The sequence below is a fragment of the Bacteroides sp. 1001136B_160425_E2 genome (assembly GCF_015559655.1).
Taxonomy (GTDB): domain Bacteria; phylum Bacteroidota; class Bacteroidia; order Bacteroidales; family Bacteroidaceae; genus Bacteroides; species Bacteroides luhongzhouii.
The window spans coordinates 230,687-288,357 of record NZ_JADMQH010000003.1 but is presented as its reverse complement, the minus strand read 5'-3'; the positions used below and the strand labels follow the sequence as shown (position 1 = coordinate 288,357).

Genomic DNA, 57,671 nt, shown 5'->3' with positions numbered 1-57,671 from the left:
ACATCACACTCTTTACCAAGCTGATAGAGATCAATCGTCGTCACAAATCCTCCTCCGCCCACATTAGTGGTACAAAGCATTCGGGGAGCTATTTTCTTTATTTCATCCCGCTGCATACGATAAAAATCGAGCGTACAGTCCGAGACGAAACGTTGATAATCCAAGTAAATAGCGGGATTGTCCATGCGACGGGGCAACCATGCCTGGCTGAAAGAATTCAAAGTTTCGCTCCAGAAAGTAGTTCCCCATGACTGGTTGAGCTTCCCGATAGTCTTATACTTCTTCTGTAACCATTCTACAAAACGCATCCTACAATTCTCACAATAGCAATATGGATCCTCTGTTGTCATTTCATTATCTATCTGGAAACCGATAACAGCCGGGTTCTCCTTGTATCTCGCCGCTAATTCGCGGACAATACGGACGCAATAAGTGCGATAAGCCTCGTTACTATAGCAGGCATGACGACGACGGCCGTATGCTTTCCGCTGCCCATCCACCTGTACTTGCATTATATCGGGATGCACGTCACACATCCATTTGGGAATAGCAGCCGTAGGGGTACACAGTAGAGTCTGAATTCCTTTCTTCTGCAACGTATGAATTGCGTTGTCCATCCATTCGAAAGAGAAATTTCCATCCTCACTCTCCAATGAACTCCAAGCAAAATCTCCTATACGTACCATATTCAGATGTGCCTCCTGCATCAAAGAAGCATCTTTATCTATTCTTTCCTTCGAAAGCTGTTCCGGATAGTAGGCCGAACCCACATACATTTGTGCATTTGCAGTTATATTTATCACAATAACAATTGCCAATATATAGAATTTCATAAGATCAGATAAATTTGATTGCATTAACGACACCCGGCAAAGATAATATCCCTTTTTCTAAAATCATGCCACTCAAGCGGATTTTAACAAGAAACTCCATTGCCAATCAACAAGACAGGATCAAACGGAAAGAGCCCGGCACAATACCGAGCTCTCCCACAAGCTACATCATCACTGACTCGCACAACTCATTAGGGGCATCTCACTTTTACTTGTTTATTTTTGCTTTTACCTCACCGATAGATTCAGCATTTCCCAATTCTTCCATCGTGAAAGACTCGTTACCCTGATCTTTATCCAATTTCGAAATCAGGATAAAGTCGAAACGATTGCCCTTATACTCATTCTTTTTGAGGTCTTTCAGAATCTTGTTGTAAATTTTGATGTCATCATCTTCACTGGTGTATAAAACCTTCGGTTTCCCTTTCACCTGAAATTCATACGTATACACACCTTGCTTTTTAGCGTCTGCACCCAACTTGGAAAGGTCGAAAGCAATCCATGTAAATCCACTCTTATCTTTACCCAATTCGTATCCTCTCAACTGTTTAATCATCAATGTCCCTTCTTCTCCATTCAGTGAGTAATTTGGAATAAAGATAGATATTTTGGCATCCCTGATACTTAAATTTGCCTTATCAGCCTTTACCTTGTAATAAATAACTGATTTGCTATTTACAGCATGAGTCGTTTTGCTGGATGGATTGCAACGTTTTCCATTGTCGGCGGTAAAGGTAATACCTTTAGCGTTGTAATCGATAGAGCCTTCCTTTAATTGCCAGTTGCCATTTGAGGATAAATCCCAAGGGGTACAGGATACTGATTGTGCCACCATTGAGGTCGTTCCTGCAACAAGGAATAGAGCCATAAATACGATTATTCCCAACAGTGATTGTTTCTTTATATTTTTCATAATGATTGAGTTTTATTATTTTTGTATTTTCTTTTTAACTACGGACAAGGAAGCTACGCCGACTTCTTTCACAAGGAACGATTCAAACTTACTTTTATCGCCCAAGTCTGATATCATGATGAAATCCAAGCGATTGAAAGTTGCTCCTTCCACTGCCATCATATCTTTTGCAGCCGCAATCAAAGCATCATACAGATCCGAACCCGATTTGTAGGTGGTGTCCGAGGTTTCTCCATCCGGTCTGAATTTCATTTCCGCTGTATGCCCTTCTGTTCCAAGCTTCGACAAATCGAAAGCATACCACTGATAACCTTCCTGGTCTGTCCCTAGTTCTTCGCCTTTGTATTGAGTGATTGTTACAATCCCCTCTGTACCATCAACGTTTATTTTGCCGTCGATATACACAGAAACCTTCGCGTTGTTCGCAGTGATTATTGTTCCCTGGGTCGCTTTCGCCCGGTAATAAATCACTTTATTGCCCAGTAATGACATAGCCAGACTAAGTCCCTTCAGATTGGAATCGCATCTGTTATATCTGTTTGCCGCTGTCGATGTCAATTTAACATATCCGTCCACATAGTCTACCGTAGCACTTGAAACCGTCCAGCCTTTTGTCATATCAAAAAGATATGGTACTTCCTCTTCCACTTCGTCCGCTTCCCACTTCGACGCTGTGATGCTGTTTCTTTTTCCTCCGGCAAAGCAAAGACCACCTGCAGGAGCGGTAAAACTAGCAGTATAACTTCCATCTGAACCTACTAGAGTAACGGTCAGTTTCTTTCCTTCGGCACAAGCGGCATTATCTCCATTGGCGCCTAACATCAGATAAGCCTTGATGCTGTTATTTCCAGACGTGATTGCCGAGAAGCCGTTCAGATTCAATGAAACATCTGTTCCTACGGTGTTGTTGGTTACGGCCAGACAAGCCTCCTCCGCATGAATCGCAACTGATTGTGGCGTTCCCACTCCTTCAGGCAGATTCTTGAGATTGAGCACCAACAGTGATGATTGCACTGTAGCCGCATCTCCAAAGTTGATAGAAGTAACATCAGATGAATTGACCGCCAACTTAATGGTATGGAATGCAGCCAGGTGAACCGTATTATCGTTGCCGTTCTGCGCCTGCCCACTGTACGAAAACGCATCAAATGCAGCCGTATTAGCCAATTTAGCCGGATACAATACGGTATATCCGCTGGCGTCTACATCAGGAGCGTAACCGTTAAAAGTGCCGGCATTTGTATTTGCTCCTTCCGCCAGCGTAAAGACCTGTGCATCAGCACCCGCTTTTGCCGGAATAATAGTGAAAGCATCGCCTTCCGTCCATTTGATAGCAACGGCAGAACCATTGTCTTCATATCCCATACGGGTTTGGGCGTCATTGTCTGTATATGCTTTGATTGAGATCTGATTGTATGATAATGCGTTATTATGATTATTCTCTAGCATATCTTCATTGCTGCAACCCGTTATAACGATGCCTGCCAAAGCAGCCAAGAGTGATACTGATTTTATTGTTTTCATTTTTCCTTTGTATTAAATTAAACTACTTGAACTTTCTATCTAATTAATCTTCAATATTAATTCCTCCCCCAAAAGACGGAGTATTTCCGCCTGTCGAAGTATTAGAATCATCCAATATCACTCCATCGCCAAACGAAGGAACGGTAACGATGATGTCTTTGTCTATCGGTGTATCATCCAGATCCCAGTTACTGATATTGATAACATGGCGTTTGCCTCCAGCAAAAACGACATCAGACTCCATAACAAAGGTTTTATAACATCTGCCCGTAGTACCGGTTACGTTGATTTTCAGTTGTTTGCCGGCAGACAGTTTTGCATTGCCGGGATTAGCTCCAAGCACCAGATAAGCTGTCAGCGTGGGAGATGCCGTCATATTGACCAGCTTCAGAGAGATTTCGTTCGACACAGTAACATTGGTGGTTGGCAGACAGTTTTCGTCCGCCGTCAAAGTGATTTGAGTAGGCGAACCGACATAATCCGGCAACTTCTTGAACGACAACACCATCACGGAAGATTGTACCGCATTTGCAAAACTGAACGCAGTATAATCGGATGTTGTGCCGGCCAGTTTCACAGTATGATAAGCAGCAATCCCTTTGACGTTTGAGCTTCCATCCTGCTGCTGACCTGCAAAAGAGAAAGTATCAAATTCCTCTACCGATTGAAGCGTACTTGGAAATAACACTGTATATGTACCATCGCCCACTTCAGGAGCCGTCCCTACAAAAGTACCGACCGGTGTGCCTGCTCCTTCGGCCAACGTAAAGACCTGACTCTCGTTGCCATTATCCGGTATGATTCGAAAAGCATCGTTTCTCGTCCAACTGGTAATGAGGCCATCCGCCTGATCGACGTATCCCAACCTGGTGTTCAGAGAATTCATTGTCACCCTGATTCTCGTAAGACCATCTGCGGGAATCTCGTCTTCATTGCTATTACTGCTGCAACTTGCAACACTTATCGCTGCGAACGATAAAAGCGAAGCTGCACAGATTGATTTAAGCATTCTCATAATACTAAAAATTAAGTTATTAATAGATATAAATTAGATAATCATTGTTCAAATCCCGGTAGTCACCGATGCCTCGGTAGGGGACAGAATGGCAACAATAGCCGTTCCACTGGGGCTTGGTATAGATACCGTATAAACGGAACCCTCTTTAGCCACCGATATACCACTAACAAATGTCTCTACCTCGTCAGGTTTTCTCATCGGTATAATCAGCGTGATGAATTCGGCATCTTCGCCACTGTTAAGTTCGGTCTGCGAGCAGAGTACCGAACTAATGCTTTTATTGTTGCGCAGCGGATCGGTCTTCACGCTCATGGTATTATTGTTCTTTGTTCGCGGAAAATAGAAAAGTGTCTGTCCTGTAAAGTCGTATCGACTATCCAGTTTCACCATGCTACTCTTGTGTACTCCTTGCAACAGCCAATTCTTTCCAGTCTTAGCTACAGACGGCCACACATTATACAGTACACCGACCACATCTTTCCGGTTGTTCCCGGCAGCCGAGGCAACCTTGTCGTAAACAATAAGAACGCCATTGTTCAGCAACAACATCTTTCTCTTTGCGCTAATGCCTTCATACTGGAAGCGGGTATATTCTACTTCGCCATAAGCCACATCTTCAGAAAGCTGCTTGACCGCATAATTGCCTATCACATAATCAAAACGCGAATCAAATCCCAGTCTACTGTAATAAGATGCGTTCGGCTCTACTTCCGCCTCCGGTATATTGAATATCGGGAAATTCTCGCTCAAGCTTTTGGGTGCGATAAAAGGCCGGTTGATGCGGAAGCCTTCTGCCGGACGTCCCAAATAGGTGCAGACGTGCGTTCCGTTGAAGATAAAGTTGTCTATCCCAATGCGATGGTCGGGAGCTGCCTTGTGTTGTGTATAACTTAAATCCATCAGCATATAAGGCGCACGCGGATGATGTCCGGTAGAAAGGATCAATTTATCCTGCACTTGCTTGTAATCCCTGTCTCCCCGACCCAACAACAGACCGTCATATTTGCTCTTCGAAGTGATGCGGGGAGTGAGTAAAGAGGAGGTTTGTTGAGCGGGGACATCGGCATCGGTATCTTTGCGGTTGATGTCGATGGGATAGAGGTCGATGTAGTCATTGTTCCATTGGGTACAACCCACATTGAAACGGAAGTCTTCATACTTACGAGCCATGTACAGGTAATACGGATCTTTGAATAAGCGATATCCCACTTTCAGACACCAAGTCATCCCAATACCGGCATCCAGCAAATATTCTCTTCCTCCTTCATACACTCCTCCCATGAGTTTTCCCCATCCGGCAGTTTGCCCCGAGTTCATAATGGTACGGCTCATGCGATCCATGATACGCTTGATATGGATACTGTTTTTCAGTCCGGCCTCATCGTTCAGGAGCAATCCCCAATGCAAGAGCAGGTTGAAGCCGGTATTTGCGTCATAATGAGGTGAATTGTCAGCATCGTAAGAATAATTAAGGAGTGCATTGTATACCGTATTAAACGAGGTTTTGCATAACGGATATTTGGTGGAGTCGTCGCTATACAGCATCTTCACCCAAAATGCAACGTTCAAAGCGAACAGCTCCTTGTTGTATCCTGTCGACAGATAATCTCCTTTATAATAATTGGCTTTTCCCTCCACATGAGTGTCGATGACAGATTCAATAAAGAGTTTGATTTCTCCTTTATAGGCTCCCAAGCGTTTCAGACAATAGGCATCTTCCATGATAATGCCCGCCGGCTGTGTGGTGTTGAGATCCCTCAAACTGCCGCTTTGCCCGTTTTTCTTATCTATTTCTATCTCTTGAAGTAATATCTTATACTGAACTTTAATGTCATCTTTGATTTTCGTAACCAGAAGTTTTTTCAGTTGAGGGCAGTTATAGTCAACACAAAGGTAAGTAAGGTCTAGATACGGACTGCGTTCCTTAGTAGCTATTTTCGTAAAATTATCAATCCATGCATTAAGAGTATTGCCTGTGATCGCCGTATTTAAGTTTATCCAAAAGTCAGAAATACGCTTTCTCACCCTGGTGTCTCGTTCCAGTACTTCCTGCCTTGTCTCTTCTCTCGGAACATAATCCATCGGATAAATGGCATCGGAATAAGGAGCTGCAACACCCTCTACATAAGACTCGTCCTGACTGTTCCTTGTCTGTCCGGATTCTGCCGAAGTATCTTGCGCAGCCACTAACTTTTCATCCTCACAAGCTGATAAAGAATAAACGCCGCAGAATAAACATAGAAAACTGAATAGATAACTATGAATATGGTTCATAATATTAAAATTTACTGGTTACAGAATTAAAGTTTTATGCGGCAAAGGTGGGAAATACCAGCTTTTGAATCATGGAAAATTGTATCAAAGGCTGGTATTTTAGTCTCGAAAGGTCAAATAGAGAGATAAATCTGAAAGATAAGAGATTGAATTGTATTCTTATTGACTGGAAGATGAAAAGAGAGAATTACGGTTTCATGAACCACTTCTTTTTCGTGCGTACGCTACTCTTCACCAATTTAGTATGCAATTCTTTAATCGTGCATAGTTCAAACCTCTCCTGAATGTATACATACATAATGACCAAACGGATCAATTCTTTATTCGGGCATGAGAACTCTTCTTTAGACAGCCCATCTATCACTATATCCAATAGACAGAGGGAACACTGCAATTCTAGTTTTGACAATCGGTCTACATTTTCAATCTGTGCAAAGCCAGGCCAGTTTTCTTTCAAGAAGAAAAGTTTGTCGACGGAGCGTTCTAAATCGTGCTTCATCAGGCAGGAACGGGAACAAGTAAGATTACTCATAATATCTTTTTTAATTATGTGTTTCCGTATACCAATGAAAAAGGCGCGGAAACTATTACTGTACTATCCCCTAGAAGGCTCTGGTAAGCCCGTAATCGAATAATAAGCAATAGCTCCACGCCCGTTGGGATATATAACAAATATATATACGACATAGACGTGGAGACCGGTCACTTATTACCTGCGATTACCAAATTTACCAGATTTTCTAAGGCAGATAATAAAAACACTTTCTCCAATTCAAAACAAACGTATCTTCTCTCTGAAGACACGCTACAAATATAACTATATTTTCAGATAATACCACTGTTAGCGCAGTAAAATAGTTTAATTCTCCCCTACTCTATATCTATCAGATAGAACAAGGCGCATAAATACCTCAAACAAGCAGAGATAGTTTGCTTTTCTCCCTGATATAGTTTATCTTTGCTACTGATATAGTTCATTCTTCATGGCCGTGGCGAATTCCTACCACGGCCGTGGGAAACTAATGATAAAGGCACCGGAAGACAACTATCCCTACGCCTTAGTCCAAGAATAAAGGCAGGATAACTTATAAAAGCCGCTTGATAGCAAACAAACAACAGCTATATAAAACCCTCCCCCTAAGTCCGAAGATGATCGATTAGCTTCGCAACAACAGAAAACAATGTCCTTATAGGCCTACAACGGAAAATTAAAGGTACGTAGTCGTATAAGGCGAAAACAAATAAATAATGGCAATACAATTTGAATTGTACAAGACTCCCCGCCCGAAAGACGAGGAAGGTAAAGAAGTGTATCACGCACGTGTAGTCAACTTCCAACACATTAACACAGACTATCTGGCAAAAGAAATCCAGATAGCCACCTCTCTGACTGAGGGAGATGTGAAGTCAGTCCTCGAATCTCTAAGTCATTTTATGGGAGATCGTCTCCGGGAAGGAGAAAGTGTCCATCTGGATGGCATCGGTTATTTTCAAGTAAAACTGAACAGCAAAGAACCCATCACTTCGCCCAAACTAAAAGTGAATCAGATGAAACTCAAAGCCAACATCAGTTTCAAAGCAGACGCTAAATTGAAAAGGTCTGTCAGTGTTGTTCATATGGAACGAAGCAAACTAAGATGCCATTCTGCCTCCCACTCAAATGATGAAATAGACAAACTACTGACAGACTATTTCAAGAGTAACCCTGTATTAACCCGTCGTGACTTTCAAGGGTTATGCGGATTTACCTCTACCACTGCCGCACGACAAATCAAACGGCTGAAGGAAGAGGAGAAAAAGTTGAAGAATATCAATACTTATTATAATCCGATTTACGCGCCGATGCCGGGATATTATGGCAAAGCAGAGATAAAAGAGGATGAAGCAAATACTATACAGCAATAAAGTAAAGAGTATGACAAAAGTACCCAAGAAGGCACTACCGAACATTTTGCCGACGTCAGCAAAATGGTATTCCTGATCATAAATGAGAGACACCTTGCGGCGAGGTATCTCTCATTATCTATATCAGTAAAACACTCTAAATCGGTTTCGGGACATATTTTTATAATGCTGTTTTGATAAAGCATATCTGTTATATCTCTCGACAGCACTGAAGTGGGACTATGGAGGTGCGAAATTGGCTGTTTTTCTATTTCATCATCGGACAGATGGCTTATCTGGTTGGGGTTACATATTTCATGATAGTTTCATATTCGTCACCTATTTTTTTATCAACGGCAAAGATAATGCCTTCTTTAAAATTACGGATGCCCAAAATACCACGACCCTACTTTCATCGAAAGCAGCAAGACAGCGAACAACCTTTCCTGATAATATGAAAATAATCTTACCGGCCATGTTTAATAAGACCTTTTTGTCTTTCATAATAAAGTTGCAATATTTAGTTATAAATTCATTCCACTACATTTAAAGACCGCCATACAAAGGTTTCTACTAAAACATAAATAAAAGAAAGAGTTCCATTTTCCGCAAAAAAAACCTATCTTTGTTCCGTCAAGATAATAAATCACGCATAAGACTCATGCCAAAAGATTCATTTTGCATACAATATACCAACTGTACAGGATGTCCCAAAAGTGTTGAGAATATCCTTATATATAGAAACTTACCTAAAGGAGAGCATATCCCCAAGGATAAGTGTACACAGAACTGTATGCTTTTTATGATAAAGGGCGAATTACTTATCAATAGCGAAGAGCATCCCGGAATAACGTTACGCGAAAGACAAATTGTTTTGCAAGCTATTGGCTCCAAGGTCGAAATACTGGCACTGACAGATGTTGAATACGTTGTCTACTGGTTCAACGAACTGCCTCTGCTCTGCGAAGACCGGTATAAAGAAATGATGGAACAGGCGGAAGCTCCTTTGACCTACACTCCACTGATTATGAGTGAAAGACTTTACCACCTTGTCACCAGTATGCCCGAATTCCTCGCTGAAGAAAACCCTTGCAGCAAGTATATCGACTTAAAATGCAAAGAATTGGTTTTCTTGATTACCAACTTCTATCCGCTGCCCCAACTAGGTTCATTCTTCTATCCAATCAGCACGTATACGGAAAGTTTCCACTATTTCGTCATGCAGAATTACAGCAACGTGAAGAACGTAGAAGAATTTGCACATCTGGGAGGATATACGACCACTACTTTCCGCCGACTTTTCAAAAACCTCTATGGTGTGCCCGTATACGAATGGATACTGGAAAAGAAACGAGAAGGAATCTTGGAAGACCTGCAACACACCAAAATGCGAATCACCGAAATCTGTAACAAATACGGATTCGACTCCCTGTCGCATTTCGCACACTTCTGTAAAGACTCTTTTGGCGATACCCCACGCGCTTTACGCAAAAAAGCAGCCGGCGGTGAGAAAATCGGAAAGATACAATAAACAGCCCCATCCTACGAATGTGCCAATCAGTTGCACTATGCACGCATACTGGCTGGCATATTGACACATTAGCGTATTGATCCATTATTAAAGAATTATTTCTTTAATTCCTTGCTCAATCAATCTATTTCCCCTATTTTTGCAGTCCGTAAGAGGTGTAAAACGTCGAAATTTTAGTTCTAACAATTAAATAATTTAAATTCAATCATTTATGTGGTTAAGTAATTCATCTGTAGGAAGGAAAGTGGTGATGAGCGTTACCGGTATCGCCCTTGTCCTGTTTCTAACATTTCACATGGCGATGAACTTGGTTGCGATCATCTCGGCTGATGGTTACAACATGATTTGTGAGTTCCTGGGAGCAAACTGGTATGCATTAGTGGCTACCGCAGGACTGGCTGCTCTTTTCGTTATTCACATTATCTACGCATTCTGGCTGACCATGCAGAATCGCAAAGCGCGTGGTAGCGAACGCTATGCAGTGGTTGACAAACCAAAAACTGTAGAATGGGCATCTCAAAACATGTTGGTGCTGGGTCTGATCGTTATTGTAGGTCTTGGTTTGCACCTCTTCAACTTCTGGGCAAAAATGCAGTTGCCGGAACTGATGCACAACATGGGCATGCACGCTGATACACTGACGCTGGCTTATGCCGCTAACGGTGCTTATCACATCCAGCAGACTTTCTCTTGCCCGGTTTACGTAGTTCTTTACCTCGTTTGGCTGTTTGCTTTGTGGTTCCACCTGACTCACGGTTTCTGGAGCTCTATGCAATCACTGGGATGGAACAACAAAGTATGGATCAATCGTTGGAAATGCATTTCTAACATCTATTCTACGATTGTTGTACTCGGTTTCGCACTGGTAGTAGTGGTATTCTTCGTGAAAACACTGATTTGTGGCGGTGCTTGCTAAATAGTAAATTGTAAATGATTAAATTGTAAATAATATTATGATCAAGATAGATTCAAAAATTCCAGAAGGCCCGGTGGCTGAGAAATGGACCAACTATAAAGCTCACCAGAAATTGGTGAATCCCGCTAATAAACGTCGTTTGGACATCATCGTTGTGGGTACGGGTCTGGCAGGTGCTTCTGCCGCTGCTTCACTTGGTGAAATGGGTTTCAGAGTATTCAATTTCTGTATTCAGGATTCTCCCCGTCGTGCACACTCTATCGCTGCACAGGGTGGTATCAATGCTGCAAAGAATTATCAAAATGATGGTGACTCGGTTTACCGTCTGTTCTACGATACAGTGAAAGGTGGCGACTATCGTGCCCGTGAAGCAAACGTATATCGTTTGGCTGAAGTATCCAACGCTATCATCGACCAATGTGTAGCGCAAGGTGTTCCTTTCGCTCGCGAATATGGTGGTACGCTGGATAACCGTTCTTTCGGTGGCGCACAGGTATCCCGTACTTTCTACGCTAAAGGCCAGACAGGTCAACAGTTACTGCTGGGTGCTTACTCTGCATTGAGCCGTCAGGTAAACGTAGGTACTGTTAAACTGTACACCCGCTATGAAATGCAGGATGTTGTCATCGTTGACGGACGTGCCCGCGGTATCATCGCAAAAAATCTTGTAACAGGTAAGTTGGAACGTTTCGCCGCTCACGCTGTAGTCATCGCTACCGGTGGTTATGGTAACGCTTACTTCCTGTCTACTAACGCTATGGGTTGTAACTGTACAGCTGCTATCTCTTGCTACCGCAAGGGTGCTGTATTCGCAAATCCTGCATACGTTCAGATTCACCCGACTTGTATCCCGGTACACGGTGACAAACAGTCTAAGCTGACTTTGATGTCTGAATCTCTCCGTAACGACGGTCGTATCTGGGTTCCGAAGAAGAAAGAAGATGCCGTAAAACTCCAAAAAGGCGAAATCAAAGGAAGTGATATTCCGGAAGAAGACCGCGACTATTACTTGGAACGCCGCTATCCGGCATTCGGTAACCTGGTTCCGCGTGACGTTGCCAGCCGTGCTGCCAAAGAACGTTGCGACGCAGGTTTCGGTGTAAACAACACCGGTTTAGCCGTATTCCTCGACTTCTCTGAAGCTATCAACCGCTTGGGTATCGACATCGTTCTTCAACGTTATGGCAACCTCTTCGATATGTATGAGGAAATCACTGACGTTAATCCGGGAGAACTGGCAAAAGAAATTAATGGCGTAAAATATTATAACCCGATGATGATTTATCCGGCTATCCACTATACAATGGGTGGTATCTGGGTAGACTACGAACTGCAAACCACTATCAAGGGTCTGTTCGCTATCGGTGAATGTAACTTCTCCGACCATGGTGCAAACCGCCTCGGTGCTTCTGCATTGATGCAAGGTTTGGCTGACGGTTACTTCGTATTGCCTTACACCATCCAGAACTATCTGGCAGACCAGATCACTGTTCCTCGTTTCTCTACCGATCTTCCTGAATTTGCAGAAGCAGAAAAAGCTGTTCAAGCTAAGATTGACAAATTCATGAGCATCCAGGGTAAAGAATCTGTCGATTCTATCCACAAGAAACTGGGTCATGTCATGTGGGAATATGTAGGTATGGGACGTACGGCAGAAGGCTTGAAGAAAGGTATCGCCGAACTGAAAGAAATCCGCAAAGAATTCGAAACAAACTTGTTTATCCCCGGTTCTAAAGAAGGTATGAACGTAGAGCTTGACAAAGCAATCCGTCTGTACGACTTCATCACTATGGGTGAGCTTGTTGCTTACGATGCATTGAACCGTAACGAAAGTTGTGGTGGTCACTTCCGTGAAGAATACCAGACTGAAGAAGGAGAAGCAAAACGTGATGACGAAAACTTCTTCTATGTAGCATGCTGGGAATATCAAGGTGACGATGAAAAAGCTCCGGTGTTGTACAAAGAACCACTGGTATACGAAGCTATCAAGGTTCAGACTCGTAACTACAAGAGCTAATCGGTGAAGTTAAACATTTAAAAGAATTAGAAGAAAATGGATAAAAATATATCATTTACACTGAAGGTATGGCGCCAAGCTGGTCCGAAAGCTAAAGGTGCTTTTGAAACCTACCAAATGAAAGATATCCCCGGCGATACTTCCTTCCTCGAAATGCTGGATATTCTGAACGAACAGCTCATCAGCGAAAGAAAAGAACCGGTAGTATTCGATCATGACTGCCGCGAAGGTATCTGCGGTATGTGTTCTCTTTACATCAACGGACACCCGCACGGTCCTGCGACAGGTGCTACTACTTGCCAGATTTACATGCGTCGTTTCAACGATGGTGACACCATCACTGTTGAACCTTGGCGTTCGGCCGGTTTCCCTGTCATCAAGGACTTGATGGTAGACCGTACTGCTTATGACAAGATTATGCAAGCTGGTGGTTACGTAAGCGTACGCACAGGTGCTCCGCAGGATGCTAACGCTATCCTGATTGCGAAACCTATCGCTGACGAAGCTATGGATGCTGCTTCTTGTATCGGTTGTGGTGCTTGTGTAGCTGCATGTAAAAATGGTTCTGCTATGTTGTTCGTTTCTGCAAAAGTTAGCCAGTTGAACTTGCTACCGCAAGGTAAACCGGAAGCTTTGCGTCGTGCAAAAGCTATGTTGTCAAAGATGGACGAACTGGGCTTCGGTAACTGTACAAACACTCGTGCTTGTGAAGCTGAATGTCCGAAGAACATTTCTATCAGCAACATCGCTCGCTTGAACCGCGACTTCATCATCGCAAAATTAAAAGACTAGAAATTGCTAAATTTCAATAGTGAGAGCTTAATTTGATTAATGACAGAATCCCCTGCCGGCTAGTCCGACAGGGGATTTCTTTATTATCAACGGAGCATTTCTATTATTAATGCGAAACTGATGAACCGCACTTATCTTACAGTTGCATTTATGAAACATCTTGCCTACGTAAATTACGCGGAGAAGCACCAAAAGACTTCTTACAGAAATTAGAGAAATGAGGCAAGGACTCAAAACCATACTTATAGCATATTTCCGAGATGCTATATTGGGGGTTATTCAAGTCATCCAGGATGCCCTCTTTACGCCTCGCCAGCATCCATTCATAAACAGGTTCATGAAAGACGTTATTAAATATGCGGCGAAATGTACTAAGAGTATACCCACCCAATTGTGCCAGTTCCTCCACAGTCTTTACTTTCTTATAGTTTTGAATGACAAAATACTGGAAGCTGCTTGTATATTTAGAAAGTGGATGTACAAGACTCGAAAGGTCATAATCAGAATAATAATACCCTAACACAAATGCCAATTCTTTCCGTTTAAGAGACAACAGGTCCCGGCAGACTTTATTTCCTTTCAGATAAGTCATGGAACCATCCAAAAAATAGCGTAGTTCAGGAATGATTTTTAACGGGGAATAAATAAGCGGTGGCGATACCTCTTTCATTATATGATTGAAACGGAAATCACAAAACATCTCCGGCTGAATAAAACGATAATAGATACATTCACACTCGGTCATTGCTAACATCTCAAATTTGGAACCGATAGCTTGGAGAATAAACTCACCCTCTTTGAGCATTGTACCTGCATACTCCTGACTATTAACCAATATCTCACCCTTTATTAGAAAAAGAATAAAATTTTCCTCGCACCTCTGAGCTAGCTTATAGAAACCCCGCTGATGAATGATGTGGGTAATAGCATTGTCCACTGCTTTCGGACATTCTTGACAATCCCAATTTCCTTGACAGATAGATGGCATATGTTTGCTGTGTTTGCATTTATTAATGTTAGAAACAAAAATATATGAAATCTTTCATATTGCCATAAAAAAAGGGAGAAAAGTGAAAAAGAGGTTAGGTAAGAGATACTCACTTGAACATCGAAAAGCCTAGTTTTTCAAATCAGAAAAACTAGGCTTCAAGATTCTTAAATTAAGGTATGTTCAAGCATTCTATATTCCTATGCAACTAGTTATTACACTGCAGGAGCCACAGGATCTTTTTCCTGATTATCCTCATCAGCCCATTTATCTACATCGGTAACAACCCACCCAATAGTTGCAGCATCATTTGTTAGAGACAATGTATAACGTATACTTTTACCTACTCCCCATATAGCATCCTTCAAATCAACTTCTTTAGGAGTAGCTCCTGTTGTATACACTTCATCACCATTCTTATCAGTAACATTATAGCTTACTAACATTTTCCTTGTTGTCAATGTTTGAGGCAATAACATTAAAGATTCAGTACCAATATTTTTACTCGTTGTTCCCTGAACTGCATTATTTGTAGTAGTAATATCATCCAAAGGATAAATATATGTTGCAGATCCCTCCAAAGAAGTCCAAACATTATCAGCATATTTATATGTTCCTTTATCATTCACTCCATTTATTTCTATTTTAGATACAGTATATGTTAACTTATCATCAAGCTTTGATTTTATAGCAAATTGAATCTGCGTAAGTACATGTGAGAACGTGAAATTAACACTCAAATCTGCTTTTGTCTTATCCGTAACTTTAGCCACAAGCAAATCTTCCTGATTAGGTGCCGTATCAGCAATTTGATAATTAACCAATGTAGGATACTGATCTGTATCAGTAGCTGTTAGTGTTAATGACCGAGAAGAAGAATATGCAAAAAATTGGATGTTTCCCTGAGAAGGCCAGTAATATGCATTATTAGATGTCCATTTATTGTCATCCGAATTCCATGAAACAGGTTCATTCTCCATTATCGACTTATTTAAAGTTCCAGTTCCAACAACAACATCACCTGTATTATATGCATAAACATGAAAACCTTGAGTTTTTAATTCATCGAGCTTCATCTCCGTGGCTCTTGTAGCATTACTGACTATGCTCTCAAAGTTTATGACTGCATTCTGTCCAGTATTCTCAAATTCTTCATTCTGTGAGCAACTCGTGATTGCTAAAGCAGCTGTTACTGCCAATAAAATCTTCTTCATAACTGTATTTTTTTTAAGTTTATAATATTGTTATATTTTGTTTATAGCATTTATTTAATTCACGGGTAGCTCAACATTATCTTCGGGTCCCCATCCATCAACATTGCCGCCCATTCCTCCACCTCCATCAGGATTCGGTGGTGTTTCCGGCTTATCAACTTCAATCTTATCATCAGGCGGTAACTCAATCTCCGGTGGTGGGGTTGGTTTTCCATCTTCCCCTGTTCCAGCATTTTCAAGTGTACCTATTATTTCAGTAACATCAATTGTTGCTTCCTGAACTGTATTATCTGTTTTGATAAATTTCAATATTAATATTATAGTACCTTTCTCACTAAAAGTCTCTCTCTCTGATGTTGACATTCGCGTCGGCATTGTCATATCCTTTACTTGTTTGAAAGCAGTGAAAGATGCCGTTACCTTATTGTCTCCCTTCTTTACCTCAAAGTAGATAGGTTGTGAGCTACACACTCCACGACCTTTGCCTATACAGTAACAATCGGATAATCCATCAATGCTTCCTACCACTGTTGCAACATACTCCAAGCCTTTAGCCTCTACTGCAAAAGAATATTTCTTCACCACAGATTCCAACTTCCAGTCTAAGCGAAGCACTTCTTCACTCTTCTCTATTTTCAGCTCATCGATATTCAACACATACAATGAATCCGGTGACCAAACCATCTTTTCCGTTCCTTCAATCCCTAAACCATTGCAGTTTCCCGTATAGGCTTCTATCGTTTCATAGGACTCTTCGCCGCTGATTCGTATAGATTCCGTGTTATAATTGTAGACTACTACCGAATACCGTCCCGGAGGAACTTTCATTTCTCCACCTCGTACCGAAAGGTATTTATCTACTTTCCTGCCATCTCCGTTCTTCGGATAAAAAATCACCCGAACTCCCTCCGGCAGTTGATCTGTCACTCCATCCCAATCCAGCTTTATATCTACCCCACTTACGGGATAATCATCCAATATATCGCGACGACTACATCCAGTTAGCATCAGCAGCGAGGACAAAAGCACAAGAAACCCGTATCTTGTATTTCGCATGACGCCCTCCTATCTCTTCGTTGTTATCAACCATACCAAAGAAACTTTCGCCTTGGTAGGACCAATAAAGTTATAACGCCCACTATTTGTCCATACAATATCCCCCTCATAAGGAGTATATTTTTTATATTCTGTTGTCAAATACCCTATGCCAAGACTGAATTCAAGGGAAAAATGCCGTGCCAATTGCCGTGCATATCCATAAGTCACTCCCGCAGCTCCGTAATACTTACCTTGATAGCCGTCTCCACGCAGCTGGAAGTCATATATCCCGCCTTCAGCATAAAGTCCGATAAAATGTCCGGTCAATCGGTTACGTTTCTGACGGTTTCCCAGCCAGCAACGTCCTTCCATCCCTCCCGAAAGGAGTTGATAGCAGAAATCATGTTTGCTATTCAGCCACCATGGACATTTATATTCAGTATTCAAAGACCACCTCTCGCCTATCGGAATTTCCACTTCTATATTTGGCGCCAATGCCAAATCATATAACAGATTATTCTTCACTGCAAGTACAGTTTGGCTTTTCACCGGCCCTTCTGCCTCCGATATATCGACCTCACAGGCCTGTTTTTCTTCACTTTCTCCCACAGGCTTATCAGGTTGATCTTTCGGAAGCGCCTCTTCCTGATTTGAAACAAACAACCCGGAGACAGAAGATACCGGTTCAAAAGCCTCTTTACCTAATTTCGAAGTTTCTCCGACAATCGTAATAACCGATCTCCGCAGTTCTGGAAAGATATTGTGAACAATGTATCGGTAAGCAATTCCCCGATTCAATTTTCGCAATAGTTGCTTCCGTTTATTGACATCATTCTTATGATAATCAATCAATATCAGCACTTCTTCCCGATCTGGTAAGTTGGAGTCGGATGCCACCAACTTACGAAACTCCGACCAACTCTCTCCCTCTGAAAAAAAATGAATCTTATCAACACCAATATCCGAATTATACCGTTGCAAGAATTCCTTTATCGAATCATTTCTCCGGGCAATCAAACTTCTATTATAAGACTCGTCACCATCAGGAGAAACAAAAGTTTCCACATTCAGCGCATTTATATATTTCGTATTCAGATGCCCGAAAAACAAAGAATCCAAAGTCGCAATCACCTGATTATTACTTTTATAATTAGGATTCACTCTCGTTTCATTCGCATCAAAATGTATCACAACCCGTTGGATCGTGTCATTCGCAACAGCGAAAAATGGAATCGAAGCATACCCACTTTCTGGAAGGCTTAATAAAGCCATAAGAATAGCCAATATATAGATACCATGTTTCATTGTCGTTCGTTTCTGATGACAAATATAAAAGTTAGAAAACAATTCGAATCATACTTTTAGAACAAAAATCAAGACATGAAAGGTTCTGTGAAACGATTGCAACGATTTTGCAAGTTTGGGAGAGTCAAAGTCCGCCATAAACAAAAAAAGATGCACAGGCTACCGACTATAAGCCGATGTCCTGTGCATCCGTCACTACCTCTTCCATCCTCCATATCCTCCGCCATCGTATCGGTCAAACCACCGACTAGCAAATCCACCGCCTTACGATGGACAATACAAAATGCTCGAATAAAAAGACAGATGGACTACTTACAATTCTGCCACTAACAAACTTACTAGTTTTATCCGTTAAAAGTATAGAACATAATTACGTAAATAGTTCAGAAGCGCCCAAAATGCCATCATCATAGCCAATATAAATAAAACTACGAGACCAATCGCCAGAGCAATCCAGTGTTGTGAATGATCATCAGAATATTCCTTATGACCATCATTAAATTTGTATATTGTCCGCACTGTCTGCGCTCCTGCCAATAAACCAAATACTCCGGCAAAAATGCCATTATGAATGTTTCCACCACCACGCAGTGCCCGCTTATCGATCAGGAACTGAGGTGTCCTACTTGCTACAATATACAAACCGGTAGCTATTAAAGTGGAGAACATCATACCGATTCCCATCATCCAATACATCAAAATGCCCACAATGACACCCAGCCAGATTAATTTTTTAGAACCATCGAAATGACGTTCTTCACCACTATTAATCACATCAGTCAGTGAATTTAAGCGCTCTATAACATCGGCATCAGTAGGACACATCGCGATAACCTGATCAATCAAAAGAGCAGATCTCTTAATCTGTTTCATCTTTGTCGGCTTTCTGAATTCATCATCACCTGTTTTTTCAATCACAGTCCAAGTAGCGAATGCCTCATCCATCAGCCTCCATGCGTCCGTTATCTCTTCATCCGTCATCTTCTCCGGCATTCCGGCCGCAATACGTTTATTCAACATACCTTCTACCGTGAAAACCTCTTTATAGCGGGCTCCCTTATACCATACGAAAGCCATATGTCCCACAATAAATAAAACGACAGCACCATACAGAATGATTTGGAGAACTGTCAATATCTTGACTCCCAAAGGAACTCCGTCATCTGCAGCGGCATCAGCTATAGCATCGGCTCCGCTGCCGCTTTTTACAAGCTTCAATCCATTAAACGCAGCATCTTTTCCACCTTTGTCAAGTCCGGCAAATGACAATTTATCATCCTTATAAACGATTTTGCATTGACCGGAAATACCGGCATCGACCTCCGGACGTCCGCCCACAAAAGAAAGAGTCACTTCATTTCCGTTCATATCCTCGACATAGAACTCGTAGGTTGCCAACAAAGACTCTCTGCCGCTGGGTTCCACCATATTCACCTCCATAAAGCCATTACATCTGGCATTCTCATTATAAGGATTCAACTGCCAGTTACCATCACAATTCAATGTTAACGCAACCTTTAAATCACCTTCCTTATTTGCCCCTTGCCAATCTCCACTAAAGGCATCCTCTTGAGCAAATGCGGTCATAGAAACAACCATCATTACAATGCCCAACAAATACTTTTTAATATTCTTCATAATGTGATAAAATTAATAATGCGAACCAGCAGTTATAATAACGAACCGATTCTGTTAGTTAAAATGTTATTATTCTATTGTTTTTATAATCAAGAGACATTAATACCTCAACACTTTGGCAGCCACATTCTTAAATTGCGACATGGCAAGGCCGATAGAGGCCCCGATATAAGTAGGATCACAAATAATATATTTTTTTCCGCCCACAGTAACATAGTCTCCGTCAATGTTTTCATCAAAACAGACTGCCGTTGCCATGTGGTTCGGATACTCCAGCAATACAACATCAAGTCCCATAAGCGTGCGAACCAGATAAGAATACAATACCGCACGATCTTCACAATCGGAATAAGGATAATAAAACAGCTCGTCTACAAAGAAAGGCTTTTCATAACCGAACTGGTCGCCATCTGTCTTATAGTCAAAGGCCGTCTGTACAAAATTAATCAACATATTGGCAGCTTCCGATTGTTTTTTCCCTTCTATGACAGCTTTCAATGGCGGAAGCACCGTCTGTTGTACTTCCTGGCTTACGGGAGCCCCCACATAGACGGAAAAATCACATTGCGGATAGTCTTTATAAAAAGCAACAAGCCCTGAATTGACTTTCGAACTGACTTTAACGGAAGGATAAGCTTTCGCTTGTAACACCTTCGTCACATAAGTGCCTGAAAACATTTGAGGAGCATCGATATTCATATTTACCGTGTTCTTCGCGTTGGCAAAATCACGGTTATAGGTATAAATGGAATTGGTTTTATTGGGAGAAGTATCAAACCTGTAATAGGTTACCCCATTCAAGGTGATGAAACAAGTAGCGTAAATCATATTGTCCGAAGCATAGAACAAAGTAAGACGGTTATCCATACGCGCCACTTTTACCCTATATCCCGATTGAGAAAGAATAAACATCTGCATAAGAGCTATTTCATCCGAGTGGACACTTCCACATAACTCCGCGGCAACTTTCCTGGTCAGCAACAGGTAGCCGTAGTCATTCAGGGAATTTTCTTTTTTGATGGTCAGACAGTCATCTATCAAAGGCTGATAATTACTGCGTGATAAAGTCTCCCATCCGGCAGAAATATCTTTTTCTGCAATACCTTTCAAGGTGAGCCGGTTTCTCAATGACGCACTAACAACGCAGTTCTCACTGTAAAATGAGAACTCCATACCGGAAGACGAACGTTTTGCCGGAGTAGTCACATCCGGTTGTACGTCTGATTTGATTGCAGGCTTCGCAGCAGAATTCTTTACCGGTTTTACGGCAGAATTCTTTTCTGATCCCACCGTAGAATCTTTGCCTCCCGGTATAGCCGGAACCGGTGTTTTCCCCAAAGAAGGCGAAAAGGTAGCACTTGGTGCCACTACCGGAATGGGAAGTCGAGTAACTTCCCCGATTTTAATCTCCTGCGGTTTTGCTGCCGTTTTTTTACGATCAAAGCTGACCGGCTTCACGGGCTCCGGTCTTTGAGGACGCTTCACCGGTTTCTGCAAATCATACTCCTTCCAAGTCTCTTTCAGAAATTTGGCAAACTCCTTATTCTGCTCACTCACAAAATCGTCGAATTCTTTCTGTTGCTGCTTCACGAAGTCATCAAACTCCTTCATATCTTTATCAATCTGCGCGAAAAGATTGAACGGTAGACATAACGATAAGACAATTATAAATAATGTCCGTTTCATCATTTTCCTCATTTCCTTGTTATATTTTGTTGTTCTGTTATTTGCCAATCCACACACAATTTATTATTCCGTATCTCTTTGATAAAAGGAAAAATGGACAAAACTGCGACAACTTTCTCCCGGTATAACCCACGACTGGCACTATTGCTACCATTGAAACAATCATCCACTTGCTTGACATTTACATCAGAAAACGGATATAATAACAAGGCTTTTACAAAAGAAGTCATATAGGCATTCCAGAAAGCATTTTTCAGTTCTATCATATCCGTTCTGTTCTGACTTCCGAAAGCGACGTCTTCATACCAATATCCCTTTTGCGAAGGAGAAATTTTAACCCCGTTAATACATGAAAACAGTTGGGGGGATGCCAGCGTGCCTTTAAGTTGAAACCATGATTGAAACGATTGCTCCACACGGCTATCGGATTCCAGCAATAAATTAAATCTCACTTCTTCTTCCTCTACTCTTTCTTTCGTAAACAGAAACATCAGTTCGCTCGTGGAATAATAAGCCAAGTCGCAACTATCATCCGACTGCGTAAAAGATACCTCCAGAAATTTCTCTCCGAATATAGACGTGTATTCATTCTCAATCCGGTAGGATGCATGCTGAAGCGGTTGTTCAATCACTCCTAAAGCAAGTATTTTATTTCTTTGGTCTTCATACGTGTTACTGGCTATCTCCATAGTTGAAAAAATGTCCGAGAGAAGTTTCAATTGTACCCCCTGCTGTAATGAATACAGATAGGCCGCTCTTTGCAAAGCCAGCATCCTTGCCGCCTCAGGTTTCATACAAGGATCAGACACTCCGATTACCCGGCCTTGCCGCCGGGAAGCAAACACCCACCCCGGCAAAGTTTCCCGCTGCCCTGACACCCAATCATAAGACTGGTTATAGACCGTATCAACCGGCATTATTTGTGAGAATACCTCATTGCTCAGAAGTAAAGGCAGCAGGAATGCAAAAAGAACTACCCGGCTATGCTTTATGTCCGATAAATCACATTTCATTATTCAGTATTTTGATGACCGGGCAGTCAAGTTATTTACTGGGCATTCTTGCTCATTTCTTCTTCAAACACTTTCTTGAACTTTTCATATTCAAAGTCAATGCGCAATTTCTCATCGTTCTTGATACGGTTTGCCATAGCATCCATGATTTCCTGTCCCGCCAGTTCCAAAGATACATATACCTTATACTTTCCATCAGGGGTTTTCATTGTTTTCTCGCAAATGACACGTGTACCGCTCAATTCCTGTTCCACTACCGTACGGGTCAGCGATTGATAACGACTTTTACTTTCATCGTTCTCACCCTGCTGATATGAAGAAGCGTAACTGTCAGTTACCGACTTCACTTTCGCGCTGATAGCAGTAGCGATTTCAGCCCGAGCCTCTGTCATCGCTTTTTTCTTGGCAATAGACATATCTGTAGAAAGCCCCATCGAACTAGCTCTGAAATACTCCTTATTTGTTTGAAACTCCGGTCCCGAACAAGGAACATTAATCTCGACATCCTGCTGGACTGCTGGTTGTTGCACTGGTTGCATTGCAGGTTTCGAACTGCCACAACTTGCCATAACAGCGATAGTGAACAATGAAGCTCCCAATAAATTAATTCTTTTCATTTCCATTCATTTTTAATGTTAATATAAAATTCATTTCAGATCTCTCAACTTAACTATATTATTCTTGAAATCTTTCAGTTGAAAGAGTGCCACAGATTGCAGCTTACCTACTTCAACGACCATTTCAGTAGGCAGATCAGGCACAATAAGAGCAGTGACTCTGTAGTTATTGGATTTAGCCCCCAGTTTGAGATTAGTAACCGGTTTTTCCTCCCCTTTCTCGTTTACAACTGTCAGATTCATATGATAAAGATCCACTTCACAATCATCCGTATTCGTATTGATAACCTTAAGGTGTATCCTCGATTTATCTCCCATCGTCGTAAGTTTGCCAAATTCGACAAAGACACCATCAAACCACTCTACCCGCATTATTTTCTGCGGCTTTGGCTCCGGGGTCTGCACCGGAACAACAGGAGAAGGAGTAACTTCGGGGACCACGCCAGGAACAGATACGGAAGGTTCGGGGTTCTTTTCCGGCAGCGGACGGTCAACTACCGGAACAGGAAGATCCGGTTCCACGTGCTGTCTTTCCGGAATCACTCCGGTTCTGTCGAATGTCACTTTCTTCAGTTCGCGGACAAACTCCCGGTTCAGCCGTTTTATCAATTCACGCGCCGCCATATTCTTACCTTGGGAAGCTGATTTATTTTCAGGTACCAATGTCCGTTCATTATTGATAGAATAACTCAACATGGTTTGTCCCGTCCGGTTATTCTCTATTTTAATCCCCAACGTAGAAAAGAATTCAATAAAACTGTATAATTCACCCGGAACAGTATTGCCTTTACGACACTTATTATCCAATGTAACGATGATGTCCGCTTCAGAAGGGGATGTCACTACATTGAAAAAATTATTGTTCAGCAGGCTCTTTACAGTTCGCTCCACCATATCCATATCGCTCTGTACACTTCTGACATAGGCAGAAGGCTGTGTCTGCGCCATGTTGACAGTCAATGTCGCCCCGGGAAGAGAAGAAAGCATCTGTTTGAATAGAGCTGCATAACTTCCCTTCCGGAACAACCTGAACACATCATCAATTAATGAAATCCCGATTTCCTGCTGCATTTGTTTAGAAGTAATATTACGCACATAAAGAGCGGCAACTCCCGACTCATCGGTAGGAGACATTGAGGACAAATCTCCCGACCCGGAAACAAACTCGGCTTTCAACCGGATATTCCTCAACGGATTTCCATTACGGTAAACACCTATAGCAATAGGCTCCCTTATACCTTGAAACGGCGTAGCTGAAACTGTTGCCGGATTCAGCACAATCGTTATTCCATCGAATACTCCTGCCAAAGCCGCATATAATTCAGTCGCCAGATTGATCGTTTTTCCTTCGTAAGAACAGAATAGTTCCTGATTAAGAACCGGACGGATAGCATCCATTCCATTCGAAAATAACTCTATGGCAGTTATCAAATTCCCTTGTTGCAAAGTCACGTGTCCCTTATACCAGAAATCAAAACCATTACGAATTGCTTTCTGGCGACGCGCTTCCATAAAAGCCTCATAGTCATCCTTGTTCAGTTCATAGTAGACCCAATACTCATTGTCCCCCTGCCAGGAGTCCACCAAACGGAAGTTCTCTATTTCCGCCCTGGCTTCCATACGAATAGTCTCGACAAATGTTTGTTTTAAATGCCCGTCATCTTCCAAAGTATTCAGCAAAGAACGGGTGGCTACCTCTACCTGAATCGCGGAAACAAGATCGGACAAAGCATTTTGCTTTGCCTTTTGCAGATAATCTTCTTCCGAAGTTTTTGCCATCCCTATCCCACTGTAACTCAAGCCATCTGCCGGATGCTGTCTGACCCAATCGGGACGGTCTGTTTGTTGTCCGGATAATGGAAAACAAAGCAATGAGACCGCAAGGATAAATAAAAGCCAATGTTTCATACGCTACTTATCTATTGAATAGTCAAATAAATTGTACTGCCATCCACTCTATGTTCACTATCTATTCCGGAGTCAGTCAGATAATTAACCAGATTGTCCGCAAACGTGATGCAGTCCATCGGCAAACCGTCGCCATCTTTTGCCGGAATCTGAACCGAATCAAAAATCAAACTATCATCCACAGCACCTTGAATATGATAACGTCCTCCCTGGGCATTCTTCCTCACCCAGTTACGTATATACGCTGAAAGAGTAGTGCTCCCGTTTATCCGGCTGTTCATCGTGTTGACAGCATTATCAGCAAGACTGACCCGAAGAACTATCGTATTTCCCTGTTGGACTCTCCGGGCAAACTCCTTTGAAATGTCTTTCAGAAAACCATCCAAAACATCCTGTGCCGCATACGCACATAGTTTGTCCACATCTGTTGTCCTAAAGCGGTTCGTCCAGCTTTTCCGGCTGGCTAAATCAATTCCGGTGGCAGTCTCACGAGCAGTCATAATCAACGAGACTCTACTGCCTGCAGCTGCCGATATGTCTTTCCGCAAATCAACAATCACATATACATCTGCTCCCGAATTCATCAACAACTGTTTATCATTGGAATCAGCATTCTTACTCTCCCATTCAGAAGCACGCAGAGTACCTGCCTGTTTTCCTTCGGCAGCTACCGTCTTCACACCAAGTTTGACGAATCCTTCTTTTACCGTACTTACCGCTACACGAAGATCAAAATCATTTTTCAGGATACCGGCATACGAACTCCGGTCATTACTTTTATAAGGAACCACCATAATAGTTGGCAGAGCAACCTGTTGCCGGGTTTCTTCCATCGACATCTCCTCCACGGGCTTTGTCATCAATTTGTTCCGTATCAAATCCTTTTTAAGCGCACCCAATAAAATTTGGGCCGTAACCGTACCCTTATAAAGTCTGGAAGGTTGCCGCACCGGTTCTCCGACCGTCTCATAGTTTTTCACAAAGAGCATATAGCGTGAACTGAAAAACTGGTTCATATAGTAAGAGTCCTCTTTCCCAACCAGCGGCCGACCGTTTTCTACTCCGTCAATACCATTCAAGAAGATAGCATTGAAAATCGACTTCAATGCCATAGAATATACATCTTTCTTCTTTTCTGCTATTCCGGAGGCTGTGATAACGGCTAAGTTATCATCTGCTTTCACGCAAAACAGGTCATTGGAGTATAGCTCCTGTGCTGTGAGATGAATAGTATATGTCGCCAGCAGGCCCAAAAGTAGTATTCGTAGTTTCATTTTTCTTTTGCTAGGAGAGAAGTTGATAATTGAAATTCATTATAGTGATAAAAAGGTATCTTTCCTCGAAATGATAATCAACTTCTTTTCTTCCTTGGTGGCTCTCATTATCTCTTCCCCACCTTTACTGACACTACACAAAGAACGTGCCCCGCTCAACACTTCTTTCACGTTTAAGCGGCCGACTTCTTTCAATGACAATTCACCGGCAATGTCCATCTCTATGTAAACGGTAAACTTCTGTCCTTTCTGTATACCTCTTTTTGTTCCAAGATCAACGTATACAGTTTGTGCCTTATCTTTCTTTGTGCTTTCCACTTGTACAATCGTACCTTGTATCTTAAAATTCTCGTTAACAAAGTCGTCCATGCTTATTTTGGCATAATCCAATGTTTTAAGGATTGCTTCTTCAGGAGTATCTCCTATGCTTCCGGTCAACCCTTCATGAGAGAAGGCCTGGGTACCTTTGAGCGTACCGTTAGAAGGATCCACAATCTTTAATGTGTAAGAAACACTTCCTTTATAATAAGGCTTTCCTTTACTGTCCGTTTTTTTAATGCCCTGCATACTTGTAATATTCCCCTGAATCAAATATTTAGCTCCCAACGTCGTCATAGCCTCACTTCTGGCGACAACATCTCCCATAGCAGAAGTTTCCTGACGCCGCCTGGCTTCGGCTTTCAATGCCTCATTAGAATCAACGTCAATCAACACGACACGATTCATTTCTTGAATACCTTCAATAATTTTATTACGCAAAGCTTCTGCTAAAATGTTGCTGATACTGCCAGGACGGGAAAAATAATCAATGTAAACGCTTTCTTTTCCATCTTCATTAGTTTGTGCATAACCTAACATCGAAATTAAGCAGATTGAGAACAATAGTAAAATCTTTTTCATGTTTGTTTTTTCTTTTATTATTAATGCAATGTTTGTTTTTTAAGTGTTAAGAATCATTATGTGTTTCTCCGGTTGCAAAGTTAAGCACACATCAAGGTCAATTGTATACACAATATTTACCACAACTATCCGTTAAACGCATAGTACTATCCAAATATCAACGAGAAAGGAAAATAGAAGAGGGAATATTGCAGTATGTACAATAAAATGAAGTATTATTCTCTCATTCAAAACCTTTGTATCATTCTATTTTCTTCAGTTCCCTCGAATAAGTATAAAATAGCATTTGTTATATCCGCTAAAATTGTTACATTTGTCGAATAAAAAATTGCTTCCCAACAACAATATACATGGAAACGGATTTAAAAAAGATAGTAGGACATCGGCTGCAAATGCTTCGCATGGAAAAGAATCTTACTCAAGAACAAATGGGAGAAAAGTTGAACCTGTCAACAAGTGCCTATTGTAAGATTGAGTATGGTGAAACCGACCTCACATTAACAAGGCTGAACAAAATAGCAGAAGTGCTAAATATGTCTGCATTGGAGCTATTTAATAAAATAGATGGAAATGTGTATGTCAATAATACGGGTACAATCGGGACAAATATCGGAGTCGCTAAAGATTGTAGCACTGTCCGTATCGAAGCTGCAGAGGATCTCCGTGAACTAATCAAGGCAAACAGCCGGTTTATCGAGATATTGTGCAAACGCATAGAACTTTTAGAGAATAAAGTGCTGATATAGTAACATACACATAGAATAATTCCATTAAGATAACCATAATAAAGATGCACAGATCACCGATTATCCATCGATTTTCTGTGCATCTATTAATTAAAAGATTACAGCCTGACTTCTTTATCAGATAGCCTAGATCCTGACTCCTATAAGAGGCTTACGCAAAAATATCACTCCGTAGAATATAACCGATTACGTCCCCTTTACGCACATTAGCACCTTGTTGTGCACATATCTCCACCACACGTCCGGTAAATCCGGTCAGAATCTTTTCATATTCCCCCCACGGAGTAGAAAGATAACAGAAGACTTCGTCATGCTGATATTTGCGTCCGATGAAGGGCGCAATAGATGGCCCCTCTACAGAAACCTCCCAAAGTACCTGCCCATTATCGGGAGCAATGACAGGATCTGCCTTGGCACGCTTCAACTTCTTGATATCTTCTTCCGAATAGCCGCTCTTGGCCATAGCCGCATCCTTGGCGCGTTGCAAATCATCCTCGAAACGTTTCTTGGCAACACCCGACTTATAATCACGATACTGCCGATCGTGCATGGCCAGTTCGAAAAGCTCTTCATCATCTTCCCCATATTCCCAGCCATTCTCATCCATTTCCTTACGGTATTCATCCAAAGCATCCGGATAATTCAGCTGCGGATCAGTATCGACAAACTCATATCCTTTAGAATTCGCCAGTTCTACAATCTCCGGAGCAAGTTTACCCGGAAGACGCCCACTCTTACCCAAAATCATATCCCAGGTATGATTATCTATCATTGTCCAGCGTTCCTCCCCTTTTACCAACTGCATAAGATTCATCAATGCAACATTCTTCACGTACTGACTGAAAGGAGTCACCAAAGGAGGATAACCCAACTTAGGCCACACATATTCCACTTCGTCGAAAAGCATTACCAGCAAATCGTCAAGACTAAGTTCAGGTTCGTTCTTACTCTTTAATATCATATTGATACCGGAATGCACCCCCTTCAAGTCTGCCATCATAGACCCCATCATACCACCCGGCAAACCACATTTCAATAGAAGTGAAGACATATATTTGTTGGTAGGATCCATGAAGTAACCCAGAAAATCATCTATGAATTCCTGCGTCATCGCACGAGCCTTCATATATGCTTTCATATTAATATCCGGAACCTGAAAACCTAAATCTTTCAACATTGCCTGTACCGAGATCACGTCCGGATGCACTTTACCCCAAGACATGGGTTCCATAGCCACATCAATAATATCCGCACCATTCTCGCAAACCTCGAGGATGGATGCCATAGACAATCCCGGCCCACTATGACCATGATATTGTATCAATACATCCGGATGTTTTTCCTTGATGGTCCTGACCAGTTGCCCCAACATACCCGGGCGACCAATACCTGCCATATCTTTCAAACAAATTTCAGGTGCACCAGCCTCAACCAGCTGATCGGCAATTCGAGCATAATATTCAACGGTATGCACCGGAGAATAGGTGATACAAAGAGTTGCCTGCGGAATCATACCTGCTTCCAAAGCATATTTAATGGAAGGAATGATATTTCTCGTTTCATTCAGCCCACAGAAGATACGTGTGATGTCCACTCCTTGCGCATGCTTGACTTTATACATCAGTTTACGCACATCTGCCGGAACCGGGTACATGCGCAACGCATTCAATCCGCGATCAAGCATATGCGTTTGAATACCCGCTTCTTTAAAAGGTGCGGTAAAAGCACGGACGGCCTTATTAGGATTTTCGCCGTACAACAGATTCACTTGCTCAAAAGCACCGCCGTTTGTTTCAACTCTGGCAAAACAACCCATCTCAATAATCAAAGGAGCAATACGGACAAGCTGATCAACCCGAGGTTGATATTTACCGGAAGATTGCCACATATCCCGATAAACAAGACTGAATTTAATTTCCTTTTTCATCATAGCCAATAATAAGTGATTTTTTCTTCGGTTAACTTCACATATACAAATATAAAGGTTTAAACTGACATATAGTCAAATAATCACCTTAAAAAACAGATTCAAAGAGATGTTTAATATCATAATGCAAGATAACCTCCTCTACATATATCCATTTACTATAAATAACAAATCAAATTGTTTTATGTTCGTACATATATTATTCCTTTAAGATCGTAAATATTTCATCAACTTTATTCATTGACATTTAATGGCTTTTGAAGCTATACCAGAAAGTTTATTTATACCAAAGTTTGTACAAATGCAAATCGCTTCTCAAAATCATCATTAGGTATAAACAAACCAAGATAACCATCAGGCATAATCCACTTGTCAAGGGCTTTATTATACTCAAAGTTACTATTACAATAATTAATATAAGATGCAATATTGACTGAATCATTAAAATAAAGATTTCATCATTTTTTTATTGTTATTACTCTGGTAAGTGAGAAACTAAAATCGTAAATTGTAAAGCGCAAATACACAGCAACATACAAGTACACATTTTCCTTTAAAAGGAACACCTCGTTGGTTTTAAAGAAACGATGCCTTGGTTTTAAACCAACGGGGCGTTCCTTTTAAACCAACAAAACACTTATTTTAAGTCTTATTTCACGAGCCCTTCGAAATACAATGAAACATATTCAAGAAAGCTTGCATTTCTTTCCATTACTTACCATGAAAGTGCCAAACTTTATCCATTAGAAGTGCGTCGTGTCCGATAACAGTGAAAATCAGTGAAAGAAATTAAAAGAGAAGCAAATACAACAGAATTATTTGGAAAAAATAAGTTGAACGCTTACATTTGCCATGTGATTTTTTTCATAGTATTAGATTTAAGGTTAACAAAGGTTGGAGCAAGGCGTTGCTCCTTTTTTTATGTCCATATGTGAGATTAGTTCATGTGAGTTAATTCAATAATTGGTACATTCCTCCTGCCAATACACGAATCACCCCTTTCATCTCCAGTTCGAACAGTAGGGCAGTCATCTTATTTACGGGAATATCTGCTTCTACCACAAGAGAATTGATTTGCAGATTTCCCAGTTTCTCCAAAACAGCGACTATTTTTTGCTCCTCTTCAGACAATTCGATAAAAAGACTACGTTGCACACTTACCTTTTCTGAAAGAGTCGTCTGCATATTCCAGCCCATAGCCTGCACAAAATCTTCAGCAGATAATAACAGGGATGCTTTATTATCCCTAATCAACCGATTGCATCCTTTTGAATATTCATCACTCGTGCGACCGGGGAAAGCGAAACAATCCCGATGATAACCTTCAGCAAGTTCGGCTGTAATCAATGAACCTCCCTTTTCTGCTGACTCAATGACAATGGTAGCATCACACATACCGGCAACAATTCGGTTTCGGCTGATAAAGTTATGACGATCGGGATTCGTTCCGGACAGAAATTCGGTCAGTAATCCCCCTTTTTCAAGCATGTCAACAGCTGTTTTCCGATGGACATGAGGATAAATACGATCCAGCCCATGAGCTAAAACACCTACTGTAGGTAATCCATTGGCCAAAGCTTCACGATGCGCATGAATATCGATTCCATAAGCAAGGCCGCTAACTACAAGCACATCAGGACAAAGAGCTTTCAGATCCCGCAGAAAAGAGGCGCAGATTTGTGTCCCATAATCAGTAGCATTACGGGTTCCTACCATATTCAGAATATGAAGGGAATTTAGATCGGTATTTCCTTTGAAGAAAAGAACAACAGGGGCATCTTCACATTCCCGCAAACGGGAAGGATAATCTTCATCATGAAAAGTCAGACAGGAAATTCGATTCTTCCGGATAAATTCATATTCCTGTTCGGCACGAAGCACAGCTTGCGGACAATCCAATGCCTCTACCACCCGTTGAGTTACTTCTGGAATACGTTCCGGTATTTCTTTGCGCAGACGGAAGACATCGACGGCATTGCCTATTCCATCTATCAAATGTTTTGCCCCTATGTGCCCGATACCGGGCACCATTGTCAGAGCAATACTATAAATTTGTTCTTCTTCAGATTTATTCATTTCAGATAAGGGGCAAACACGCTATCGAACAATTCGCTGTCACTTAAACGTCCGTTTACCACACATACCGTCTCAACAGTGGATTTCACTACTACTTTATTATCATTCTTACGGAAAATATCCTGGTAAAATACATATTTGATACCTTCCTTCTTCATATAGAGTTTAGAGACAAACTCATCTCCGCTTTTCAATGGAGTCTTGAATGCCATACTAATGCGTGCCACTACCGGATCGACTCCCTGCTCATGAAGTGCAGCAAAACTGACACCCACCGAAGTCAGGAACTCATGACGAGTATGCTCCAAATAGTGCTGATAATTGGCATTATTGACAATACCTTGAAGGTCGCATTCGTAATCACGAACCTTCATTTCCAATTCATAGATATAGTTCATTCAAATTGAGAATTAAAAGTTGAGAAATAACAGTTAGCCCCTTTTCTGCTCAATATCGAGCCCTTTGAACTTCTTCAATTCTTCGGTCGATACCAGTTTATATAGCTTGTCACTGGGACGTATCTTATCCGATTTCATGGAGAAATGCTGTCCCTTCTTCACTGTTTGCACAGATTCCAAGTCAACGCGGGCTTCTTCCAAAGTCATAAATAAAGCACCGGTAGTCGGCCCTGTAATGAGAAGTTTATCGCCTACACTTACTTCAGCAGCTTCTACCAGAAATTCGGAAACTCCGATATTAGAGAAATATTTGATACCTTTACCTACATAAATCTTACGTTCTGTAGCTGCAGAACCATAATTCCTGGTCCATTCGCCCAAACGCTGTCCCAAGTAATATCCATCCCAGAAGCCACGGTTGAATACGGTTTTCAGGCGTTCATCCCAAGCCGCAATCTTTTCATCGGTGAATGTTCCATCCAAATAAGCCTTGATCGCTTCTTTGTAACATTCAACCACCGTACGTACATATTCGGGGCCACGGGCACGGCCTTCAATCTTGAATACACGTACACCGGCATCCAACATTTTATTCATAAAATGGATGGTCTTCAAGTCTTTCGGCGACATGATATATTCGTTATCAACATCCAATTCCACATCCGTTTCCTTATCACGAACCGTGTAAGAACGACGACATACCTGCATACAAGCACCACGATTGGCCGAGTGATTCATTTCATGCAAGGAGAGATAGCATTTACCCGATACTGCCATACAAAGCGCACCATGGCAGAACATCTCGATACGAAGTTGTTCGCCGCTCGGACCACAGATACGTTCTTCCTGTATCTGACGATAAATCTCGGCCACCTGTTCCAGGTTCAACTCACGAGCCAATACTACCACATCTGCAAATTGCGCATAGAATTTCAATGCCTCCGCATTGGAGATATTCAACTGGGTGGAAAGATGCACCTCCTGCCCTATCTGACGGGCATAATTCATCACTGCCACATCAGCTGCAATCACTGCAGAAATTCCCGCTTCCTTGGCTGCATCGACAATGGTATGCATCAAAGGAATATCTTTATCATAGATAATCGTGTTGACCGTCAGGTAACTCTTCATCCCGTGTTCATCACACGTACGGGCTATTTCCCGCAAATCATCAATCGTGAATGTATTAGCCGAACGGGCACGCATATTTAGGTTTTCTATACCGAAATAGATAGAATCGGCACCTGCCTGAATGGCCGCAGCAAGAGATTCGCGCGAACCCACAGGAGCCATTATTTCAAAATCTTTCAAACTAAGACTCATAGAATATATACTTATTTGTATCAGTTAAGCAAATGAATGCGTACAAAGGTAGGCTTTTTTCCGTATTTTTGCAGCGAAAACAAGAAGTTACTTCAATCATAAACAGTAAATAGCAGATTCATATATGAAGATAGGCCAAATAGATCTGGGTAAATATCCCATCTTACTTGCTCCGATGGAGGACGTAACCGATCCGGCTTTCCGCCTGATGTGCAAGAAATTCGGAGCAGACATGGTATACACCGAGTTTGTGTCGAGTGACGCACTGATACGTGCTGTCAGCAAGACTGCACAAAAACTAAGTATCAGTGACGCAGAACGTCCTGTCGCCATCCAGATATACGGGAAAGATACAGAGACAATGGTGGAAGCCGCCAAGATTGTAGAGCAGGCACAACCTGACATTCTGGATATTAACTTCGGATGTCCGGTGAAAAGAGTAGCTGGAAAAGGTGCTGGAGCAGGTATGCTACAAAATATCCCCAAAATGCTGGAGATCACCCGTGCTGTAGTAGATGCGGTGAAAATACCTGTAACAGTGAAGACTCGTTTGGGATGGGATGCAAACAATAAAGTGATTGTGGAATTAGCGGAACAGTTGCAAGATTGTGGCATTGCTGCATTGACAATACATGGCCGCACCCGCGCACAAATGTATACCGGAGAGGCGGATTGGACACTGATAGGCGAAGTGAAGAATAATCCGAGAATGCATATTCCCATTATCGGCAATGGAGACGTGACCAGTCCTCAACGCTGTAAGGAGTGTTTCGACCGTTATGGAGTAGATGCTGTAATGATCGGTCGCGCCAGTTTCGGTCGTCCATGGATATTCAAGGAAATAAAACACTATTTAGAGACAGGTGAAGAATTGCCGCCACTTAGTTTTGAATGGTGTATGGAAGTGCTCCGACAGGAAGTGGTAGACAGCGTTAATCTGCTCGATGAGCGTAGAGGAATTTTGCATGTACGCCGTCATCTGGCCGCAAGCCCGCTATTCAAGGGAATCCCTAACTTCCGCAACACACGTATTGCTATGTTACGGGCGGAAACAAAAGAAGAGCTTTTCCGGATATTTGAAGAAATCATCTTCCAACGCAAAGAAAATTCGGAAATTTAAATCAACACCTATATATCTATTCTTCAGGAGCTTGTATTTGTTCCTGAAGAATAACATGATCTAATTAAAATATGTCGAGATCTTTCAGTTTCTATTTAAACATCGGCTGTGCAAACCACTTTTTAAACATCCAGGTTACGACCACATACAACAGGAATGCGGAGAAGAAACCGACAATGGCATCAATCACATAATGCGCCTGGATATATACAGTAGCCCCACAAAGCAACATATAGAAAGGTATAAGACAAGCAAACAACTTCTTGCTGCCACGCCAAGCCATAATCATCAGAATAGTAGAAATACCGACATGCGAACTGGGGAATGCCGCCGTAGGACGTTCACCCACTTGCTGCGAGCCTTCCACCAAATTATAAAAGAATCCGTGCTGATAGCCCGGTCCGGGAAGTAACTCCTGATTATGATTGAAATAATCACCGATGGCAGGAAAAACACCTTTAGATACGTTATCAATACCAATGGCAGGAAAATAGAATTGAGGGCCTGCAACAGGAACAAATATATAAATCAGATAGTAAATAAAGAAAGAAGTGACAAGTACAAAAGACATCTTTTCGAACCACTCAAACTTATAAATAAAATAGAATAGAGCCACAATCAACATCATCGGATAATAAAAGAAATATCCCATATTGAATGCCTCGCTGACTATAAGATGTGGAAATGTATGACAGAACCAGATAGCAGGCTGACCATTGAAAATAAACTGTTCGGCAGTTGCAAATACATGATCTAAGTTCGGAAAGAAACGATTGAACTCGAAAGTATCCGGATACCAGTAAGACAACAAACTCATCTGAATGACGATACGCACAAACGCCGAAAATTTACAGGGAGCAAGACGATAAAGATACATCAATAAAAAAGTCATAGCCGCGATCATCGCCCTATCCAGCAACATGTGCCATGGATGATCCATCCGCTGAAACAGGAACAGAATCAATATGGAAGTCAACAGATTATAAATCAATGTAATCTTTTCCACAGCAAACAACCCTTTGCGGGCTTCTATGCGCTTAAATAAGTCTAAAGCCATCCTTCATTTTTATACCAGGCAATGGTTTCCCGAACTCCCTTTTCCAAATCATATTCGGGCACATACCCCAACTCATTCATTACCGGAGTTATATCGCATTGCCAGTTGCGTTGTTTCATTATCTTATATTTATCCGAATTCAAGGTACTGCTCCTCCCGGAACGTGTAGCAATGAATTCAGCGAACAAAGATATAACTTTTAGCACAATTAATGGACATTTCAAGTGAAGAACAAACGGATTACCCAATTCTTTTTGTATCAGATCCGAGAAGGCACGACTTTTATAAACTTTCCCGTCTGTCAGGAAATACGCCTTACGGACTACTTTTTTCTCTATTCCCAGGAAAATAGCCTGCACAATGTCTTTCACATACACAAAAGTCAAGTCCTGACGACGGAAACCTACCGAGAAATCAAGGTGTTTCTGAATGGACTTTGCCATCAGATAGTAATCAGCTTCACGAGGTCCATAGACTCCCGTAGGACGATAAATGACATAAGGGAAACCAGGCATACTCTGAATATACAACTCCGCTTTCAGTTTGCTCAATCCATAAGCAGTATTGGGCACCGGAGAGTCGTCCGCTTTTATCGGAGTATAGTCCTTCTCACGTGCAGGTCCGAACACACTCAATGTACTTATATAGATAAACTGTTTCGGAACCATATTCAGTTCCTTCAATGTATCGATAAAATATTTGGTCTGAAGATAATTCACATAGTCAAAAGAGTGCTTGTCGGGACACTTTGTAACACCAGCACAATGAATGATATAATCAAATTTGTTGTAAGTGCCCTTATGCCCGGAGAGTTGGGCACGAAGTTCATTAGGATGCGCAAAATCCAGTTCCAGAAAGTGAATTTTCCGGTTTTTCAAATACCGCTTGCTACTCGTGGAACGAATCCCGGCCCACACACCAAACTTTCGTTTCAACGCTTCCTCCACGATGAAACTGCCGATAAAACCACTTGCGCCTGTAATTAAAATACTCTCCATTATTACTTTTCAAGTCCTACATGAATATTAATTGAAAAAATATGATGCCACAAAGATACGATAAATATAAAATAAAAGCCATTTTGCTTTTCTCAATTATTATTTGTTTATTTGCAAAGCGATTTATTTACTATTCAACACTTTTAAAGCACGTGGAAGATAAGGCCGATTTTGATTTTCTTTTTAAAGAGTACTATCCTCAACTTTATTATTATGCATTTCACCTGATTAATAATATGGAGGCTAGCAAGGATATCGTAAGCGACGCCTTCGAATTTATTTGGGCTAATTATGCTAAGATAGACAAAGCCACGGCCAAATCTTATCTATACGTCTATGTTCGCAACAAAAGCATAGACTTCCTGCGACATCAGAATACACATGAACAATACGTACAAATTTATTCCGAACTGACCAAAAGTTATGTTGAAACGGAATATCAGGAGCAGGACGAAAGAATGATGCATATCAGTAAGGCAATGGAAAAACTGACTCCACATACCAGACATATTTTAGAAGAATGTTATATTCAACGTAAGAAATATCAGGAAGTGGCAGAAGAATTAAATATCAGTGTCAGTGCAGTCAGGAAGCATATTGTGAAAGCATTACAGGTAATACGTGAGGAATGTGCAAAAAAATCATAAATCAGGTGTCTTTATTTTATGATTAAACGTAATATAAATAAGTATAATACAGTTAAACTGTGATGAATAAAGATATTGACAACATAAATAATACAGATGAATCTGTAGAGAAGGCGCTCGACATCATGGAGAGTTCTTCAGATATAAACGACGAACAGCTGCAGGAGATGCTTAAAGATAAAGAAGTCCTGCAAGCTTGTCGCGACATCATGGATAGTAGTCTTTTCCTACAACAAAAAGGAGTAATAGAACTTCCCAATGTAGAAATGGAATTGGGGCGATTCAAGAAAAAACAACATTCAACACGAATGCGTTCCAATCTCTGGAAGATAACTATCGGAATAGCCGCCATGATTACCGTTCTATTCGGGAGTTACTACTTAATTAATAGCCTGACAACCCCTGCACTCGAACCAATCACTGTATTCACTGCTGATACTACTCCCCAACATATTGTTTTGCAAAAAGATGACGGAGAAAAAATTGTGTTAGACGAACCGCAGTCAAACAATCAAGTCCTGCCTAAAACCGCCATCGCAAAGTCTGAAAAGAAAGAGCTGGATTATAGGCAAGTCATCTCAACAACTACACAAACACACGTACTTACCGTACCTCGAGGCGAAAGCTTCAAAGTGGTATTATGTGACGGCACAGAAGTCTGGCTGAATGCCAATAGTAATTTTGTTTACCCTACAGCCTTTATTGGCAACGAGCGTATCGTTACTTTAGAAGGCGAAGCTTATTTCAAGGTGGCCAAAGACGCCAAGCGTCCCTTTATTGTAAAAACCAAGACAGTCCAAACCCGCGTTCTCGGCACGGAATTCAATATACGTAGCTATACTCCCGAAGATACTCATGTAGTACTTATTAACGGGAAAGTAGAAGTAAGTAACACAAAAGGAGGATCATATACCCGACTATATCCGGGAGAAGACGCACACCTGCAATCTGATGGAAATTTCGTTCTAACAGAAGTAGACTTAGACTCTTACGTCTATTGGAAAGACGGCTACTTCTATTTTGACAATATTACATTGAAAGATATTATGCAAAACTTAGGACGCTGGTACAATGTAAACATAGAATTCAGAAACAAAGAAGCAATGACATATAAAATGCACTTCATATCCGATCGTACTAAAGATTTAGAGCATACGATTTCATTGCTTAACAGAATGAAAAAAGTCACCGTCACCTTGCAAGGCAATACGCTTACCATAGACTAGGTTTTTATTGCATAAGTATAACAAATCTATGCATGAAAAAACAAAATATCACTTTTATTAAAAAATAATTCGCAAAAGGGGTATCTTAAATTTCGATTCATACGCACTATTTATATAAACAAGTTCAAAATAGTGTTATTTAAAACCAAACGTATGAAAAGAAACTGGTATTTATTTATCGTGTGCCTCCTATGCGTATGCTTTTTACCACATCTCGCAGAAGCTCAGACACAAAGTGAAAAGAAAATCACGATGGAGTTCAACAACGAACGCCTACCGTCCGTATTGAAGCGTCTGGAAAAAGAATCAGGATACAAAATTCTGTTTACGTACGATGATATCAAGAAATTTACAGTCTCAGGTTCTGTGAAAAGTCAGAATGTAAAGCAAGCATTGGACATTATTCTTAATAACAAACCCTTGGAATACCATATTGAAGGGCTATTTATCACAATTACTCCCAAAGGTCCTTCCCGGCAACCAAAAATATTTGATGTAAAGGGGACCGTTATTTCCGAAGACGACGGGCAACCACTTATCGGAGCTACTGTCATGATTAAAGGTAGCAAATCAGGAGTATTAACAGATATAGATGGTAGATTCTCCATAGAAAAAGTTGCCAGTAACTCTACCCTGCAATTTTCTTATATCGGAATGCACCCACAAGAATTGGCACCTTCTCCAATAATGAATGTTACTTTGCACGCAGATGTGCAAACCTTGTCTGAAGTGGTCGTAACTGGTATGCAGAAAATGGACAAGCGTCTATTCACAGGTGCCACAACTCAATTAGGTGCCAATGACGTAAAACTAGATGGAGTCCCTGAAATTAGTCGGGCACTCGAAGGACGGGCAGCAGGAGTATCTGTTCAAAACGTATCCGGAACGTTTGGTACAGCTCCTAAAATCCGTGTCCGTGGTGCCACTTCTATCTATGGCAGTTCAAAACCATTATGGGTGGTGGATGGTGTTATCATGGAAGATGCCATCGAAGTAGGTGCTGATGATCTTTCGTCAGGTGATGCGGAAACACTGATCAGTTCGGCTATTGCAGGTCTGAATGCAGATGACATTGAAAGCTTCCAAATATTAAAAGACGGTTCGGCAACTTCTATATATGGTGCCCGAGCAATGGCAGGTGTAATTGTCGTGACTACCAAAAAAGGGAAAGCCGGAATAAACAAAATCAGTTATACTGGCGAATTTACCACACGCATGGTTCCCACATATAATGAATTCAACATCATGAATTCACAGGAACAAATGGGGATATATAAAGAGATGCAGCAGAAGGGATGGTTGAATTACAATGATGTTTACCGTGCAGCTAATAGCGGTGTCTACGGACGTATGTACAAATTGATAAATACTTTTGATCCTGTTACCGGTCAATACGCCATTTCCGGTACTGATGAAATGAATACTTACTTGCAGGAAGCTGAAATGAGAAATACAGACTGGTTTGACGTATTATTCTCTCGTAATGTCTTACAGAATCATTCCGTGAGCATCAGTTCCGGAACAGAAAAGTCCTCTTTTTATGCTTCATTAAGCGCCATGCTTGATCCAGGTTGGTATAAGCAAAGTGAAGTAAAGCGCTATACAGCCAATGTAAATACGACATACAATGTTTTCAAAAATTTATCTGTCAATTTAATATCAAACGCCTCATACCGCAAACAAAAAGCACCCGGCACTATCAGTTCTACAATTAATGCAGCTAGTGGAGAAGTATCCCGTGAATTCGATATCAATCCTTATTCATACGCTATCAACACTTCGCGTGCAATGGATCCGGATGTTTTCTATACCTCCAACTACGCCCCTTTTAATATCCTTCACGAATTAGAAAACAACTACATAGAATTAAATGTAGTAGATGTAAAATTTCAAGGAGAAATAAAATGAAAAGCACTTTCTGAACTGGAATTCAGTGCATTAGGGTCGCTGAAATACCAAACCAGCTCACAAGAACACAACATTCTGGACAATTCCAACCAAGCGACATCCTACCGTACTGGCATGGACGACGCCACAATTCGTGAAAGCAACGGGCTGCTTTATAGTGATCCGGACGATGTATATGCACTGCCCATCAGTATTTTACCACGAGGAGGTATCTACCAGCGTAAAGACTACAAAATGCTAGGATTGGATTTTCGTGCTACAGCTTCATGGAATCATTTATTTGCAGAGAAACATATAACTAATGCTTTCGGAGGTGTAGAAGTCAATGACCTACGGCGCTCCTACACAATGTTCAATGGATGGGGTATGCAATACTCATTGGGAGAAACTCCCTCTTATGTATATCAATTCTTCAAGAGAGGACTGGAAGCCGATGACAAATATTATGCATTAGAACATAGCCTGGCACGCAGCGTGGCAGCATTTGCCAACATCACTTATTCGTACGACGGACGCTATACTCTAAATGGCACTTTCCGTTATGAAGGAACTAACCGTATGGGGAGAAGCCGTTCTGCACGCTGGTTACCAACATGGAACCTATCAGGAGCATGGAATGCGCACGAGGAAATATTCTTTAAGAAACTGCAACCAACATTATCGCACATGACGTTAAAAGTTTCTTACTCATTGACAGCCGATCGTGGACCTGCCAATGTCACCAATTCACAAGCTATTTTCAGGGCATATTCGCCTTATCGCCCTTTTACAGACATTCAGGAGCCGGGTATTTATATGTCTGACAGCGAAAACAGCGAACTGACCTACGAAAAGAAACATGAGTTGAATATCGGCGGAGACTTTGGTTTTCTTGACAACCGAATTAATCTGGCCATCGACTGGTATAGACGTAATAACTACGACCTTATCGGAGCTGCTGTCACACCGGGAATCGGTGGAGGCGGAACCTATACTTATGCTAATGTAGCATCTATGAAAAGTCATGGCATAGAATTCACACTTTCTACCAAGAATATTAAAACAAAAAACTTTGGCTGGAACACCGACTTCATTTTCTCACATTCCAAGAATAAAGTGACCGACCTCAAATCTGTGTCTAATGTGATGAGTTTAATATCAGGAAACGGATTCGCCCGCCAAGGTTATCCGGTACGAGGATTATTTTCAATCCCATTTGCCGGACTTGACAAGAATGGTATTCCATTATTTAATATCAACGGAGAAACTACAAGCACTGATATTGAATTCCAGGCTCGTGAAAATATTGATTACCTGAAATATGAAGGTCCGACAGATCCAACCATTACCGGTAGTTTCGGCAATGTTTTCACATACAAAGGTTTCAAATTAAATGTATTCCTTACTTATTCATTCGGAAATGTAGTCCGTCTCGATCCCGTTTTTAAAGCCAGTTATTCCGATCTATCAGCGATGCCCCGTGAGTTCAAAAACAGATGGACTTTACCCGGAGAAGAAAATACGACAGATATCCCGACCATAATTACCCATCGGCAGTACACCGACAATCAGAAATTGACTTATGCTTACAATGCCTACAATTACTCTTCGGCTCGTATCGCAAAAGGTGATTTCATACGTATGAAAGAAATATCCGTGACCTATGATTTTCCACACACATGGTTAGCACCAGTGAAAATTTCCAATCTTTCACTTAAGCTACAAGCTACGAATCTTTTCCTTCTTTATGCAGACAAGAAGTTGAACGGACAAGACCCGGAATTCTTCAACACAGGAGGAGTAGCATCACCTGTGCCTCGCCAGTTCACACTGACATTGAGACTAGGAATATAATCAGTAATAAATAACCAACATATTTCAATATGAGAAAAAATAATTTATATATAGGATTACTGCTCTTATCCACTCCATTTTATGCAGGTTGCAACGGTTTTCTGGATGAGATGCCTGATAACCGAACAGAATTGAACACCGAGCAGAGTATTATCAGCATATTAGTTTCGGCCTATCCGCAAAGTACCAATACCCTCATAGGAGAGTTCTACAGTGACAATATAGACGAAAACAGTCGTTCATACAGCTACTGGCAGAAACTAGAGGACGATTTATATCACTGGAAAGATACTTACGAAGAAAACCAAGACTCTCCACAAGCTGTATGGGATGATTGTTATGCTGCTATCGCATCAGCCAACAATGCACTCGACGCAATCGAGAATTTAGGAAGCCCCGCAACTCTGAATCCACAGAAAGGGGAAGCATTAGTATGCCGCGCATATGCACATTTCATACTGGCTACTACTTTCTGTCAGGTCTATAACCCGGCTACAGCCGAACAAGAATTGGGTATCACTTATATGGAGACACTTCAAACAACTGTCTCTCCACATTATGAACGAGGCACGCTTGACAATGTATACCATAAAATATCAGCAGATCTGGAAAAAGGTATTCCTCTGATTAGTGACGATGCCTATTCCGTACCCAAATACCATTTCAACAAAAAGGCAGCGTATGCTTTTGCCGCACGGTTTTATCTTTACTATATGCAGCCGGACCTCTCCAACTGCAAAAAAGTGATAGAATATGCAAACAAGGTGTTAGGAAATAATGCCGGAGAATTTTTACGTGACTGGAAATCACTGGGAACACTTAGTCCAAACGAAGGTGTGCAACCTAATGCCTACATCAACGCCTCCGAACCAGCCAACCTACTCATCCTTAGTACAGCTTCTACTCTTGGAGGCATAGTTGATTCAGGATATGGATTGGGCATGCGATATTCTCACAATGCCGTAACCGCAATGGAGGACTGTTATTCAAACGGATTGTGGGGAGCCTACACCACTTTCCGACAACAGCCGTTTGAACCTTCCCGCTCACCCAAAATATCATTCCGACGAATATCAATGAAGATAAAGGACGGAGGGTATCCGTATGCACTAATTCCAGTTTTCACCACAGACGAGACATTACTCTGTCGGGCTGAAGCATATACTTACCTGAAACAATATGACAAAGCAGCCGCTGATATAACCTCTTGGCAGAAAGCTTTTACATCAAGCACGATTACCATTACTCCGGAAATGATCGATCTATTTTACGGAGAAGGCATGAAGTATTATGACCTCGCCCAAGGAATCATAACTCCCAAAAAGCATTTATCACCCGATTTTGTACTTGAGGCCGGAAGACAAACAAATTTTATTCACTGTATCCTTCATTTGCGTAGGCTGACCACTTTAGGAGAAGGATTGCGCTGGCAGGATGTAAAACGCTACGGCATCACTGTGGAGCGTCGCTATTTTGAAAACGAACGATTAATGGATGTCACTGATACTATGAACAAGAACGACCTACGAAGGGTAATTCAGATCCCGGCTAATGTAGTATCAGCAGGCATACAGGCAAATCCAAGATAAAAGTAAAGAAAGGAGAAAGACAATATGAAAAGAAACTACATTTTATATCTATTGTTCATAGCCTCAACTATCTGTGTGGGAGCATGCAACAATGATGAGGACATTGATACCGCTCACAGCATCTTCACCAATGAAGGCAAAACAGAGAACGCATTTGACAAGTGGTTGTTCAGAAATTATATGAATCCTTATAACGTCACTTTCAAATACCGCATGGAAGACATCGAAAGCGACCAGACCAAAAATCTGGTTCCTGCCGACTACGACAAAGCAGTAGCTCTTGCCAAGCTTGTAAAATACGTTTGGATGGAAGCGTATGACGAACAAAACGGAATCAATTTCTTACGTGTCTATATGCCAAAAACAGTCCACCTGATAGGTTCCAAAGCCTATGAAAAGAGTGGTGCAATATTGGGCACAGCCGAAGGAGGAATGAAAATAACCCTCTATGATGTAAATAGTCTGGATGCTGAAAATATTGATATCGAAGAACTGAACGAAGTTTTTTTTAAAACAATGCACCATGAATTCGCCCATGTACTACATCAGACCAAAAACTACGATCCCGCTTTCGACCGTGTCACAGAAAATGGCTATATAGGAAGCAGTTGGTATATTTACACCAATCCCGAAACCGGGCAACAGAGTAACAGGACAGACGCACAAGCATGGCAGGCCGGTTTTGTTACTCCATACGCCATGAGCGAACCCCGTGAAGACTTTGCAGAGAACATAGCTATGTATGTCACTAACAGTGCCGTATACTGGGAGAACATGTTAGCTGTAGCAGGAGAAGAAGGGGCAGCCCAACTCACTAAAAAATTCAATATCGTCTACAATTATATGCGCGACACTTGGGGGATAAACCTAGATGAGCTTCGCTCCATCTTTTTACGGCGCCAAAGCGAAATATACGAGCTGGATTTAAGCACTATCGAACTGGCTGACGATTTTTAATTTTACTAATCAACTAAATGTATAAAGTTATGAAACAAAAGATACTAACTTATTTTATATTAGTAACAGTCTGCATCGGGCTTCACTCCTGCCTGTTCAAGCAAGATGATTATTTCGATGCCTCTTCAGCAGAACGGGCTACTGCAGATGTCCTCAAGTGCAGCGAACTGCTGAAAAGTTCTCCGAACGGTTGGTTGATGGAATATTACATCGGTCCTAACTATTCTCTAGGAGGTATTACCCTCTTTTGTAAATTCGGCGAAGAGAAAGTGAAGATGGCATCTACACTTACTACTCCGAATGTACCTTCAGGAATATCAATGGAATCTCTTTATCGGGTAGTATCCGAACAATCGACCATGCTGACGTTCGACAGCTACAACGAACTGATTCACTATTTCGGTACTCCAATGGGGTCGGGAAATGACGCGAACGCCAATATGGGAGGCGACTATGAGTTTATTATCATGAGTACCTCCAACGAGCAGGTTGTCCTTCAAGGCAAGAAATATGGCAACACCATCATAATGACAAGACTCACGGCGGAAACAGACTGGGAAGAATATATACGGAACGTAAATCAAATCGAACAAGAAGCTTATCTTTATCAATTCGATGTCATTGCCGATGGTCAAAGAATAGGAGAACTGAAAAGAGCCAATTATACGCTAACATGGAACGACGAAGGAAAAAATTCTTCAACGATTCCATTTGTCTTCACTCCAAACGGATTCCACTTCCGCGAACCAATCACGATAGACGGCAAAGAGGCGCAACATTTTATATGGGATACGGCCTCAATGACTTTCACCTGCAAAGATGAAGGAGCACAAAATATAAAACTAGTATCTACCCTTCCGGCAGGATATCTCTATTACAATGATTTCATAGGCAATTACACCTTTAAATGTCAATCCATGATGCCGCCGACAAGCCCCGAAGATATGCCGGCTCCTGAAAACAAAGAATTTGAAATCAGTATCACACAAAAAGTTGAAAATGAGAGTTTCACTATGACCGGATTAAATGCTCCGATAACTATGGTCTACGACCGTTCCAACGGAAAGATGACGTTAACAGTACAGCCTGTCGGAAGCATAGGTAGTTATAATGCCGCAATTTCATTTGGCAATAATCAAGGGTACATCCCCTTCTATCAGAGTGCAATAACAGGTTACTACTTTACCGTTATAAGCAAAATAGAAAGTACTGCCCCGTTAGTATTCAGTTTCGAAGATGAAGGAACTTTCAAAATGCTGACCGGTCAAGCTCCTACGGCAATCCTCTTTGAAGGATATACTTCCGGGAATTACAATTCAAGTACTTTCACCGGATGGATGGCATGGTATTTTGACTATACAATTGAAAAGAAACAATAACCTAAGTTTTAATCAAATTAATTAGTATAAAGCATGAAGAAGTTACTAAATATACTCATACTATCATTGTGTGTCTGGACAACGGGATGCAATGATGATGATACAGACATATCCATCTTGAAAATCATCCAATCGAACACCACGTTCAAAGCAGCAGGTGGAGAAGGCTTTATAAAAATAGAAGCTAGCGGCGCCGTCACTGCCAATTCCGACGCAGATTGGTGCGTCATTACAGATATGACCAACGAGATTGTCACATTTGATGTAAAAGAGAATTATGACTATCCGGGACGCTACGCCCAAATTATCATACGTAATGGAGAAAAGGATCAGAAAGTAGCTGTTACTCAGGAAGGTGCCATTATCATTTATGATGAAAACGACCTCGAGCAAGCAACGGGCAATGAAGAATCGTCTTTGGTCATTGCACTGACCGGCTCGTTTCCTTTTGAAATCACGATTCCCAAAACTGCAAAGGACTGGCTATCGTATGAACTAGTAGACGAAGGTGTACGGTTCAACTTCAAGAAAAATACAACGAACGCAGCACGCGGAACTCAGGTACAAATTACGAACGGCACGCGTACTGCCAATTATGTATTGATGCAATACGATGCTGAAAATCTTCTGGGGAATTGGGTGGCAACATTCAACCGCAATTGGCAAGGAAGCAGCAACAGTGGCAGAGGTCCCGCCACCATAAAAACAGGAGAAAAAGACGGCACTTACCTCATCTCACTACCCAATTCTTCGATGTTTCCGATGACATTGACAGCAACTTACGAAAATCACGGGTTCAGAATCGCTGCCAGTCAGTACCAAGGCGAAACAGAGGTGGAAAATGAAACTAATGGAACTAAAAAAACACTCTATATGTATGCTGGTCTGGCATCTATATACTATAGCTATTGGTCGGCAAGTCAAAGTGTCGACCTTGCTCCGAGCATAGTTAATGGAGATATTATGCTGACATTGCATGATAATGGCAGTGTGAAAGGTGCTGTCATCGCAGATTTACTTCTAGGGTTCTTTATAGAAAAAGATAATCTGACACCAAATAATTTCGTGTCATCTTTCACCATGGATATTTACAATCTCAAACTATTCAGATAGACAAATATGGCTATTCAGAAAAATAAAAAGCAATACGATATGAAGACATTCTTTAATTGGGCTATTCTTTGCATGATATATGGCTTCACAATGACTGCCATATCATGCTCAGACAATGATGACAATGTTCCGGCATTATCCGCTCCCAAAGGTATCACATACACTAACGTTTCCAGCAATTCGTTTACTGTGACATGGACAGCCGTTTCCGACGCAAGTACTTATACCGTGAAAATAAAAGATGAATGGGGAGAACTGACTGACAAGTTTCAGACAGTAACCGAACCTACAGCTACATTCACTGGATTGGAACCGGAAAAGAAATATTGGATAGCAATAAATGCTACATACAGCAACAACTCTTCTACTTCTCCTTTTAGCGAATGGAAAACAATCCGGATGGCAGAAGGAACTATAGCTAAAGAATTCGCCTCCGGTGCAGGGATTGAGCATCTTCCTTTTGTCATCAAAACACCGGGACAACTGAAGCTCATGTCTTATCTGGTCAATAAAAGTAATGAGAATAAAGAAAACACTCTTGACACTCAAAATGACATTGAAATAAAAATGGATCCGGCAATCGACTATTCCAAAGCTTATTATGAACTTGCGGATGATATAGACATGAGTAAAATTGACAACTGGACTCCTATAGGTACCGGATTGGACAACAAACAAATTCAAATGCCCGAAAAGAATATGTTTACAGGACACTTTAACGGAAAAGGGCATACTGTCAGGAATCTCACAATCAACTATTCAGGCAATGAACCTAATGCCATATACGGATTATTCGGTTTAACGGGAGCAGGTTGCACCATCTCAAATTTAAATGTAGAAAGCGATATTACTACAATACATACAGGTACCAAAGAAGTAGCAAATTACTTACTTGTCGGAGGAATTATAGGATATAGTTTCAGAACCACTATAAACAATTGCACTTTCAAAGGAAATATACGCGCTTCATTTTCTACCGATATATATGGAACGGCTATGGTTGGAGGAATATGTGGTAATATGACAGGAGAATTAATTAATAACTGCATGGTAGAAATACCTGCTTCAAATGAGTTTATAGTTTGTGGTAACTCCCCTCAGGTTGGTGCCATATTAGGATATGGTGACAGAGGAAGTATCCAATATTGTTCAGCCAATATTGACGGCTTAATACAAGCTGAGGCTAAACCAATTGACAGTTCTGCGGAGTCAGGTATAGATAATGCCTCGACCTTTGTCGGAGGAATTTGCGGTTCTTCCAGTGGAGTTATAATCGGTGGTTGCGAGGTAGTTATCAACGGAACTTTACATTCTATCAGCAAAAAGCCCACAGACGAAGCCGATATAACCACAATAGCATCTGTGGGAGGAATTGTGGGTAACTATGGCGCTGATATGCTCGGTAGTTGTAACATTCTCATTGCAGGAAGTGTAAAGGCAGAAGCGGACAACATAGCTAATGCAGGCGGAGCTGTCGGAGTACAATCACGTGCAGGATATGGAGCCACTGGCTTACACGCAGTTATTACAGGAGAGGTTATAGCAAATGTCAAGAGTCGTGTTTATGGAAGTTCAGACGTAGCTTACGCCGGTGGAATATACGGTACAGGGAGCTTTCAGATGTCATCAGGAAGCCTTCAGGACACAGATGTCACCATCAAGGGAAAAGTAATAGCTATACATCCACAGATAGCAATGTCAGGAGGTATAGCAGGTAGTATGATGACTTTAATAAGATGCTGGACAGTCATTGATAAGAATGGTTTATTGTCCGCGGAAGGAGGAGTAGCAGGGGCTAGTTGCGGTGGGATAACAGGTAATCTACTAAGTGGAAATATATACGGAAGTTATACTATCTGTAAGGGTGTTATGAATGCAAAAGCAGTAACAGCCACTGATCGTAATACAATAAATATGGGTGGAATTGCTGGAGTTGCCAATGGTACTCGTTTTGCCAGAAAAATAGTAACAGGGTGCTATTCTCTCATCGAAGGTACAATGTCTGCTACAGGTCCTATAACATTTATAGGAGGTATCGCCGGCCTGAGTAGTAGCTACACTACAATGAACGCCACCTACTGGTGGAGTGCGTCCGATGCCATTACAGGACATTCGGGAGCCATGGGAGCATCAGAGACATTCAGAATTCCTGATACCAGTCAAGCGAGTCTTGAAGAAGCAGCACAGAATATGAATACACCGTTAGATAATTATGGTTATTTCTTCTATCGGGAAAAAGATAAATGCTTGAATATTACAACAAAACTACAATAATAGATTCTCTCTCTTTAGTTCCACAAACCATCCTTGGTACACTCTAACATACAAATCCAAGGATGGTTTGTATTATTCAACACATTCAAAGCACATTAAGTGAATACTCATAACTATCTACAAAGTAAAATTTTAAATAGAATACTGCCATATCCTGTTAAAAAGCCCATCACAAAACACAAAATACAAGATCGCAAAGGTATTTTTCTTTCCCCAAAGTTTCCATAAGGAAAATATTCCTATATCTTTGTAACTAGATATTTTAAAAGACCACATTATGGCAAAAAAGAAAGAAAAGAAAGAGAAAAAGGCCGGCAAAAGAATGAGTAAGAAAGAGCTGGCAGCATTATTAATAGACTTTTTCCATGCCAAATCCAGCGAGACCTTGAGTATGAAATATATATTTTCAGAACTGCGTCTCACCACCCATCCGCAGAAAATGCTATGCGTCGATATATTACATGACCTTTTAGCTGACGATTATATTTCCGAAATAGAAAAAGGAAAATTCCGTCTCAACAATCATGGAACGGAGATGACAGGCACTTTCCAACGGAAAAGCAATGGTAAGAATTCATTTATTCCTGAAGGAGGAGGCGAACCGATATTTGTGGCCGAACGCAATTCGGCACATGCCATGAACAATGACAAAGTAAAAATTGCTTTTTATGCCAAACGGAAGAACAGAGAAGCAGAAGGAGAAGTAATAGAAATACTGGAACGTGCAAACGATACTTTCGTCGGCACACTGGAAGTAGCCAAGTCATACGCATTCCTGGTGACAGAGAACCGTACACTTGCCAATGATATTTTCATTCCGAAAGATAAGCTGAAAGGCGGTAAAACCGGAGATAAAGCCATTGTGAAAGTAACCGAATGGCCGGACAAGGCTAAGAATCCTATCGGACAAGTAATAGATATATTAGGTCAGGCTGGTGACAATACCACAGAGATGCACGCTATTCTTGCGGAATTCGGTCTGCCGTATGTATATCCGAAAGCAGTAGAAACAGCAGCAGACAAGATTCCTGCCGAGATTTCAGCAGAAGAGATTGCCAAACGCGAAGATTTCCGTAAGGTAACAACTTTCACCATCGACCCGAAAGATGCCAAAGACTTTGACGACGCACTTTCCATCCGCAAACTGAAAGACGGATTATGGGAAGTGGGTGTACACATTGCCGACGTGACACATTACGTAAAAGAAGGAGGAATCATCGACAAGGAAGCAGAAAAACGGGCAACCTCCGTTTACCTGGTAGACCGTACCATTCCGATGCTTCCCGAACGGCTGTGTAACTTCATTTGTTCACTCCGCCCGAACGAAGAAAAACTAGCTTTCTCCGTTATCTTCGATATTACGGAAAAAGGAGAAATCAAAGACTCACGCATCGTACATACGGTTATCAACTCCGACCGTCGCTTCACCTATGAAGAGGCACAACAAATCATAGAAACAAAAGAAGGAGACTTCAAAGAAGAAGTGCTCACATTAGATACCATTGCCAAAGCACTGCGCGAAAAACGTTTCTCTGCAGGAGCCATCAACTTCGACCGCTACGAAGTGAAGTTCGAGATTGACGAAAAAGGAAAACCAATCAGCGTTTACTTCAAGGAGTCAAAAGATGCTAATAAACTGGTGGAAGAATTCATGTTGCTCGCTAACAGAACAGTGGCAGAGTTTGTAGGTAAAGTGCCCAAAAATAAAAAGCCCAAAGTGCTTCCCTACCGTATTCACGACCTGCCCGATCCGGAGAAGTTGGAGAACTTGTCACAGTTCATTGCCCGCTTCGGCTACAAAGTGCGCACAAGCGGAACGAAGACGGATATCTCCAAATCCATCAACCACTTATTGGATGACATTCATGGAAAGAAAGAAGAGAACCTGATTGAAACGGTATCTATCCGCGCCATGCAAAAAGCACGTTATTCAACTCATAACATCGGCCACTACGGACTGGCCTTCGAATATTACACTCACTTTACTTCTCCCATCCGCCGTTTCCCGGACATGATGGTACATCGTTTGGTGACGAAATATATGGACGGAGGGCGCAGCGTATCCGAAGCCAAGTACGAGGACCTCTGCGACCACAGCTCCAACATGGAACAAATCGCAGCCAATGCCGAGCGTGCTTCCATCAAATATAAACAGGTGGAATTTATGAGCGAACGTCTGGGACAGATTTACGACGGTGTAATCTCCGGCGTAACCGAGTGGGGACTTTATGTAGAACTGAACGAAAACAAATGTGAAGGTCTGGTTCCTGTGCGTGACTTGGATGATGACTATTACGAATTCGACGAGAAGAACTATTGTCTTCGCGGACGCCGCAAAAACAAAATATACAGTTTGGGAGACGCTATTACTGTTCGGGTAGCCCGTGCCAATTTGGAGAAGAAACAATTGGACTTCGAATTAATAGAAAAGTAAAAGTTTGAATATTCAAGCAAACTGAAAAGCTCATTCAACCCCTGATAACATTAGTACGGGAATACGATTGATTAGATAAATCTGTGAAAACAACCAGAAAAAAGTTTGCATAGATTTGTGTAATCAGTCGTAAGTCTGTACTTTAGCGTATCATTTTGATTATTCTTACTATTATAACATTCATATATCCATGAAGACTGTCATTATCGAAGACAAACAACGAATCGAGTCCATTATCCTGCATTGCGATGCCTGTTTTGTGGGCATTACAGATTTAGAAGGTAATCCCTATGTAGTTCCCATGAACTTCGGTTATGAAAATGGCACCATATATCTGCATTCAGGTCCCGAAGGCAGCAAGTTAGAGATGTTGGAACATAATAATAATGTATGTATCACTTTCAGCCTCGGACATAAACTTGTCTACCAACACGAAAAGGTAGCCTGCAGTTACAGTATGCGTTCCGAAAGCGCGATGTGTCGGGGGCAAGTGGAATTCATCGAAGAGATAGACGATAAACGTCGTGCACTGGATATCATCATGCGTCATTATACAGACAACGCATTCAGCTATTCCGATCCTGCCGTACGTAACGTAAAAGTGTGGAAAGTAGCCGTCCGGCAGATGACAGGAAAAGTCTTTGGTCTGCGAGCCAACGAAAAGCCATAAAACAGTTTCCGGCTTTCGGCTAATGAATTTAACTTCATGCTCCACACCCGTTTAAGAAACGAATTCAGCATTCAAGAAGCATGACGGAGCATCTCCAAGCAAATTTCTCCAAACAAAAGTTCAGGGCACTTTTACCCTCACACCCTCACCCTCTGCCTGTATCTCTTTATCCATCGGCATCACAGGTGTGAGGGTAAAGGTGAGGGTAAGTGAGGGTAGGCTGTTACCCTCACCCTGTCTCATTGTAAGCGTCGTCCTGCTTCCCCGCATTACATAAGAAATGCAACCGGTATACATCTGTTATCCCTTCATTATCCATCCGTTAAACCACCGATATAGTTAATTCCCCACGGCCGTGGGGAGATCTTCCCACAGCCGTGGTAACTTCTCGTCACAGCCGTGGAGAGAATTCGTCACGGCCGTGGTAAACTAACCATATCGGTAGTCTGATGCAAGAAGAGCGGTAACTTAATACAATAATAAAGGGGAGATAAGGTATTCTTCCCTGCTTCATAATATCCATTCTCCCTATACACCAGTACCAAGACAGCCGTTTATAACATGATTATAAAGACTATTCTATCCTCTCATTTCAAATTCTTTTTGTATACTTGCAGCATAAATAGATAAGTACTCTTACAAATAAATAAATTATGAAGAAATTACTATGTCTCGCCCTGTTAATATCTGCCGGAAGTATCTACACCGGCAATATCTCGGCAAGCAACAAACCTACCGGTAACAAATCCGGCAACAACTCAAAGGACATATACAAAAAGACCTGGATCGACTTCAATAAGAACGGTGTAAAGGACGTATACGAAGATCCCTCCGCTCCTATCGAGGCCCGTATCGCAGATTTGCTTTCGCAAATGACGCTGGAAGAGAAAACCTGTCAGATGGCTACTCTCTACGGTTCGGGACGGGTATTGAAAGATACATGGCCTACTGCCGCATGGTCAGAAGAAATCTGGAAGGACGGTATCGGAAACATTGATGAGCAGGCGAACGGACTGGGTAAGTTCGGTTCTGAGATCTCCTATCCGTATGCCAACAGCGTCAAGAACCGGCACAGCATTCAACGCTGGTTTGTGGAACAGACACGACTGGGGATTCCGGTGGACTTCACCAATGAAGGAATACGCGGATTGTGCCACGACCGGGCTACCATGTTTCCCGCCCAATGCGGTCAAGGTGCCACATGGAACAAGAAACTGATCCGGGAAATTGCGAAAGTCACTGCAGATGAGGCAAAAGCACTGGGATATACCAATATTTATTCTCCTATTCTGGATATTGCACAAGATCCTCGCTGGGGACGTGTGGTAGAAAGTTATGGAGAAGATCCTTATCTGGTGGGCGAATTAGGGAAACAGATGATACTCGGTCTGCAAAGCGAGGGTATCGTTGCTACTCCCAAGCATTTTGCCGTGTATAGCATCCCGGTCGGTGGACGTGACGGAGGTACGCGCACTGATCCGCACGTGGCTCCGCGTGAGATGAAGACTCTTTATCTGGAACCTTTCCGCAAAGGTATTCAGGAGGCGGGTGCTTTAGGAGTGATGAGTTCGTATAATGATTATGACGGAGAGCCTGTTTCGGGAAGTTATCATTTCCTCACGGAGATTCTGCGTCAGCAATGGGGATTCAAAGGATATGTAGTATCGGATAGTGAGGCGGTAGAGTTTCTGCACACCAAACATCGTATCACCCCGACTGAAGAAGAGATGGCGGCACAAGTGGTCAATGCAGGATTGAATATCCGTACCAACTTTACTCCGCCACAAGATTTCATTCTCCCGTTGCGTCGTGCTATCAACGAAGGTAAAGTCTCTTTGCATACGCTCGATCAACGTGTCGGTGAGATTCTGCGTGTTAAGTTTATGATGGGGCTTTTTGATAATCCGTATCCCGGTGATGACCGTCGTCCGGAGACAGTGGTACACAATGACGCTCATAAAGCAGTATCTATGAAAGCCGCTTTAGAGTCTATCGTCCTTTTGAAAAATGAGAATCAAATGCTTCCGTTATCCAGAAACTTCAGCAAAATAGCAGTGATTGGTCCGAATGCGGAAGAAGTGAAGGAACTGACTTGCAGATATGGTCCTGCCAATGCGCCTATAAAGACTGTATATCAGGGAATCAAAGAATATCTGCCTAACTCGGAAGTTCGCTATGCGAAAGGCTGTGACATTATTGATAAATATTTCCCGGAAAGCGAACTGTACAATGTTCCATTAGATACACAAGAGCAGGCAATGATTCGTGAAGCGGTAGAACTAGCAAAGGCTTCGGATGTCGCTATCCTCGTATTAGGTGGAAATGAGAAGACGGTTCGGGAAGAGTTTTCACGCACCAATCTTAACCTCTGCGGACGTCAGCAACAATTATTGGAAGCGGTTTATGCAACAGGTAAACCTGTCGTTCTGGTGATGGTGGACGGAAGGGCAGCAACCATCAACTGGGCAAACAAATATGTTCCTGCCATCATTCATGCCTGGTTCCCCGGCGAATTTATGGGGGATGCCATTGCCAAGGTTCTTTTTGGAGACTATAACCCGGGAGGACGCTTGGCTGTCACTTTCCCGAAATCAGTTGGACAGATACCTTTCGCTTTCCCATTCAAACCGGGTTCGGATTCTAAAGGAAAAGTTCGTGTTGCCGGTATGCTTTATCCCTTCGGATATGGTTTAAGCTATACGACCTTCGGATATTCAGACTTGAAAATATCTAAACCGGTAATCGGTCCACAAGAAAATATCACTCTTTCATGCACTGTGAAGAATACAGGAAAGAAAGCAGGAGACGAAGTAGTCCAGCTTTATATCCGCGATGATTTTAGCAGTGTCACCACCTACGATAAAGTATTGCGTGGTTTTGAACGTATTCATTTGCAACCGGGAGAAGAACAAAGTGTCAGCTTTACACTTACTCCTCAAGACTTGGGGTTATGGGACAAGAATAATCAGTTTACGGTAGAGCCGGGAAGTTTCTCGGTGATGGTGGGAGCTTCTTCACAGGATATACGGTTGAAGGGAAGTTTCGAGGTTCAATAAACTAAAAATGTAGGCAGACAAAGATTACCTACCTTCAAAATACTTATTAAAATATGGTCAAACAATAAATTGAGACTCCATTCTCTTTCTATCGTTTGACCATATTTGATGAATATACCTAAACTAACCTTATTGAAAACGTCGCTTTAGCTATGTTATTGCAAACTGAATTTCTTTGTTTGTACGTCGCGACTATTTCCACCAACCATCACTTCAAATTCTCCCGGTTCACATACCCAATCCAGCGCACTGTTATAGAATTTCAGTTGTTCTGCTGTGATATCGAAAGAGACAGTACGGCTTTCCCCTTTCTTCAAATGGATACGCTCGAAACCTTTAAGTTCTTTCACCGGACGTGCTACACTCCCTACCATATCACGAATATACATTTGTACGATTTCGTCAGCATCATAGCTGCCCGTATTGGTGACGGTGACAGAGGCGGTTATCTTACCCTTTTCATTCATTGAGTTATTGCTAAGTCGGAGATCACCGTAACGGAATGTGGTGTATGACAATCCATATCCAAATGGATAAAGAGGATCATTGTCTATATCAAGATAGTTACTACGGAATTTACTGAACCACTTTCCTGCTTCTAAAGGACGACCTGTATTCAAATGATTGTAATACAAAGGAATTTGTCCTACGTTCTTCGGGAAGGTCGTAGTCAGTTTTCCACTCGGAGAGACATCTCCGAATACTACATCACAAATCGCGTCGGCTGCTTCACTGCCTCCGAACCATACATTCAGTATAGCCGGAAAATTTTCCTGTTCCCAAGTCATCACAGTGCTGCGACCTGCAAAATAGACCAGTACAATCGGTTTGCCTGTCTTTTTCAATGCTGTCAGAAGATCACGCTGCGCATCCGGCATTTCAAGATTAGTACGGCTGCTGCATTCACCACTCATTTCAGACGATTCACCAACTGCTGCCACAATCACATCCGCTTGGGAAGCTACATTCAAAGCCTCATCAAGCAATTCCTGCGCACTACGCGGATCACGCATCTCACGACCGAACATGGTAGCTTCCGCCTCTCTTTGAGCATCATACATCAGATTTGAACCTTTTGCATAAAGAACTTCCGCCTTGCCTGCCAATGATTGCTTCATGCTTTCATACAGGGAATTGTATTTGTCAGAAGCTGCCGCCACACTCCATGTACCCGGCATATTAGCCTTTGTATTGGCAAGCGGGCCGACAAGAGCTATTTTACCTTTACGCTGTAATGGAAGCAGGTTATTTTCATTCTTCAAAAGTACAAATGTCTCAGTAGCTATTTTACGGGCTATGGCACGGTTTTCTGCCGTAAAGATATCTTTCTTTACACGACTTGCATCACAATATTTATAAGGATCATCAAATAGTCCGAGCTTGTATTTCGCTTCAAGAATACGACGGCAGGCTTTGTCTATTTCAGCCATTGTCACTTTCCCTTCTTTTAGAGATTTCTCCAAAGTAGTAAGGAAACCGTCTGCAACCATATCCATATCGGTTCCGGCACTAAGTGACATGGCAGATACCTGTTGAAGATCTCCCATTCCATGAGCAATCATCTCGGAAATAGCCGTATAGTCTGTCACAACGAAACCATCAAATCCCCAACGGTCACGCAAGACATCAGTCATCAGCCATTTGTTGCCGGTAGCCG

Annotated in this window: 42 protein-coding genes and 1 pseudogene (2 of these 43 running past the window's edge); 18 read left to right on the top strand and 25 right to left on the bottom strand. The window is 41.8% G+C overall.

Features of this window, described 5'->3' with window-relative positions:
• The 6 genes from I2I04_RS04370 to I2I04_RS04345 form a co-directional block, all read right to left on the bottom strand.
• On the bottom strand, nt 1-833 hold the beginning of the coding sequence (locus I2I04_RS04370; protein ID WP_195654412.1) for a beta-galactosidase. 1,237 nt of this gene lie to the left of the window's left edge; only the first 833 of its 2,070 coding nucleotides appear in the window; its start codon is at nt 831-833; its stop codon lies beyond the left edge, outside the window.
• Between the two features lie 208 nt (nt 834-1,041).
• Entirely contained in the window at nt 1,042-1,746 is a 705-nt protein-coding gene (locus I2I04_RS04365; protein ID WP_195654411.1) for a DUF2971 domain-containing protein, read from the bottom strand.
• Nucleotides 1,747-1,761: 15 nt separating this feature from the next.
• The gene (locus I2I04_RS04360) at nt 1,762-3,270 is read right to left on the bottom strand and encodes a hypothetical protein (protein ID WP_195654410.1); all 1,509 of its coding nucleotides are present in this window, start codon (nt 3,268-3,270) and stop codon (nt 1,762-1,764) included.
• 43 nt (nt 3,271-3,313) lie between these two features.
• Complete coding sequence (locus I2I04_RS04355; RefSeq protein WP_195654409.1) at nt 3,314-4,285, bottom strand: hypothetical protein; 972 nt, start codon at nt 4,283-4,285, stop codon at nt 3,314-3,316.
• Nucleotides 4,286-4,333: 48 nt separating this feature from the next.
• On the bottom strand, nt 4,334-6,562 hold the full coding sequence (locus tag I2I04_RS04350; protein WP_195654408.1) for a hypothetical protein: 2,229 nt from the start codon (nt 6,560-6,562) through the stop codon (nt 4,334-4,336).
• 187 nt (nt 6,563-6,749) lie between these two features.
• Complete coding sequence (locus I2I04_RS04345; RefSeq protein WP_195654407.1) at nt 6,750-7,094, bottom strand: hypothetical protein; 345 nt, start codon at nt 7,092-7,094, stop codon at nt 6,750-6,752.
• 716 nt (nt 7,095-7,810) lie between these two features.
• Here I2I04_RS04345 and I2I04_RS04340 point away from each other — a divergent pair.
• The 5 genes from I2I04_RS04340 to I2I04_RS04320 all read left to right on the top strand — a co-directional run bounded on the left by I2I04_RS04340 (nt 7,811) and on the right by I2I04_RS04320 (nt 13,702).
• Complete coding sequence (locus I2I04_RS04340; RefSeq protein WP_195470359.1) at nt 7,811-8,467, top strand: HU family DNA-binding protein; 657 nt, start codon at nt 7,811-7,813, stop codon at nt 8,465-8,467.
• Between the two features lie 640 nt (nt 8,468-9,107).
• Nucleotides 9,108-9,977 (top strand): helix-turn-helix domain-containing protein, encoded by an 870-nt coding sequence (locus I2I04_RS04335; RefSeq protein ID WP_185911573.1) that lies wholly within the window; start codon nt 9,108-9,110, stop codon nt 9,975-9,977.
• A 211-nt stretch (nt 9,978-10,188) separates the two neighbouring features.
• Nucleotides 10,189-10,893: a succinate dehydrogenase/fumarate reductase cytochrome b subunit gene (locus I2I04_RS04330; protein ID WP_004311073.1), complete on the top strand. Its 705-nt coding sequence runs from the start codon at nt 10,189-10,191 to the stop codon at nt 10,891-10,893.
• Between the two features lie 37 nt (nt 10,894-10,930).
• Entirely contained in the window at nt 10,931-12,910 is a 1,980-nt protein-coding gene (locus I2I04_RS04325) for a fumarate reductase/succinate dehydrogenase flavoprotein subunit (protein ID WP_143258902.1), read from the top strand.
• Nucleotides 12,911-12,946: 36 nt separating this feature from the next.
• Complete coding sequence (locus tag I2I04_RS04320; RefSeq protein ID WP_004298485.1) at nt 12,947-13,702, top strand: succinate dehydrogenase/fumarate reductase iron-sulfur subunit; 756 nt, start codon at nt 12,947-12,949, stop codon at nt 13,700-13,702.
• 148 nt (nt 13,703-13,850) lie between these two features.
• Here the strand turns inward: I2I04_RS04320 and I2I04_RS04315 are convergent, their stop codons facing one another.
• The 11 genes from I2I04_RS04315 to I2I04_RS04265 form a co-directional block, all read right to left on the bottom strand.
• The gene (locus I2I04_RS04315) at nt 13,851-14,690 is read right to left on the bottom strand and encodes a helix-turn-helix domain-containing protein (protein WP_195654406.1); all 840 of its coding nucleotides are present in this window, start codon (nt 14,688-14,690) and stop codon (nt 13,851-13,853) included.
• A 215-nt stretch (nt 14,691-14,905) separates the two neighbouring features.
• A complete protein-coding gene (locus tag I2I04_RS04310) occupies nt 14,906-15,904 on the bottom strand; it encodes a fimbrillin family protein (RefSeq protein ID WP_195654405.1) in 999 nt (332 codons plus the stop codon).
• A gap of 54 nt (nt 15,905-15,958) precedes the next feature.
• Nucleotides 15,959-16,960, bottom strand: coding sequence for a DUF5119 domain-containing protein (locus I2I04_RS04305; RefSeq protein ID WP_229126919.1), 1,002 nt, complete (start codon nt 16,958-16,960; stop codon nt 15,959-15,961).
• 9 nt (nt 16,961-16,969) lie between these two features.
• Entirely contained in the window at nt 16,970-18,247 is a 1,278-nt protein-coding gene (locus I2I04_RS04300) for a DUF3575 domain-containing protein (RefSeq protein ID WP_195654404.1), read from the bottom strand.
• Nucleotides 18,248-18,598: 351 nt separating this feature from the next.
• A complete protein-coding gene (locus I2I04_RS04295; RefSeq protein WP_195654403.1) occupies nt 18,599-19,885 on the bottom strand; it encodes a hypothetical protein in 1,287 nt (428 codons plus the stop codon).
• A gap of 99 nt (nt 19,886-19,984) precedes the next feature.
• The gene (locus tag I2I04_RS04290) at nt 19,985-21,496 is read right to left on the bottom strand and encodes a hypothetical protein (RefSeq protein ID WP_410489759.1); all 1,512 of its coding nucleotides are present in this window, start codon (nt 21,494-21,496) and stop codon (nt 19,985-19,987) included.
• Between the two features lie 83 nt (nt 21,497-21,579).
• Entirely contained in the window at nt 21,580-22,584 is a 1,005-nt protein-coding gene (locus I2I04_RS04285; RefSeq protein WP_229067483.1) for a hypothetical protein, read from the bottom strand.
• Nucleotides 22,585-22,619: 35 nt separating this feature from the next.
• Complete coding sequence (locus tag I2I04_RS04280) at nt 22,620-23,201, bottom strand: LPP20 family lipoprotein (protein ID WP_195654401.1); 582 nt, start codon at nt 23,199-23,201, stop codon at nt 22,620-22,622.
• A 30-nt stretch (nt 23,202-23,231) separates the two neighbouring features.
• Nucleotides 23,232-25,109, bottom strand: coding sequence for an LPP20 family lipoprotein (locus I2I04_RS04275; protein ID WP_195654400.1), 1,878 nt, complete (start codon nt 25,107-25,109; stop codon nt 23,232-23,234).
• A gap of 11 nt (nt 25,110-25,120) precedes the next feature.
• The gene (locus I2I04_RS04270) at nt 25,121-26,383 is read right to left on the bottom strand and encodes a DUF6175 family protein (protein WP_008646707.1); all 1,263 of its coding nucleotides are present in this window, start codon (nt 26,381-26,383) and stop codon (nt 25,121-25,123) included.
• 39 nt (nt 26,384-26,422) lie between these two features.
• Nucleotides 26,423-27,283: a hypothetical protein gene (locus I2I04_RS04265; RefSeq protein WP_008646708.1), complete on the bottom strand. Its 861-nt coding sequence runs from the start codon at nt 27,281-27,283 to the stop codon at nt 26,423-26,425.
• A 350-nt stretch (nt 27,284-27,633) separates the two neighbouring features.
• Here I2I04_RS04265 and I2I04_RS04260 point away from each other — a divergent pair, with 350 nt between their 5' ends.
• A complete protein-coding gene (locus I2I04_RS04260) occupies nt 27,634-28,029 on the top strand; it encodes a helix-turn-helix domain-containing protein (RefSeq protein WP_008646709.1) in 396 nt (131 codons plus the stop codon).
• 151 nt (nt 28,030-28,180) lie between these two features.
• On the opposite strand, the gene I2I04_RS04255 is transcribed toward I2I04_RS04260, so the two are convergent.
• From I2I04_RS04255 to I2I04_RS04240, 4 genes are all read right to left on the bottom strand, one after another.
• On the bottom strand, nt 28,181-29,956 hold the full coding sequence (locus I2I04_RS04255) for an oxaloacetate decarboxylase (protein ID WP_195470439.1): 1,776 nt from the start codon (nt 29,954-29,956) through the stop codon (nt 28,181-28,183).
• A 951-nt stretch (nt 29,957-30,907) separates the two neighbouring features.
• The gene (gene dprA / locus I2I04_RS04250) at nt 30,908-32,032 is read right to left on the bottom strand and encodes a DNA-processing protein DprA (protein WP_195654399.1); all 1,125 of its coding nucleotides are present in this window, start codon (nt 32,030-32,032) and stop codon (nt 30,908-30,910) included.
• Nucleotides 32,029-32,430, bottom strand: coding sequence for an acyl-CoA thioesterase (locus I2I04_RS04245; protein WP_143258893.1), 402 nt, complete (start codon nt 32,428-32,430; stop codon nt 32,029-32,031). The genes dprA and I2I04_RS04245 overlap by 4 nt, the downstream gene beginning before the upstream one ends.
• 33 nt (nt 32,431-32,463) lie before the next feature.
• The gene (locus I2I04_RS04240; RefSeq protein WP_195654398.1) at nt 32,464-33,753 is read right to left on the bottom strand and encodes a peptidase U32 family protein; all 1,290 of its coding nucleotides are present in this window, start codon (nt 33,751-33,753) and stop codon (nt 32,464-32,466) included.
• Between the two features lie 124 nt (nt 33,754-33,877).
• On the opposite strand from I2I04_RS04240, the gene dusB reads away from it, so the two are divergent.
• Complete coding sequence (gene dusB, locus I2I04_RS04235) at nt 33,878-34,873, top strand: tRNA dihydrouridine synthase DusB (RefSeq protein ID WP_143258891.1); 996 nt, start codon at nt 33,878-33,880, stop codon at nt 34,871-34,873.
• A 91-nt stretch (nt 34,874-34,964) separates the two neighbouring features.
• Here the strand turns inward: dusB and I2I04_RS04230 are convergent, their stop codons facing one another.
• Both I2I04_RS04230 and I2I04_RS04225 read right to left on the bottom strand, forming a co-directional pair.
• Nucleotides 34,965-35,930 carry a phosphatase PAP2 family protein gene (locus I2I04_RS04230; RefSeq protein WP_143258890.1) on the bottom strand — a complete coding sequence of 322 codons (966 nt, stop codon included), beginning with the start codon at nt 35,928-35,930 and terminating at the stop codon, nt 34,965-34,967.
• Nucleotides 35,921-36,928 carry an NAD-dependent epimerase/dehydratase family protein gene (locus I2I04_RS04225; protein WP_195470371.1) on the bottom strand — a complete coding sequence of 336 codons (1,008 nt, stop codon included), beginning with the start codon at nt 36,926-36,928 and terminating at the stop codon, nt 35,921-35,923. Before I2I04_RS04225 ends, I2I04_RS04230 begins: the two co-directional genes overlap by 10 nt.
• 44 nt (nt 36,929-36,972) lie before the next feature.
• On the opposite strand from I2I04_RS04225, the gene I2I04_RS04220 reads away from it, so the two are divergent.
• The 10 genes and pseudogenes from I2I04_RS04220 to I2I04_RS04175 all read left to right on the top strand — a co-directional run bounded on the left by I2I04_RS04220 (nt 36,973) and on the right by I2I04_RS04175 (nt 52,958).
• Nucleotides 36,973-37,575: an RNA polymerase sigma-70 factor gene (locus tag I2I04_RS04220; RefSeq protein WP_195470440.1), complete on the top strand. Its 603-nt coding sequence runs from the start codon at nt 36,973-36,975 to the stop codon at nt 37,573-37,575.
• Nucleotides 37,576-37,637: 62 nt separating this feature from the next.
• Complete coding sequence (locus tag I2I04_RS04215) at nt 37,638-38,801, top strand: FecR family protein (protein ID WP_195654465.1); 1,164 nt, start codon at nt 37,638-37,640, stop codon at nt 38,799-38,801.
• A 153-nt stretch (nt 38,802-38,954) separates the two neighbouring features.
• A pseudogene (locus I2I04_RS04210) lies at nt 38,955-42,542 on the top strand (SusC/RagA family TonB-linked outer membrane protein).
• A gap of 29 nt (nt 42,543-42,571) precedes the next feature.
• Nucleotides 42,572-44,131 (top strand): RagB/SusD family nutrient uptake outer membrane protein, encoded by a 1,560-nt coding sequence (locus tag I2I04_RS04205; RefSeq protein ID WP_195654397.1) that lies wholly within the window; start codon nt 42,572-42,574, stop codon nt 44,129-44,131.
• 24 nt (nt 44,132-44,155) lie between these two features.
• Nucleotides 44,156-45,088: a putative zinc-binding metallopeptidase gene (locus I2I04_RS04200; RefSeq protein WP_195654396.1), complete on the top strand. Its 933-nt coding sequence runs from the start codon at nt 44,156-44,158 to the stop codon at nt 45,086-45,088.
• Nucleotides 45,089-45,117: 29 nt separating this feature from the next.
• A complete protein-coding gene (locus I2I04_RS04195) occupies nt 45,118-46,467 on the top strand; it encodes a DUF4302 domain-containing protein (RefSeq protein ID WP_195654395.1) in 1,350 nt (449 codons plus the stop codon).
• Nucleotides 46,468-46,500: 33 nt separating this feature from the next.
• Nucleotides 46,501-47,580, top strand: coding sequence for a BACON domain-containing protein (locus I2I04_RS04190; protein ID WP_195654394.1), 1,080 nt, complete (start codon nt 46,501-46,503; stop codon nt 47,578-47,580).
• A gap of 39 nt (nt 47,581-47,619) precedes the next feature.
• Nucleotides 47,620-49,854 (top strand): fibronectin type III domain-containing protein, encoded by a 2,235-nt coding sequence (locus tag I2I04_RS04185; RefSeq protein WP_195654393.1) that lies wholly within the window; start codon nt 47,620-47,622, stop codon nt 49,852-49,854.
• 277 nt (nt 49,855-50,131) lie between these two features.
• Complete coding sequence (rnr, locus tag I2I04_RS04180) at nt 50,132-52,288, top strand: ribonuclease R (protein ID WP_143258882.1); 2,157 nt, start codon at nt 50,132-50,134, stop codon at nt 52,286-52,288.
• Between the two features lie 190 nt (nt 52,289-52,478).
• Nucleotides 52,479-52,958 (top strand): pyridoxamine 5'-phosphate oxidase family protein, encoded by a 480-nt coding sequence (locus I2I04_RS04175; protein ID WP_008023449.1) that lies wholly within the window; start codon nt 52,479-52,481, stop codon nt 52,956-52,958.
• A gap of 120 nt (nt 52,959-53,078) precedes the next feature.
• On the opposite strand, the gene I2I04_RS23395 is transcribed toward I2I04_RS04175, so the two are convergent.
• On the bottom strand, nt 53,079-53,201 hold the full coding sequence (locus I2I04_RS23395; protein ID WP_255436084.1) for a hypothetical protein: 123 nt from the start codon (nt 53,199-53,201) through the stop codon (nt 53,079-53,081).
• 410 nt (nt 53,202-53,611) lie between these two features.
• Between I2I04_RS23395 and I2I04_RS04170 the strand changes: the two genes are divergently transcribed.
• Nucleotides 53,612-56,014: a glycoside hydrolase family 3 N-terminal domain-containing protein gene (locus tag I2I04_RS04170; RefSeq protein ID WP_195654392.1), complete on the top strand. Its 2,403-nt coding sequence runs from the start codon at nt 53,612-53,614 to the stop codon at nt 56,012-56,014.
• Between the two features lie 155 nt (nt 56,015-56,169).
• Here I2I04_RS04170 and bglX read toward each other — a convergent pair whose 3' ends face one another.
• Nucleotides 56,170-57,671 carry the 3' portion of a beta-glucosidase BglX gene (gene bglX, locus I2I04_RS04165; RefSeq protein ID WP_195654391.1) on the bottom strand. The gene runs 784 nt beyond the window's last position, so only the last 1,502 of its 2,286 coding nucleotides appear in the window; its start codon lies beyond the right edge, outside the window; its stop codon occupies nt 56,170-56,172.

Coding starts and splice junctions, on each gene's coding strand:
- I2I04_RS04365 (WP_195654411.1), bottom strand. CDS start 1,746: ATGAAAAATATAAAGAAACAATCACTGTTGGGAATAATCGTATTTATG.
- I2I04_RS04360 (WP_195654410.1), bottom strand. CDS start 3,270: ATGAAAACAATAAAATCAGTATCACTCTTGGCTGCTTTGGCAGGCATC.
- I2I04_RS04355 (WP_195654409.1), bottom strand. CDS start 4,285: ATGAGAATGCTTAAATCAATCTGTGCAGCTTCGCTTTTATCGTTCGCA.
- I2I04_RS04350 (WP_195654408.1), bottom strand. CDS start 6,562: ATGAACCATATTCATAGTTATCTATTCAGTTTTCTATGTTTATTCTGC.
- I2I04_RS04345 (WP_195654407.1), bottom strand. CDS start 7,094: ATGAGTAATCTTACTTGTTCCCGTTCCTGCCTGATGAAGCACGATTTA.
- I2I04_RS04340 (WP_195470359.1), top strand. CDS start 7,811: ATGGCAATACAATTTGAATTGTACAAGACTCCCCGCCCGAAAGACGAG.
- I2I04_RS04335 (WP_185911573.1), top strand. CDS start 9,108: ATGCCAAAAGATTCATTTTGCATACAATATACCAACTGTACAGGATGT.
- I2I04_RS04330 (WP_004311073.1), top strand. CDS start 10,189: ATGTGGTTAAGTAATTCATCTGTAGGAAGGAAAGTGGTGATGAGCGTT.
- I2I04_RS04325 (WP_143258902.1), top strand. CDS start 10,931: ATGATCAAGATAGATTCAAAAATTCCAGAAGGCCCGGTGGCTGAGAAA.
- I2I04_RS04320 (WP_004298485.1), top strand. CDS start 12,947: ATGGATAAAAATATATCATTTACACTGAAGGTATGGCGCCAAGCTGGT.
- I2I04_RS04315 (WP_195654406.1), bottom strand. CDS start 14,690: ATGCCATCTATCTGTCAAGGAAATTGGGATTGTCAAGAATGTCCGAAA.
- I2I04_RS04310 (WP_195654405.1), bottom strand. CDS start 15,904: ATGAAGAAGATTTTATTGGCAGTAACAGCTGCTTTAGCAATCACGAGT.
- I2I04_RS04305 (WP_229126919.1), bottom strand. CDS start 16,960: ATGCGAAATACAAGATACGGGTTTCTTGTGCTTTTGTCCTCGCTGCTG.
- I2I04_RS04300 (WP_195654404.1), bottom strand. CDS start 18,247: ATGAAACATGGTATCTATATATTGGCTATTCTTATGGCTTTATTAAGC.
- I2I04_RS04295 (WP_195654403.1), bottom strand. CDS start 19,885: ATGAAGAATATTAAAAAGTATTTGTTGGGCATTGTAATGATGGTTGTT.
- I2I04_RS04290 (WP_410489759.1), bottom strand. CDS start 21,496: ATGAAGGAGTTTGATGACTTCGTGAAGCAGCAACAGAAAGAATTCGAC.
- I2I04_RS04285 (WP_229067483.1), bottom strand. CDS start 22,584: ATGAAATGTGATTTATCGGACATAAAGCATAGCCGGGTAGTTCTTTTT.
- I2I04_RS04280 (WP_195654401.1), bottom strand. CDS start 23,201: ATGAAAAGAATTAATTTATTGGGAGCTTCATTGTTCACTATCGCTGTT.
- I2I04_RS04275 (WP_195654400.1), bottom strand. CDS start 25,109: ATGAAACATTGGCTTTTATTTATCCTTGCGGTCTCATTGCTTTGTTTT.
- I2I04_RS04270 (WP_008646707.1), bottom strand. CDS start 26,383: ATGAAACTACGAATACTACTTTTGGGCCTGCTGGCGACATATACTATT.
- I2I04_RS04265 (WP_008646708.1), bottom strand. CDS start 27,283: ATGAAAAAGATTTTACTATTGTTCTCAATCTGCTTAATTTCGATGTTA.
- I2I04_RS04260 (WP_008646709.1), top strand. CDS start 27,634: ATGGAAACGGATTTAAAAAAGATAGTAGGACATCGGCTGCAAATGCTT.
- I2I04_RS04255 (WP_195470439.1), bottom strand. CDS start 29,956: ATGAAAAAGGAAATTAAATTCAGTCTTGTTTATCGGGATATGTGGCAA.
- dprA (WP_195654399.1), bottom strand. CDS start 32,032: ATGAATAAATCTGAAGAAGAACAAATTTATAGTATTGCTCTGACAATG.
- I2I04_RS04245 (WP_143258893.1), bottom strand. CDS start 32,430: ATGAACTATATCTATGAATTGGAAATGAAGGTTCGTGATTACGAATGC.
- I2I04_RS04240 (WP_195654398.1), bottom strand. CDS start 33,753: ATGAGTCTTAGTTTGAAAGATTTTGAAATAATGGCTCCTGTGGGTTCG.
- dusB (WP_143258891.1), top strand. CDS start 33,878: ATGAAGATAGGCCAAATAGATCTGGGTAAATATCCCATCTTACTTGCT.
- I2I04_RS04230 (WP_143258890.1), bottom strand. CDS start 35,930: ATGGCTTTAGACTTATTTAAGCGCATAGAAGCCCGCAAAGGGTTGTTT.
- I2I04_RS04225 (WP_195470371.1), bottom strand. CDS start 36,928: ATGGAGAGTATTTTAATTACAGGCGCAAGTGGTTTTATCGGCAGTTTC.
- I2I04_RS04220 (WP_195470440.1), top strand. CDS start 36,973: ATGCCACAAAGATACGATAAATATAAAATAAAAGCCATTTTGCTTTTC.
- I2I04_RS04215 (WP_195654465.1), top strand. CDS start 37,638: ATGAATAAAGATATTGACAACATAAATAATACAGATGAATCTGTAGAG.
- I2I04_RS04205 (WP_195654397.1), top strand. CDS start 42,572: ATGAGAAAAAATAATTTATATATAGGATTACTGCTCTTATCCACTCCA.
- I2I04_RS04200 (WP_195654396.1), top strand. CDS start 44,156: ATGAAAAGAAACTACATTTTATATCTATTGTTCATAGCCTCAACTATC.
- I2I04_RS04195 (WP_195654395.1), top strand. CDS start 45,118: ATGAAACAAAAGATACTAACTTATTTTATATTAGTAACAGTCTGCATC.
- I2I04_RS04190 (WP_195654394.1), top strand. CDS start 46,501: ATGAAGAAGTTACTAAATATACTCATACTATCATTGTGTGTCTGGACA.
- I2I04_RS04185 (WP_195654393.1), top strand. CDS start 47,620: ATGAAGACATTCTTTAATTGGGCTATTCTTTGCATGATATATGGCTTC.
- rnr (WP_143258882.1), top strand. CDS start 50,132: ATGGCAAAAAAGAAAGAAAAGAAAGAGAAAAAGGCCGGCAAAAGAATG.
- I2I04_RS04175 (WP_008023449.1), top strand. CDS start 52,479: ATGAAGACTGTCATTATCGAAGACAAACAACGAATCGAGTCCATTATC.
- I2I04_RS23395 (WP_255436084.1), bottom strand. CDS start 53,201: ATGAGACAGGGTGAGGGTAACAGCCTACCCTCACTTACCCTCACCTTT.
- I2I04_RS04170 (WP_195654392.1), top strand. CDS start 53,612: ATGAAGAAATTACTATGTCTCGCCCTGTTAATATCTGCCGGAAGTATC.